At 51.4% G+C, this 57,671-nt stretch carries 46 protein-coding genes, 2 tRNA genes and 1 pseudogene (1 of these 49 running past the window's edge); 13 read left to right on the top strand and 36 right to left on the bottom strand.

From position 1 onward, the window contains the following. The 5 genes from ACTRXD_RS05345 to ACTRXD_RS05325 all read right to left on the bottom strand — a co-directional run. A protein-coding gene (locus ACTRXD_RS05345) for a riboflavin synthase (protein WP_442430809.1) crosses the window boundary here: on the bottom strand, nucleotides 1–531 show its 5' portion. It extends 126 nt beyond the left edge of the window; the window shows 531 of its 657 coding nt (coding positions 1–531); the start codon lies at nucleotides 529–531; its stop codon lies off the left edge, out of view. A gap of 15 nt (nucleotides 532–546) precedes the next feature. Continuing rightward, a complete protein-coding gene (locus tag ACTRXD_RS05340) occupies nucleotides 547–678 on the bottom strand; it encodes a hypothetical protein (RefSeq protein ID WP_442430808.1) in 132 nt (43 codons plus the stop codon). Nucleotides 679–718: 40 nt separating this feature from the next. Next, nucleotides 719–1,906 carry an MFS transporter gene (locus tag ACTRXD_RS05335; RefSeq protein ID WP_442430807.1) on the bottom strand — a complete coding sequence of 396 codons (1,188 nt, stop codon included), beginning with the start codon at nucleotides 1,904–1,906 and terminating at the stop codon, nucleotides 719–721. Nucleotides 1,907–2,060: 154 nt separating this feature from the next. Further along, the gene (locus ACTRXD_RS05330) at nucleotides 2,061–2,864 is read right to left on the bottom strand and encodes a hypothetical protein (RefSeq protein WP_442430806.1); all 804 of its coding nucleotides are present in this window, start codon (nucleotides 2,862–2,864) and stop codon (nucleotides 2,061–2,063) included. Between the two features lie 686 nt (nucleotides 2,865–3,550). Continuing rightward, nucleotides 3,551–3,964, bottom strand: coding sequence for an STAS domain-containing protein (locus ACTRXD_RS05325; RefSeq protein WP_442430805.1), 414 nt, complete (start codon nucleotides 3,962–3,964; stop codon nucleotides 3,551–3,553). A gap of 106 nt (nucleotides 3,965–4,070) precedes the next feature. On the opposite strand from ACTRXD_RS05325, the gene ACTRXD_RS05320 reads away from it, so the two are divergent. The 3 genes from ACTRXD_RS05320 to ACTRXD_RS05310 all read left to right on the top strand — a co-directional run bounded on the left by ACTRXD_RS05320 (nucleotide 4,071) and on the right by ACTRXD_RS05310 (nucleotide 7,802). After that, nucleotides 4,071–5,930, top strand: a complete 1,860-nt coding sequence (locus ACTRXD_RS05320; RefSeq protein ID WP_442430804.1) for a hypothetical protein — start codon at nucleotides 4,071–4,073, stop codon at nucleotides 5,928–5,930. Nucleotides 5,931–5,952: 22 nt separating this feature from the next. Beyond that, nucleotides 5,953–7,008: a DEAD/DEAH box helicase gene (locus tag ACTRXD_RS05315; protein ID WP_442430803.1), complete on the top strand. Its 1,056-nt coding sequence runs from the start codon at nucleotides 5,953–5,955 to the stop codon at nucleotides 7,006–7,008. A gap of 266 nt (nucleotides 7,009–7,274) precedes the next feature. Beyond that, nucleotides 7,275–7,802, top strand: coding sequence for a hypothetical protein (locus tag ACTRXD_RS05310; protein ID WP_442430802.1), 528 nt, complete (start codon nucleotides 7,275–7,277; stop codon nucleotides 7,800–7,802). Nucleotides 7,803–7,933: 131 nt separating this feature from the next. Here ACTRXD_RS05310 and ACTRXD_RS05305 read toward each other — a convergent pair whose 3' ends face one another. The 12 genes from ACTRXD_RS05305 to radC all read right to left on the bottom strand — a co-directional run bounded on the left by ACTRXD_RS05305 (nucleotide 7,934) and on the right by radC (nucleotide 17,191). Then, entirely contained in the window at nucleotides 7,934–8,284 is a 351-nt protein-coding gene (locus tag ACTRXD_RS05305) for a gamma-butyrobetaine hydroxylase-like domain-containing protein (RefSeq protein ID WP_442430801.1), read from the bottom strand. A gap of 26 nt (nucleotides 8,285–8,310) precedes the next feature. Beyond that, complete coding sequence (gene recO, locus ACTRXD_RS05300; RefSeq protein WP_442430800.1) at nucleotides 8,311–9,060, bottom strand: DNA repair protein RecO; 750 nt, start codon at nucleotides 9,058–9,060, stop codon at nucleotides 8,311–8,313. A gap of 63 nt (nucleotides 9,061–9,123) precedes the next feature. Further along, nucleotides 9,124–10,017 carry a GTPase Era gene (gene era / locus ACTRXD_RS05295; protein WP_442430799.1) on the bottom strand — a complete coding sequence of 298 codons (894 nt, stop codon included), beginning with the start codon at nucleotides 10,015–10,017 and terminating at the stop codon, nucleotides 9,124–9,126. Nucleotides 10,018–10,105: 88 nt separating this feature from the next. Next, a complete protein-coding gene (locus ACTRXD_RS05290) occupies nucleotides 10,106–10,459 on the bottom strand; it encodes an FtsB family cell division protein (RefSeq protein WP_312747793.1) in 354 nt (117 codons plus the stop codon). A 9-nt stretch (nucleotides 10,460–10,468) separates the two neighbouring features. Beyond that, a complete protein-coding gene (gene eno, locus ACTRXD_RS05285; protein ID WP_442430798.1) occupies nucleotides 10,469–11,755 on the bottom strand; it encodes a phosphopyruvate hydratase in 1,287 nt (428 codons plus the stop codon). 72 nt (nucleotides 11,756–11,827) lie between these two features. Next, nucleotides 11,828–13,258, bottom strand: a complete 1,431-nt coding sequence (gene gatB / locus ACTRXD_RS05280) for an Asp-tRNA(Asn)/Glu-tRNA(Gln) amidotransferase subunit GatB (protein WP_442430797.1) — start codon at nucleotides 13,256–13,258, stop codon at nucleotides 11,828–11,830. Between the two features lie 44 nt (nucleotides 13,259–13,302). Further along, nucleotides 13,303–13,617, bottom strand: coding sequence for a YtxH domain-containing protein (locus ACTRXD_RS05275; RefSeq protein WP_312641549.1), 315 nt, complete (start codon nucleotides 13,615–13,617; stop codon nucleotides 13,303–13,305). Further along, nucleotides 13,607–14,014: a DUF948 domain-containing protein gene (locus tag ACTRXD_RS05270; RefSeq protein WP_442430796.1), complete on the bottom strand. Its 408-nt coding sequence runs from the start codon at nucleotides 14,012–14,014 to the stop codon at nucleotides 13,607–13,609. Before ACTRXD_RS05270 ends, ACTRXD_RS05275 begins: the two co-directional genes overlap by 11 nt. A 14-nt stretch (nucleotides 14,015–14,028) precedes the next feature. Then, nucleotides 14,029–15,501, bottom strand: coding sequence for an Asp-tRNA(Asn)/Glu-tRNA(Gln) amidotransferase subunit GatA (gene gatA / locus ACTRXD_RS05265; protein WP_442430795.1), 1,473 nt, complete (start codon nucleotides 15,499–15,501; stop codon nucleotides 14,029–14,031). An 87-nt stretch (nucleotides 15,502–15,588) separates the two neighbouring features. Further along, nucleotides 15,589–15,936 carry an aspartate 1-decarboxylase gene (gene panD, locus ACTRXD_RS05260; RefSeq protein WP_442430794.1) on the bottom strand — a complete coding sequence of 116 codons (348 nt, stop codon included), beginning with the start codon at nucleotides 15,934–15,936 and terminating at the stop codon, nucleotides 15,589–15,591. 61 nt (nucleotides 15,937–15,997) lie between these two features. Then, nucleotides 15,998–16,291 (bottom strand): Asp-tRNA(Asn)/Glu-tRNA(Gln) amidotransferase subunit GatC, encoded by a 294-nt coding sequence (gatC, locus tag ACTRXD_RS05255; RefSeq protein WP_442430793.1) that lies wholly within the window; start codon nucleotides 16,289–16,291, stop codon nucleotides 15,998–16,000. Between the two features lie 177 nt (nucleotides 16,292–16,468). Further along, complete coding sequence (gene radC, locus ACTRXD_RS05250; protein WP_442430792.1) at nucleotides 16,469–17,191, bottom strand: RadC family protein; 723 nt, start codon at nucleotides 17,189–17,191, stop codon at nucleotides 16,469–16,471. Nucleotides 17,192–17,329: 138 nt separating this feature from the next. Here radC and rsmD point away from each other — a divergent pair, with 138 nt between their 5' ends. The 4 genes and pseudogenes from rsmD to ACTRXD_RS05230 form a co-directional block, all read left to right on the top strand. Next, complete coding sequence (gene rsmD / locus ACTRXD_RS05245; protein WP_442430791.1) at nucleotides 17,330–17,926, top strand: 16S rRNA (guanine(966)-N(2))-methyltransferase RsmD; 597 nt, start codon at nucleotides 17,330–17,332, stop codon at nucleotides 17,924–17,926. Beyond that, nucleotides 17,923–18,411, top strand: coding sequence for a pantetheine-phosphate adenylyltransferase (gene coaD, locus ACTRXD_RS05240; RefSeq protein WP_442430790.1), 489 nt, complete (start codon nucleotides 17,923–17,925; stop codon nucleotides 18,409–18,411). Before rsmD ends, coaD begins: the two co-directional genes overlap by 4 nt. Further along, on the top strand, nucleotides 18,408–19,601 hold the full coding sequence (locus ACTRXD_RS05235) for a pyridoxal phosphate-dependent aminotransferase (protein WP_442430789.1): 1,194 nt from the start codon (nucleotides 18,408–18,410) through the stop codon (nucleotides 19,599–19,601). The genes coaD and ACTRXD_RS05235 overlap by 4 nt, the downstream gene beginning before the upstream one ends. Nucleotides 19,602–19,740: 139 nt before the next feature. Continuing rightward, nucleotides 19,741–19,899, top strand: a pseudogene (locus tag ACTRXD_RS05230) (FmdB family zinc ribbon protein); the annotation flags it as partial. A 26-nt stretch (nucleotides 19,900–19,925) separates the two neighbouring features. Here the strand turns inward: ACTRXD_RS05230 and ACTRXD_RS05225 are convergent. Continuing rightward, entirely contained in the window at nucleotides 19,926–20,144 is a 219-nt protein-coding gene (locus ACTRXD_RS05225; protein ID WP_442431022.1) for a hypothetical protein, read from the bottom strand. A gap of 425 nt (nucleotides 20,145–20,569) precedes the next feature. On the opposite strand from ACTRXD_RS05225, the gene ACTRXD_RS05220 reads away from it, so the two are divergent. Beyond that, entirely contained in the window at nucleotides 20,570–21,151 is a 582-nt protein-coding gene (locus ACTRXD_RS05220) for an OmpH family outer membrane protein (protein WP_442430788.1), read from the top strand. A gap of 368 nt (nucleotides 21,152–21,519) precedes the next feature. On the opposite strand, the gene ACTRXD_RS05215 is transcribed toward ACTRXD_RS05220, so the two are convergent. The 3 genes from ACTRXD_RS05215 to ACTRXD_RS05205 form a co-directional block, all read right to left on the bottom strand. Then, on the bottom strand, nucleotides 21,520–21,861 hold the full coding sequence (locus ACTRXD_RS05215) for an STAS domain-containing protein (protein ID WP_442430787.1): 342 nt from the start codon (nucleotides 21,859–21,861) through the stop codon (nucleotides 21,520–21,522). A gap of 806 nt (nucleotides 21,862–22,667) precedes the next feature. Next, nucleotides 22,668–24,851, bottom strand: coding sequence for a TIM-barrel domain-containing protein (locus ACTRXD_RS05210; protein WP_442430786.1), 2,184 nt, complete (start codon nucleotides 24,849–24,851; stop codon nucleotides 22,668–22,670). A gap of 324 nt (nucleotides 24,852–25,175) precedes the next feature. After that, nucleotides 25,176–25,252: transfer RNA gene (locus ACTRXD_RS05205), tRNA-Arg, on the bottom strand. Nucleotides 25,253–25,598: 346 nt separating this feature from the next. Here ACTRXD_RS05205 and ACTRXD_RS05200 point away from each other — a divergent pair. Next, the gene (locus ACTRXD_RS05200; RefSeq protein ID WP_442430785.1) at nucleotides 25,599–26,075 is read left to right on the top strand and encodes a hypothetical protein; all 477 of its coding nucleotides are present in this window, start codon (nucleotides 25,599–25,601) and stop codon (nucleotides 26,073–26,075) included. A 288-nt stretch (nucleotides 26,076–26,363) separates the two neighbouring features. Here the strand turns inward: ACTRXD_RS05200 and ACTRXD_RS05195 are convergent, their stop codons facing one another. The 10 genes from ACTRXD_RS05195 to ACTRXD_RS05150 all read right to left on the bottom strand — a co-directional run bounded on the left by ACTRXD_RS05195 (nucleotide 26,364) and on the right by ACTRXD_RS05150 (nucleotide 35,487). Next, nucleotides 26,364–27,155 carry an ABC transporter permease gene (locus ACTRXD_RS05195; protein ID WP_442430784.1) on the bottom strand — a complete coding sequence of 264 codons (792 nt, stop codon included), beginning with the start codon at nucleotides 27,153–27,155 and terminating at the stop codon, nucleotides 26,364–26,366. Next, the gene (locus ACTRXD_RS05190; RefSeq protein ID WP_442430783.1) at nucleotides 27,152–27,907 is read right to left on the bottom strand and encodes an ABC transporter ATP-binding protein; all 756 of its coding nucleotides are present in this window, start codon (nucleotides 27,905–27,907) and stop codon (nucleotides 27,152–27,154) included. The genes ACTRXD_RS05195 and ACTRXD_RS05190 overlap by 4 nt, the downstream gene beginning before the upstream one ends. Continuing rightward, complete coding sequence (locus ACTRXD_RS05185; RefSeq protein WP_442430782.1) at nucleotides 27,907–28,605, bottom strand: cytochrome c3 family protein; 699 nt, start codon at nucleotides 28,603–28,605, stop codon at nucleotides 27,907–27,909. The genes ACTRXD_RS05190 and ACTRXD_RS05185 overlap by 1 nt, the downstream gene beginning before the upstream one ends. A gap of 5 nt (nucleotides 28,606–28,610) precedes the next feature. Continuing rightward, on the bottom strand, nucleotides 28,611–29,114 hold the full coding sequence (gene mobB, locus ACTRXD_RS05180; RefSeq protein ID WP_442430781.1) for a molybdopterin-guanine dinucleotide biosynthesis protein B: 504 nt from the start codon (nucleotides 29,112–29,114) through the stop codon (nucleotides 28,611–28,613). 81 nt (nucleotides 29,115–29,195) lie between these two features. Continuing rightward, the gene (locus ACTRXD_RS05175; protein WP_442430780.1) at nucleotides 29,196–30,425 is read right to left on the bottom strand and encodes a molybdopterin molybdotransferase MoeA; all 1,230 of its coding nucleotides are present in this window, start codon (nucleotides 30,423–30,425) and stop codon (nucleotides 29,196–29,198) included. 211 nt (nucleotides 30,426–30,636) lie between these two features. Continuing rightward, on the bottom strand, nucleotides 30,637–31,602 hold the full coding sequence (locus tag ACTRXD_RS05170) for an Mrp/NBP35 family ATP-binding protein (protein ID WP_442430779.1): 966 nt from the start codon (nucleotides 31,600–31,602) through the stop codon (nucleotides 30,637–30,639). 66 nt (nucleotides 31,603–31,668) lie between these two features. Further along, on the bottom strand, nucleotides 31,669–32,148 hold the full coding sequence (locus ACTRXD_RS05165) for a MogA/MoaB family molybdenum cofactor biosynthesis protein (protein WP_442430778.1): 480 nt from the start codon (nucleotides 32,146–32,148) through the stop codon (nucleotides 31,669–31,671). Between the two features lie 24 nt (nucleotides 32,149–32,172). Beyond that, on the bottom strand, nucleotides 32,173–33,129 hold the full coding sequence (tatC, locus tag ACTRXD_RS05160) for a twin-arginine translocase subunit TatC (protein WP_442430777.1): 957 nt from the start codon (nucleotides 33,127–33,129) through the stop codon (nucleotides 32,173–32,175). 62 nt (nucleotides 33,130–33,191) lie between these two features. After that, complete coding sequence (locus tag ACTRXD_RS05155; RefSeq protein WP_442430776.1) at nucleotides 33,192–34,715, bottom strand: Do family serine endopeptidase; 1,524 nt, start codon at nucleotides 34,713–34,715, stop codon at nucleotides 33,192–33,194. A 415-nt stretch (nucleotides 34,716–35,130) separates the two neighbouring features. Beyond that, a complete protein-coding gene (locus ACTRXD_RS05150) occupies nucleotides 35,131–35,487 on the bottom strand; it encodes a hypothetical protein (RefSeq protein WP_442430775.1) in 357 nt (118 codons plus the stop codon). 434 nt (nucleotides 35,488–35,921) lie between these two features. Here ACTRXD_RS05150 and ACTRXD_RS05145 point away from each other — a divergent pair, with 434 nt between their 5' ends. The 3 genes from ACTRXD_RS05145 to ACTRXD_RS05135 all read left to right on the top strand — a co-directional run bounded on the left by ACTRXD_RS05145 (nucleotide 35,922) and on the right by ACTRXD_RS05135 (nucleotide 38,593). Continuing rightward, the gene (locus tag ACTRXD_RS05145) at nucleotides 35,922–36,875 is read left to right on the top strand and encodes an MDR/zinc-dependent alcohol dehydrogenase-like family protein (protein ID WP_442430774.1); all 954 of its coding nucleotides are present in this window, start codon (nucleotides 35,922–35,924) and stop codon (nucleotides 36,873–36,875) included. 93 nt (nucleotides 36,876–36,968) lie between these two features. After that, nucleotides 36,969–37,044, top strand: a tRNA-Thr gene (locus ACTRXD_RS05140). Nucleotides 37,045–37,543: 499 nt separating this feature from the next. Then, entirely contained in the window at nucleotides 37,544–38,593 is a 1,050-nt protein-coding gene (locus tag ACTRXD_RS05135; protein WP_442430773.1) for a formylglycine-generating enzyme family protein, read from the top strand. A 96-nt stretch (nucleotides 38,594–38,689) separates the two neighbouring features. Here the strand turns inward: ACTRXD_RS05135 and ACTRXD_RS05130 are convergent, their stop codons facing one another. After that, nucleotides 38,690–39,964: a transporter gene (locus tag ACTRXD_RS05130; RefSeq protein ID WP_442430772.1), complete on the bottom strand. Its 1,275-nt coding sequence runs from the start codon at nucleotides 39,962–39,964 to the stop codon at nucleotides 38,690–38,692. Between the two features lie 769 nt (nucleotides 39,965–40,733). Here ACTRXD_RS05130 and ACTRXD_RS05125 point away from each other — a divergent pair. Then, entirely contained in the window at nucleotides 40,734–44,066 is a 3,333-nt protein-coding gene (locus ACTRXD_RS05125) for an SUMF1/EgtB/PvdO family nonheme iron enzyme (protein ID WP_442430771.1), read from the top strand. Nucleotides 44,067–44,167: 101 nt separating this feature from the next. On the opposite strand, the gene ACTRXD_RS05120 is transcribed toward ACTRXD_RS05125, so the two are convergent. From ACTRXD_RS05120 to ACTRXD_RS05105, 4 genes are all read right to left on the bottom strand, one after another. Then, nucleotides 44,168–46,981 (bottom strand): PASTA domain-containing protein, encoded by a 2,814-nt coding sequence (locus ACTRXD_RS05120; protein WP_442430770.1) that lies wholly within the window; start codon nucleotides 46,979–46,981, stop codon nucleotides 44,168–44,170. A gap of 144 nt (nucleotides 46,982–47,125) precedes the next feature. Then, on the bottom strand, nucleotides 47,126–50,350 hold the full coding sequence (locus ACTRXD_RS05115; protein WP_442430769.1) for a PASTA domain-containing protein: 3,225 nt from the start codon (nucleotides 50,348–50,350) through the stop codon (nucleotides 47,126–47,128). 300 nt (nucleotides 50,351–50,650) lie between these two features. After that, nucleotides 50,651–54,427, bottom strand: a complete 3,777-nt coding sequence (locus ACTRXD_RS05110) for a PASTA domain-containing protein (protein ID WP_442430768.1) — start codon at nucleotides 54,425–54,427, stop codon at nucleotides 50,651–50,653. A 143-nt stretch (nucleotides 54,428–54,570) separates the two neighbouring features. Then, nucleotides 54,571–57,671 (bottom strand): PASTA domain-containing protein (locus ACTRXD_RS05105; RefSeq protein WP_442430767.1); only part of this gene is annotated, 3,101 nt, incomplete at its 5' end.

Genomic DNA, 57,671 nt, shown 5'->3' with positions numbered 1-57,671 from the left:
CGTGTCCCCTATTTGCTTAAGCCCCATGGTCGTCACTTTGGCGGTATGCGGAATGATGGCCACGGCAATAGAACGATCCGACACGGCATTGATGGTCAAACTAATTCCATCCACGGTAATTGAGCCTTTCGGCACACAATACCGGATAATTTCCTCTGGAGCTTCAATGGTGAGTTGAATTGAATTTCCATCCTGCTGACGGGCACGCAAGAGACCAATGCCATCGATATGGCCTGTGACCAGATGTCCTCCCATTCGGGTGTTGAGTTTCATGGCACGCTCCAAATTGACCGGTGTTCCGACAGTAATGGTTCCTAACGTTGTGCAGTTCAATGTTTCGGTGGACACATCAACCGAAAAACCCGTGTCACTCACCTGACTTGCCGTTAAGCAGGCACCGGCCACACTAATACTATCTCCCAGTTTGAGATCTTCTAAAGTCAGCGAAGCCAAAATAAAAAATTTTGCACCAGCTAAACTTTTATTTACTCCCTGAATCGCACCGATTTCTTCAATAATTCCGCTAAACATGTCCCACCTATTTGGTTATTGGAGATCGCTGTCTTTCTTTAAAAGAACATTTTTCACGACCACGATAAAGACCACCACTAAGACCACGACCCCGATGGCCGCCACAATCCCGATGATGAGATCTCCGGTTCCCATTTCTTCATTCATGGCGTTCGACTCCTTTGCCTTCCCTTCAGAAAAAAGTCCATTATAGCACAACTGGTTTTTTGATCCCCATCATTGTGCCACCAAAAAATGCCGCCGTCAGTAATAAGAGAACCCCAATACAGAAAAACCCTCCTCCATAGCCTAACGTGTTGATGAGGAGACCGGCCAGGAGCGGTCCGCCTGCATGCCCGATATCCATAATAGTTCCCCGTAATCCCATGCCGGCCCCTAGATCTTTTCCTTCTGAATAATCAGCAACCAGGGCTGTGGTCGAAGACGTTACCACCGCTTCACCAAATCCAAACGCTCCGGCGACCACTAACAAGAGAACATACCCCTGGATCTGGGGAATTACCATAACCATGAGGCCACACAGGCAAAGTCCTCCAAAAATCAAGGGCTGCCTTGCCCCACGATCAGAAATTCTCCCCATCACCGGTTTGGCAATAAACGAAGTCAACGCCTGCACTCCAAACAAAACGCCGATTTCGGCGGCGTTCAATCCGATGGTCAAACCATACAGCGGCAAAAACGCCATCAGCGTGCCGTTGCCCATCATCTTGGCAGCTTCCACGCTACTCGTAATGAGAATGGGTGGAATCTGGCAGACTCGACGGAGGCCTTCGCGCATCTCCTTCCAAAGTGTCGGGACGGTATATTGGTGGACCCGCGAGGGTGTGGGCGTCTGGGGGATCAACCAGAAGAAGACTAAAGCTAACATCCCAAATAATCCGGCTAAAAAAAACGTGGGGGCAAATCCAAATTGATAGACGATAGCCCCCCCAATCATTGGACCAAGCAGGCCACCACCCTGGGTTGCCGAGGTGTACCAACCAAAAGCCTCTCCCCTCCGTTTCGCAAAGAGCTCTGCCACCATCGCTAAGGCCAGCGGCGTAAACATTGCGGTCGCTAATCCATGAAACAATCTGAGAATACCTAACGTCCAAAGATCCGAGGTGAACGGATAAAGAAAAGGCGGAATCGCAAAGGCCAACACTCCCCCCAACATCAACCGTCTTCGATTGATCTGGTCGGAGAGCAATCCTATCGGAAGCTTGAGTACAATGCCGGTTACTGTTGAGACAGCCACTAAGAGGCCGACAAGAAATGGGCCGGCACCAAGGCTTTCCACAAACAGAGCCAAGGCCGGTCGACGCACCATGTCATAACTGACAAAACTACAAAAACCAACGAGACAAAGACTGATAAATGTCTTTGAATCATTCATGCTAGAGACCAAATGAAAAGGAGAGCCGGTGAGAGAAACCGGTCATTGCGAGATTCTGAGAAGGAAAACAAAAATTGAATAATCACATCTTAAACGGCATGGTCCTTATGAATTTATCGACCGCCTGATCAGCCGCCGATTGACCCATTACGCCTTATGAGTTCGATGGGGATACGAACGTCAGCTCGAGGGTCTCTTGCCGGCCAGAAATGAGCGTTATCTTGGCTTCCTGATAACCCAGCACCGGGTGCCAGGCCCCGACCGTATGTGTGCCCGCAGGGATATCCGTCAATCGAAAAACCCCCTGGTCGTCGGAGACCGTCACATAGGGATTCGCCGTCAACAGAAGCCAGCCTTCCATAAAGCTGTGTTGATCACATGTCCATTTGATAATGCTGCTACGCCGTGCTTTGAGTGGAAGAGTGGCTTCCCCATCCTTTTCTAAATTGGAAATATGAAAAAGCGGCAGACGGCCGTTATCCAACATCTCCCACCCCCGGATTTGATGAAGAATGGGATCGTGCATGGCCATACGGAGATTTTGATCTGCCATAGTACCGATAACTCGTGGCACGAATTGACATCGGTCCACCGCCAGGATCGGCCCGTCTTTCGGGAAGGGTTTCCCACGGTCAACCTCTTGAAGAAAAACGACCACATCCGCCAAATGCAGGTTGGAAGACACACGGACTTTCGGGATATTTATGAAACCTTTTTTGTCCGCAATAGTCTGACAGAATTCGGGATGGCTTCCCATGGTGACTTTATAGGTTTTGGGCGTTGGGACAGTTCCAGCAAATTTCATAACACCAGTGATCGACGCTCCACCGGCAACCTCCTCTTCCTGATAGGCACTCACCATCCCTTCGCTCAGCGAAGTCCACAACACCAAACTCACGACGACCAAGGATAGGTCAATATATTTATTTTTCTGACTTTTGACGCGATACCCATCCATGCTACACATCTCCTCCCTAACAAATTGTCCTTAAGAGTCAATCCGGACTACCGACACCAGGGAAATGACTAAACTGGAAATACAATCCACTCACAATTCGGGGAACAGTGAAAATTCAGTTCCCGGTGGGCTTCATCTTCAATTCCTCAACACTTCGGCTTGGACCTACGGGGTTGAGTTGAAGGATACCTGTGAAATTTTCCTACTGATTATGACATCAATAAAAGCAATCTGACACGATATTTTTCAAAGTATTCTCTTTTAGTGATTTCAACATCCTTTCTGTTTCCATACCCTTCGCTATCGATTCACTCCACGCAGAGTGCCTTTGGGGATGTTAAAAAGAAGCATCCGTTGATTCATCTCTACCCCCTTGGGATTCCTCATAAAAAATCATCTTGCCGTTTTATAAGCCACGCTGGCAAGAGCAAGTCACTCTCATTCCTTCCAAAGGACAGCGGATAGTCGTTCGATATGTTTTGGGAGATTCTCATCATACTTACGCAGAGAACGACTTCGATTGATACAAGGCACGCCGTTGTGTGAGGGGGGAACTTTTGGAAAGCAAAGGGGAAGGAGAATGCCTTGACTGTCTGGAAACGGAGTGCCTCTTGCGAAATCTTCGGTGTTAGGATCTCATGGATTCCAGTGCCAACGGCATAATGAATACTCGGAAAAAGCAGAATTTAGGAGGGAGAGCCTGCAGATAAGGCGTCCTGTTCGGACTGGCACACTGAGATAAGTTCATGGATTTGGAGATTTTGAAGCAATTCTCCGACACATCCTTGTGGTTGAATCCAACTTATCCTGCGACGTAATTCCTTGAATTGATAGGAGCACAACACCAAAAAACCTAATCCAGCACTATCCACAAACGTTAAGCCTTGGAGGTTGAGAATCAGATGCTCTTGTTCGGTATGGCAACATTGATTAATAATAGCCTTAACATGCCAGCGGGAATGCATATCTAATCGACCATGAAAATCTACGACGGTGGCGCCTCGAATTCCACGTATAATGACTTCAATGGCCATAATCTTACGAAACCTTATCGGTCCAATATGCCAGACCTTAACGAGCGTTTCTTCCTCGCGGCGCATCTTCCCCAACCCCTAATAACGCCAATGGCCTGGTTCCTTTTCTTTTATTCGACCTGTATCATATTAGTGTTTTCCTCCACTGACTCCTGCTACAATTTCATCATCCATGCCACCGGCCATTCATCCTGTTGATCTCATAGAAATACTCCGCCGCCATCGCTTGACTCCGGCGATTGTCTTTTTGACCTCTCGCCGGGCTTGCGATGAGGCCATTGATACCTTCGCCCACAGTTCCGCCAGGATGTCGACTCAACGTTCGGAGGCTATTCGGGAATTTCTGGAGAAATTCACCAAAGATTTCCCGAGTGTTGAGCACCACCCCTTAATTCCTGTTGTGCAGGAATTTGGAGTCGCAGCTCATCACGCCGGGCATCTCCCTTCCTGGAAAATTGCGATTGAAGAACTCATGCGCCAGGGCTTGTTGGATGCAGTGTTTGCTACAACGACCTTGGCAGCGGGGGTTGATTTCCCGGCACGAACCGTCGTGATTACCCAATCCAGCGTGCGCAAATCGCAGGATTTCACGGATTTGACCAACAGCGAAATTCAACAGTTGGCCGGCCGCGGTGGACGTCGAGGCAAAGATTTGGTGGGTGTGGTAGTCATTACTCCCTCTCCTTACATTGACTTACACATTCTTGGCAAAGGACTCACGGGCTATCCGGAACCGATCGACAGCCAATTTGTGGTGTCCTATCCCATGGTGCTTAATCTGCTGAAGGCCCATTCCCTGGATCAGATTGAGGGACTACTCGCAAAAAGCTTTGCGCAATTTCAACTGAATCAACGATCCAGCATCCATCAAGATCATCTGGATCAGATCAAGGACCAATTAACACCCTACGGACCCAGGGAATGCGCCGATTGGATCACTCAGTGGAAAGGCTTTGATCTGGCCCGCCGCCGCAAAGCGCACCGACATCCTATCGTAACCAACGACACGCCCTTCTTGACGGCCTGCCTGCCATTTCTGACTCCAGGGCGCCTCATCGGACTGCCAAAAGGTCCGGCGATTATTCTCCGTCAATATCGAAGCCGTGGAACCTTTGCCCCAATGTTATCTGTGATTCGGGCGAAAGGCACCTTGGGTGAGTGTCCTGCTCATTCAGTCACCCAGGTATACGATCGTCTGTATGAGTTTCAGCCCTCTCGCACTATTCCCTGGTGTCAGCCTCAGGTGCTCGCTCAACTCAAGAAAGAGCTTTCCCAATTGCCTGCGCGTCTGCCCACCGTTCCGATTTTGCCGGAAACCCAGGAAACAGAGGATCCGCTCCTCGCAGAAATATTAACGGAGGAATTTCCCTGTCCCACCTGTCCCTCCCACCCGGCCTGTAAGAAAGACTTTCCCCTGGCGTCGAAACTTCGCCAGAAATCCCAGCAATTGACCAAAACGATACAAGCACTCCGTGATGGATTGTGGCACCGGTTTCAACAAAAAGCCGACGTACTCCATAAATTCGGATATATTACCGCCAACTCGCAACTCACGGCTGACGGTGAATGGGCTAGACTCATTCGTATTAACCATTCCCTACTCATCACAGAACTGATTCGTATGGAGGCCTTCTCAGGTATTGCTCCAGGATTGTTAGCGGGCGTGATGGCCAGTATTTCCCATGATGATGATCGCCCAGGATCCTACATGCGCCTCCCGTCTGGACTGGCCTCCATGTTGACACAGGTGCGGGCGGTCGCTGATTCGTTGAGCCCGTATGAACCCCCGCCCTTGTTGCGCTCAGATGTCGCGGCGCTCGTGGAAAGTTGGATCGGGAATCCCCAACTCACTTGGGCTTCACTGGTTCGTTCCACATCCATGGCCGAAGGGGATGTATATCGCCTTTTAGCCAGAACCTTGGAATTTCTCTCTCAAATATATGGACTCAAGGTTACGCATCCCGGCTTGGCCGATACCGCCCACTCCGCGATGGTGACCATGCGCCGGGAAGTCCTGCAAGAACTTCCATAGCCACAGATGGGAACATACCGCCATGCATCATGATGATCTCAAGCGCGAACTCCAAAATTTACCGGTAAAATATTTACATCACATGGCAAGAGGCCGCATCCATCGACATTTTCGTCTCGGGAAACATCGCCTTGTTGAGCTAATGCTGGCCTTTCCACCTGACCAGATTCTGGCCATCGAAACCGAACTGCAGCAGATACTGACCAACCGCCAGGAACGCCTGGCCGCGCAAGAAGCCCGCGCCGCAGCACGCCCTCAAATTTCCGCTTCGCCCTTTGTAGCAAAAAGTCGCCCCAATAAGAGGAGGCCCACCTTCGGCCCTGTTCCGCCATCGATTACGCTTAAGCAAATATTGGAAGGGATTGGTGTTCCTGAGCCTCAACCCTTCGTTCCGGATCCCTGGCAAACCGAGGCGGTGGAACATCTGGCGCATTCAGATGTCATCGTTAGCGCTCCGACGGGAAGCGGAAAAACCTATGTCGCCATCCAAGCGATCAAACAGGCCATGGCACTGAACCAGACGGTGATTTACACCTCTCCACTCAAAGCGCTTTCAAATACGAAATTCATGGAATTCACCCAGCTTTTTGGACCGGATCAAGTCGGAATTTTAACCGGAGACCGGCGTGACAATGCTCAGGCCCCGCTCCTGGTTATGACGACCGAAATTTTGAGAAATTTATTCTATGATGCCGCCAGCGGGGAGATTGATTTACGTCTGCATACCCTGGGGCTGGTTATTCTGGATGAATCGCAATATCTCGCCGATCCAGAACGGGGGGTGGTGTGGGAAGAAACCATTATTTTGTGTCCATCCCAAGCACGGCTTCTTCTTCTCTCAGCCTCTATCGGGAATCCTCAAGATCTGGCTGAATGGCTCCAATCCATCAGGCCTATTCCCTGCCATCTTATCCGTCATGCCAAACGATCCGTTCCTCTTCGAGGGCTGTATCTACATCCTACAGGGCACCTCGTTCCGCTATTCAAAAACCAAGATATCCTCCAAGGTAAAGGTTATACTTTTCATCCAGAAACAAAGCAGCTGTTCGCTGAATACGAAATTAAACCATTTCGTTAACAATTTAATTCAGCCAAAAGGCACATCCATCATTAACTAAAGCAAAACATTAACTTTAACGGCACTGACGCCTGTGACAAAAAAACAACATATTGTGGTAATTAATATACGTTAAGGCCTTCAATCTATTGTCAATATTGCCATTTTACGGGCAAAAAATCACATTCCTAACAATTGTTTTTTAGCATAAATTTTGCGTAATCCTTTATTGATTTTATGTAAATTCACTTTTTTTGAAATATGAATTCTTAGGAATTATTTAAAATATGAACCATAAATCTCTTTTTTCAGCACCTATCAGGTATATCCTGGTGAGTCTACTTTCGATCATGGTTATGGGCTGTCAGGGTCTTCAGCCAAAATCCACTGGAGAGCTGGCCATGGAGGATCATGATTTCCTTGGGATTTGGGACGCCTATAACCACTGTGTGGCTAGCTCTGATATCCAGCACATGCAAGCCAATCTTGACGTGTTAGCCTCTGCACCGAAACCGATCTCACTGGACGACTCTCCAATTCCTGTCCCCGCATTTCTGAAAAAATGGTCTACCGCAAGAGGTTCCCGCCTGGCTGTCGATCCACGAGCCATGGCTGCCTCCTGCTCAATTCATCTCGCAGAAGTCGCCCAATTATCAGCAGATTGGCCAACGGCACTGCGCACATTTCAGGAAATCCTGAAAAATTACCCGGAACCTCAATATGCCTTCTACGTCAGCAAAGCCAATCAGGCGATGGAACAACTGACCACCGTTCGCCCTGTGTCTCTTTCTTTCCATGAAGCCCTGGTTCAATAAGCTCATTTTCTCCCTAAATTTTTCAGATCTCCAGTTTGGGCTTTTTTGAAAAATCGTCTTTTGAGCCCTCATTTCAGCACATTGCTGGCGTTTCCTGCGTGGGATTCTGCGATAAAGAAAAACAGAAGAAACTAGAGGAGTTGCTTGCTTTTAGGTTTATGGGGCTGGCAAACCTCGCATTGGCACATGCGGCGCAGTGCCGTATAGGAATATAGTCCGGTATCATGCCCGTCACTCCATTTGAATCGGAAAGCATAGCGCCCAACCGGTTCTATATCCTGTAAGAGAATGAGAAGTGGGATAGAGTCCGGCTTAAGTCGCAACTCGCCGGTCCATTCGTCCGTACAGGCCGCACAGGGGCAATGTTGTCGCAAATACCGAATCGGGTAGACGCCCTTATGCCCATCACTCCACGTAATGCCCAAGACCCCGTTATCCAGCCATTCCATATCCGTCGGTTCCAGTGATGCTTGAGAAGTCATACCTGATTGTCCTTATGAGTGGGGCATTAAGAAACCCATTGTTCAAATGTTGGAAGAGCTTTTCCGACGACTGCCTGAAAATAGGCTTCAATCGCCTCTTCTACCTCAACCCTGACCGTACCGATCGCTTTCAATCGGGACAAACTAGCCATAGGTAGCCGTCGAGCTTGTTCAATAAACGCTAAACTGCCTTTAGAAATAGACAGTAACCGCCCTACACCCCGTTGACCACAACCGTGGCATACCATCCCCCCTAATCGAGGAGAAAACCACTGAGGCATGTGAGGGGAGGCAATATTTCCGCATTCAGTACATCGATCAATTTGTGGACGAAAACCCGTGTAGCCAAGCACATGAATTTGAAATAATAATGTGGTGAGTGCCAGGTCCCTGTCTGGAAGCAAGTGTTCCAGGGCATATATCAGCGCTGAATACATTTCCGGATTCGGATCACGATCGGCCGTAATCATCTCCACCATATGCACCATCTTGGCAGCGGCTGCCATCACACTTAAATCTTCTCGTAGAGCTTTAAAGTTTCTGACCAGATCTATCTGACTAATTTGCCCCAAAGCGTCAGGGGTTTTTTGGAATAGTGTGACATCAACAATCCCAAAAGGCTCAAGGACCCCCCCGAAGCGTGTCTTCATCCGGCGAGCGCCACGGGCGGCACCTCGAATTTTTCCCAAATCGGCCGAATACAGAGTGACAATTCTGTCAGCATCACCCCATCGTTGGCTTCGAATAATGACCGCGCGAGTTCTTAAGAGCGGCATGAGTAGTCTACAAGTATGGTCTACAGGTCAGACATGAATGCTGATAAAATTACCACTAATTTTTCATCCATATCCCAGTTCATTCAACACTTGAATATTATCGCGCCAGCCTTCCTGCACTTTCACCCACATCCGCAGATAAATCTTCATGCCGAACAGTCGCTCCATATCTAACCGGGCACTTTGGCCAATCTCTTTGAGGCGTATGCCTTTTTTCCCGATCACAATCCCTTTTTGACTTGTCTTTTCCACAAGGATAACGGCCCGTATGGTCGTCAGGCCTGGTTCTTCCTGAAATTCCTCGATCAACACACCCACAGCATACGGTAATTCATCGTACGTCTGGGCTAGAACTTTTTCACGAATGAGCTCCGCAGCCATATGGCGCATAGGCTGATTGGTCAAAAAATCTTCGTCATACATTAATTCCGAACACGGGGTCAGACACGCAAAGGTTAATTCCACTAATTGCGGGATATTTACTCCGATTTTGGCAGAAATGGGGATAATTTCTGTCCACGGAAACCATGTGCGGTATTGATCAATAAGGGGGAGCAGCCTGGATTTGGCGACAACATCGGCTTTATTTAATAATAAAAATACCCCTTTAAATGGTCGCTCTTGATGAGACGACATGATCTGCTCCAGGACTTGTCGGTCACCAGGACCCGGCAACACCTGACTGTCCACGATCATATAGACCACATCGGATTGAGTCAGGGTGCCTAACGCCGATTCCACCATCTGTGTGTTCAGGCGATGGTGAGGCGTATGGAGGCCAGGCGTATCGATGAGAATGAGCTGACCTTCGGGGTAATGCCCGACCCCTAAAATCAGGTTCCGAGTTGTTTGTGGTTTATCGGAGACGATGGCAATCTTTTCGCGTACCAATGCGTTGAGCAACGTCGACTTGCCGACATTGGGTCGGCCAAGAATGGCTAATTGGCCTGATTTCATAGCAAAGCTTTCAAGTATAGGAAAACCGAAGAAACAGCAATGAATGAGTATGAAGGGTTACAGGGGTATGGCGCAAGAAGTCTTGTCGCTAAGGTCTGGCCGTAAACGAGGAAGGGACCGGCTCCACAAATTGATACACCACTTCTCCCTGTCGAACCATACCCAAACGATTTCGGGCCAGTTCTTCCAGTCGTTGCGGGTCCCGTTGAATACGGAGGATATCTTCTTCAATCGAGGCGTTGATATCTTGTAACTGCTGGATTTGTTCCGTCAAATGCTGACGCGTTTCCCGCATATGAAAGTATAAAGGCAATCCATCAGAATTAAAAAACATGGTCCCCGCGAGCACACTCATCATCAAAAAAGCCCCAACCATTGGAAGGCGCTCCAACAGATCACCCCCAAGCCCGGTGGACGCCCGTTTTTTATTATTGGGACGCATACGAGAAAATTATGTTTGTACTGGAAGAACGGCTTTCCCGCGATATAAGGCCGCTGAGCCTAACGTCTCCTCAATCCTGAGTAACTGGTTATATTTGGCCAAACGATCCGTACGAGACAGGGAACCTGTTTTAATCTGCCCAGCGTTTAACGCCACAGCCAAATCCGCAATGGTCGTATCCTCCGTCTCACCGGACCGGTGAGACACCACCACTCCATAGCCGGCCCGTTGGGCCATACGCATCGCTTCAATCGTTTCCGTGAGTGTGCCGATTTGGTTCACTTTGATCAAGATAGCATTCGCAATGCCTTCACGGATCCCTCGTCCCAAAAATTCGACATTAGTCACAAATAAGTCATCACCGACAAGCTGGACACGATCCCCGAGTTGATCCGTAAGCTGCTTCCATCCAGTCCAATCACTTTCATCAAGCCCATCTTCGATCGAGACGATCGGATACTGCTTCACTAACTTGGCATAATACTCAACCAGCTCTCCTGAAGACATTTTGGGTTTAATCCCATTCCGCACATGATACATCTTTTTCTCGAAAAACTCGCTGGCCGCCGCATCAAGAGCCAACACCACATCTTTTCCTGATCGATAGCCCGCTTGGTGAATCGCTTGGACAATGAAATCCAGGGCTTCTTCATTCGACCGAACGGCAGGGGCAAATCCGCCCTCATCCCCGACCGCCGTGCTCATGTTTTTGGATTTCAAGATGGCCTTCAGATGGTGGAAAATCTCCGTTCCCATCCTGAGGGCTTCGCTAAAACTCGTCGCCCCAACGGGCATGATCATGAATTCCTGGAGATCAAGCCCATTATCTGCATGCGCACCACCATTAATAATATTCATCATCGGCACCGGCAATTCCCGAGCCGAAACCCCGCCAAGATAGCGAAAGAGGGGAATTCCCAGCTCCTGTGCCGCCGCCCGCGCCACGGCTAACGATACGCCAAGAGTGGCATTGGCCCCTAATCTGGTCTTGCCCTTAGTTCCATCCAGTTTAATCAATCGGGAATCAACGCTCACCTGGTCCTGGGCTTCCATGCCTCGAAGAGCCGGGAGCATATGCTTTTGAATCCCAGCTAAGGCCTTAGCGACACCCTTGCCCATCCATTGTTTTTTATCCCCATCCCGCAGTTCCAAGGCTTCACGGGTTCCCGTGGAGGCTCCGGAGGGAACAGCAGCACGACCAGCCATACCACTGGCAAGATGCACATCCACTTCAATCGTTGGATTCCCGCGAGAATCCAGAATCATCCGTGAGGTAATGTTCTGAATCAGACTCATAGAAACTGTCATTCCTTTAAATCGTAAATAATGGCACCTGTCTTAATCTTGTACCCTGAGATGACGCTTAGATCAAGATGCAAGATGCTGTTTCAATAGCGCATTGACCTTGCCAGGATTGGCTTTTCCCTGTGACACCTTCATGACCTGGCCCACCAAAAAACCTAATACGGTTTCCTTCCCGCCACGATATTGCTCCACTTGAGCAGAATGCTGGGCCAGCACCTCCTCTATCAGTTTTTCCAGGACACCCTCATCGGAAACCTGGACCAGCCCTTTCTCATTCACCAATTGCTCCGGAGTTTTCCCACTGGCATAAAATTCCGGGAAGAGATCTCTAGCAACTTTCAAGCTAATAGTCCCCTCTTCTACCAATTGTAAGAGTTCAACCAATTGTTCGGGACTTACCGGGGAAGATTCGGGACCGGTGTTAGCAGTATTGAGCTCACGAAGTAATTCGCCCATGACCCAGTTACTGACCGTTTTCGGATGGGGAAAGTGTTGCACGCAGGCCTCGAAATAGTCGGCCAGGTTTTTTGAATCGGTCAGAAGCTTTGCATCGTACTCAGGGAGATGATATTCCTTCACAAATCGCTTCATGCGGGCAGCCGGAAGTTCCGGAATAGTCTGACGCAACGATTCAACCCACTCCTCATCCACCCGGACGGAAAGTAAGTCCGGGTCGGGAAAATATCGGTAGTCATGGGCCTCTTCCTTGCTTCGCATGACAACCGTATGCCCTTTTTGAACGTCCCACAGGCGGGTCTCCTGACGGATCGTTTCGCCTTCCGTTAATGCCTCTGTCTGCCTGGAGATTTCAAAATCTAAGGCCTCTTTGGCAAAACGGAAGGAATTGATATTTTTCAATTCGACTTTGGTCCCAAGAACGTCTTGCCCCCGTGGACGAAGCGAGACATTCGGTTCGCAACGAAAACTCCCCTGTTCCATGTTCCCATCACAGACATCCAGATAGACCAAAAGATCATGAAGGGTTTTCAAATAGGCATCAACCTCGTCGGACGAATGTAAGTCGGGTTCGGTAACAATTTCTAATAATGGGGTCCCCGCCCGATTTAAATCGACACCACTGCCTTCCACTGGGACATCGTGAACATTTTTCCCTGCATCCTCTTCCAAATGAGCCCGGCGAATCCGCACGCGTTTTGACTCCCCGTTGACGGAAATGTCCAGCCATCCTGGTCCGCAGATCGGCAAATCAAATTGCGATATTTGATAGCCCTTCGGCAGATCAGGGTACAAGTAATTTTTTCGGGAGAATTGATTGGTCAGCATGATCTCGCAGTGAAGGGCGAGTCCTGTGCGTACGGCCATTTCCACCGCACGTCGATTGAGCACCGGCAAACTCCCAGGTAACCCCAGACAGGTTGGACACACCTGCGTATTCGGAGGAAGACCGAAAGAGGTCGGACAGCCACAAAACAATTTCGTCTTTGTTTGGAGTTGGGCATGCACCTCAACCCCTATAACTGGTTCATAGGCCATAACGCAGCAGAGCCACTCCTCTCGATTTCGTCTTTTTTTGAATCTTAATCCAGGGATTTCATTTCACGTTCACGGCGCATGGCATCCCGACCCGCATCTAAGGCCTCTCGCACGGCACAGGAAATTTCTTCCACCAGTTCACGGCCACGACCAACGACATCTTCTACCGCATCAGTGGCCCGCTCCTTAATGTCTCGCAAATCTTCACCCGTTCGCCGGGCATAGCCCGTGATTCGTTCTCGGGAATCTCTTCCCGGTTGAGGAGCCAACATGATCGCCGTCACGGCTCCCAATAGCGCTCCACTTAAAAATGCCAACGCAACCGATCCTGCTGATGCACCTGAATGATTAGTTGCCATAGGATGGCCCTCCTTTTTGTTCTTTATGTACACGTTTTCTCATAGTCGAGCTGGCTGCTTTGAGTCCGGCAAGTAAACTGGAAACGCCCACGGCAAGGGCACCCCCTTTCCCGCGAACGGTCTGATGGACATGATTGACGGTTTCCCCCACATCTCCAACCGCATTCAAGAAAATGGTGGCCCGATCCATGCCAAGCCTGGCTTGATCGGTTAAAGCTAAAATGTTTTCGTTGGTCCCCTTGACGTCTTTCAATAATCCCGGCAATTCATGGTTCAGACGAATCAACAGGCGTTCTGATTGCCCAACGGTGCGTTTCACTTGAAGAATCATCGGAACCAGATAGCCCACCAAGACCACAAAGGCCACGGCAATGATGATCGCTGCCAAATCCACCATACCTCGCTATCCTTTCATGACCGAATCACGGGTCGTTTCAATCGCCAGTCCGTGGCTTGTTCATAGGCATAGGCTGCACGCAAGACCATGGCTTCTTCAAACGGACGCCCCATCAGTTGTAATCCGATAGGAAGTCCCATTTTACTCAAACCACAAGGAACCGAAATCGCTGGAAGTCCGGACAAACTCGCAGGAATCGTATAAATGTCGGACAAATACATCTGCAAGGGATCGTCCAATCGCTCTCCTAATTGAAAAGCGGGCGTCGGCATGACCGGACTCACCAACAGATCGACATCCTGAAATACGGCATCAAATTCCTGTTGAATCAGGGTGCGAACGGCTTGGGCTTTCCCATAATACGCCTCGTAATACCCCGCACTCAGGGCATAGGTTCCCAACATGATACGCCGTTTCACTTCAGGGCCAAACCCTTGCGACCTGGTGCTCCGATACATCTCTGCCAATTCCCGGGACTCCTTGGCACGAAACCCAAACCTGACCCCATCATAGCGAGCCAAATTAGAGCTGGCCTCTGCCGTGGCAATGAGGTAATAGGTCGCAATGGCCTGTTCAGTGGAAGGCAACGTCACTTCTCGAATGGTCCCGCCTAGGTCCTGCAACACCTGTATGGCATCTTGAACCTTTTCGCAGACTTCCGTATCAAGCCCCTCAGAAAAATATTCCCGCGGCACCCCGATAGTGAGTTTTTTGAGGTCTTTCTTTTTCACGGCTTTGGTGAAATCCGGGCAGTCACGATTAGCGGAAGTCGAATCCATCGGGTCAAATCCGGCAATGACATTCAGCAGGATAGCGGCATCCGTCACGGTTTTGGTAATAGGACCGATTTGATCCAAGGATGAGGCAAAGGCAACTAATCCAAAGCGAGACACACGCCCATAGGTTGGCTTTAACCCAACCACCCCACAACAGGCCGCAGGTTGTCGAATTGACCCTCCGGTATCGGAGCCTAATGCCGCCACACATTCATTGGCTGCCACCGCAGCCGCCGATCCTCCACTGGATCCTCCCGGTATAAACTTTTGATTCCACGGATTTCTGGACGGCCCGAACATTGAGTGTTCCGTGGACGAACCCATGGCAAATTCATCCAGATTGGTTTTGCCCAGAATCAAGGGTTGGTGGGTTCGAAGCCGGCCCATCACTGTGGCGTCATAAGGAGGAACAAAGTTTTCCAACATTCGAGACCCACAAGTCGTCCGAACCCCTTCTGTACAAATATTATCTTTAATACCTAACGGCATGCCCATGAGCGGTTGTGTTTTTCGCCAGGCTTTCAGCCCGTCATCAATCGCTTTGGCTTGTTGGAGCAGCGTCTCTTTTGGTGTCAAGGTAATATAGGCTTTGATTTTCGGCTCCACCTGGCTGAGCCGCAGCGAATAAGCTCTGGCGATATCCACGGCACTAATCTCGCCAGCGGTAAATTTACCCTGAAGCTCTTTTAGCGTAAGTTTGAATAGAGACATACAAACCCGATTCTGGAATGAGTGGGTAAAATGGAAATGGAAAGAAACAGGCCTTCAACCGGAGCAACCCGTTTCATACGGGATTGGTTACTTTGCTTTATTCTGATGATCGACTTGGATAATTTGAGGGACGTGCCTCTTGGCTTCTTCGTCATTAAATAATTCATAACAAAAAATAATGACCTTATCGCCAACCACTCCCAACCTGGCCGTAGGACCATTTAAAATGATCTCACCTTGGCCACGGGCACCAGGGAGCGCGTACGTCGAAAACCGCTCTCCGTTATTCAAATTGGAAACCATCACCGCTTCATAGGCCATTATTCCCGCTCGATCCATCAGGTCTTCGTCAATCGTTAAACTACCCTCATAGTCGAGACTGGAATCGGTAACGGTCGCCCGGTGAATCTTACATCGTAACAATTGTCGATACATATTACATTCCTATTTTATTTGTCATGCTCAAACCGAGCGTTCTCAATATCTCGCTTGGGCTCTATTTTCCTAAAATATTCGGGACGACAAAAAATCCATTATGTGACTCTGGGGCATTGGCCAACGCCTTCTCCACAGACAAGCATTCGCGTGGGCTATCCTCACGGAACACCTGTTCCTCATGAGCGACGGAGGCCGTGGGAGGGACTCCCTCCGTCGACACCCCTTGCAATTGATCCACATACGATAAAATATGATTCAATTGGTCGGCAAACATGGGTTTTTCCGCTTCCGATAAGTCTAAGCGGGCTAATTGGGCGACATGTTCGACTTCTTTTTGAGTAATGGAGGCCATATCTGATCCTTATGATGAAAGCAGGAATTAAAAAAACATGGAGACACTGCAAGCGGAAACTACAACACCACGTATTTTTACCATGAAATTCTCATGAAAAGCTACTCAGAACAAAGGATTGAACCAGCGGTGGGAAAAGTGGAGATCAAGAAAATCTTGAGAAAGAAGCTGAGGCAATCAATGGTCAAACGTGGACGTTGAAGAAAGAAGAAAGCCTTCGTCCGCAAAACTTACATAGCGCCCATCCCCAATTACAATATGATCCAATACCCGGATACCCAAAATTTCCCCTGCTGCCATAAGTCGACGGGTTAAGGCATGATCCTCCTCGCTGGGATGAGGGTCACCACTTGGATGATTATGGACAAAAATGACTGCTGCCGCAGATTCTCGTACGGCCAGATTGAACACTTCCCGCGGATGAACAATACTCACCGTCAAACTTCCCTCGGAGACAGTGACATCTCGGATAAGCCCGTGTTTGGCATCTAACAACAGTGCTTTAAAGACCTCATGCCGAAGATCTCGCAACAGAGGATAGTAGTGTTGATATATATCATGGCTATGATGAATCCGTAATCCAGCAGTTAACGGAACCGCTAAAGCCCGTTTTCCCAACTCAACGGCTGCGAGAATCTGGGCGGCCTTTGCAGGACCAATTCCTGGAACAACACACAATTCCTGAAGGCTTCGATTTGCCAAACCCCGCAGTCCCTTAAGCCGGGTGAGGAGATCCAATGCCACATCCACTGCCGAGGAATCGGGTCGACCGATTCGTAGGAGGATGGCCACCAGTTGAGCATCTGATAAACCCTGAGCCCCATTGTTCAGAAGGAGTTCGCGGGGCCGTTCCTTCTCAGGCCAGGATGGAATGCCTTTTTTGAGTTGAGGATCATTCATATTCATAATACCAGGGGATGCCATACGAACGTGGGCTGAACTATACGCAGCTATTTTTCACCCCGTCAAAAACGATTCTTCCCATTCTGTCATTGAGATTGTTGAGGTTTCCAGAACTATGATATCGTCCACTCCCATATGAAACCATCTTCTATCCGGATCGTTGCAGGGCAATTTAAAGGTCGAACAATCCCTACGCTTCCTGGGCGAACCACCCGTCCGACCTCCCAGCGGGCCAGGGAAGCCCTGTTTTCTATACTGGGTGGCCAGATTCAGGATGCCACCGTGGCTGACCTATTCGCGGGGACAGGAGCAGTGGGGCTGGAAGCCCTAAGCCGGGGAGCGACTCAGGCGCTCTTTGTTGAGCAAAATCCATTGGCCGGAAAGAGTATTCAGCAGATGCTTTCCCAACTCAAAGTTAGCCCTTCAAGCCAGGTCCTCATTGAGGATGTGTCACTCGCCATACAAAATTCAATTTTGTTAGGATGGCGTCCGTTTGACATGATATTCATGGACCCGCCTTACCGGCTCCAGAATGTTCAACAGATCTTGCATCATTTAGAAGAAGCGGACGTCATGGCCCCGACCGGTCGACTCATTTATGAACATTTCCATAAAACTACTCCTCCAATTCCCCTTGGGAAATGGTCGCTCATCCGAACCGCCCGCTATGGGGATACGGCGTTGACATTTTACCGGCCCGTTCCTCCGACCGTAAAAGATTTCGACCAATGACCATTGGCATTTATCCAGGTACATTTGATCCTATTACCCGGGGCCATACGGATGTCATTGCTCGAAGCCTCAGGCTCGTCGAGCAGGTGATCGTCGCCGTGGCACCCAACCCTAGAAAAGCCCCTTTGTTCGACTTAGACGAACGAGTCCAATTGGCCAAAATCGCCACAAGTGACCTCAAGGGTGTCACGGTTGAACCCTTTGACGGTTTACTGGTGAACTACGTCAGGGAACGCGGGGCTTTGGCTATTATTCGTGGACTAAGAGCCGTGTCAGATTTTGAACATGAATTTCAAATGGCCCTACTGAACCGAAAACTTGACTCTAGTTTGGAAACCGTTTTTCTGATGTCGAGTGAGGAATTTTCGTATCTCACCTCCAGCATGGTCAAAGAGGTCGCCTCGGTTGGCGGTCCCCTCCACGATTTCCTTCATCCCGAGGTTGCCGAATGGCTCCAGGGTCGATTACGGAGAAATGCCAAATGAACCTTGCCTCGCGAACGACCCGCATTACCCCCTCCCCCACCTTGCAACTCTCCGCAACGGTGAAAGCCCTGGTCGCGCAAGGGCAGCAGGTCTTCGATTTTACTGCAGGAGAACCCTCCCTGGATTCTCCTGAAGAGGCCAAAGAGGCCGCCTATCAAGCCATTCGCTCCGGCTTTACCAAGTATACGGCTGTCACTGGTATTGATGATCTAAAAGAGGCCATCATTGAAAAATTTCAGCGTGATCAGGGGCTGACCTACTCAAGGTCGCAAATCCTGGTATCGTGTGGAGCCAAACACACCTTATTTAATCTTGCATTGGCCTTGTTTGAGGCCGGAGATGAAGTAATTATACCCGCACCCTATTGGGTCTCCTATCCCGAACAAATCCTCCTGGCAGACGCCAAGCCCGTCTTTCTTCGGACTTCCGAGTCGTCGGGCTATGCCATTGACGTGAAGGCACTGGAATCCGCAGTCACGGATCGCACAAAGGCGATCATTCTGAATTCTCCGTGTAATCCGACCGGGAGCATGTATGAGCGGCACACCTTGGAGGGTATTGCCCAGATAGCGCTCGAACATGATCTGCTCATCATTTCTGATGAAATTTACGAAAAGATGGTTTACGACCGGAACCAACACCATAGCATCGCATCACTCGGAGCAGACATTGCCAAGAACACCATCATTGTGAACGGGGTATCAAAAACCTATTCCATGACGGGATGGCGGATTGGCTATGCCGCCGGACCTGAGACGCTGATTAAAGCCATGGGTGACATCCAAAGCCAAAGCACCTCAAACCCCAGCTCCATCTCCCAAAAAGCAGCAATCGGGGCCATCCGGGGGGCAGATGCGTTTATTCAACACATGGTGAAGGAGTTGGATATTCGACGAAAGGCTATTGTCGAGGGGTTAAATAAGATCCCGGGTATTCACTGTCCTATGCCTGCAGGCGCATTCTATGCTTTTCCGAGCGTTGCCCAACTCCTGGGCCGTCGGTTCAAGGGAGAATCCTTGTCCACGCCGTTGGCATTTGCCAATTTTTTTCTCAAAGAAGCCCAAGTGGCGTGCGTCCCTGGTGAACCGTTTGGCAGTCCCACGCATCTGCGGTTTTCCTATACTGGAACCTTGGAGGTCATTGAGGAGGGCTTACAACACCTTACCGAGGCCGTGGCTAAACTTGAATAGCCTATTTCCTCCCGTCCAGAGTTTCATTTTTTTCAATTCGGCCACCACCAAACCTTGACCTGGACAGAATCAGCCTTATCCTTTATAAACGTATGGTTTCAAATCCCCTTAATTGACGTTTACTTTCTGGAGGTACCCCGTGCCCATTTATGAATATCAATGCACCGGTAGCGGTGAGCGATTTGAAATTCAACAAAAAATGTCAGATCCTCCTATTCAAACCTGCGATCAATTATCCTGTGGTTGTGGAAAAGCTGAACCCGTCACTAAAGTTATCTCAGCTCCCGCCATCATGTTCAAGGGATCGGGTTGGTATATCACGGACTACTCGGACAAACTCAAAGCGCCCGAGAGTAAATCAGAGAACAAAGGGAAACCCACTGACACCAGTACAAGCGAATCCAAAACAGACAACAAGACCGGTTCGACCGGCTCTGATAGTGGGTCCAGTTCAACGACCCCTACATCCGGATCTTCCGCTGGGTCTACGGGATCAAGTACGGCTTCGGGATCAGGGACATCGTCCAGTTCAAGTGCCTCCACTGGATCCGTGGCTACTTCTTCATCAAGCAGTAAGTCCTAACCCCTCACGCAGATGCACCGGCCGGGGACGCCTGTGCAACATTCTGACAATCACCGAGATCCTGTCCCCACGATAACCCGGCTCAAATTGCAGCCCTGATTCCTCAGACCCTCCAAGCATATGATCCCATCTGGCAAAATCATCAGTCCCTCGCAACAAACCCGTATTCGAACTTCTCCTCATGAGGAGCGAATATCTTTCACCTCTCTGCAGGAAGAGATATCAGAGCCATTTGCAACGGCAATACTTGTTTATCCACAAGGAGTTGTGACTCTTGACAGGTCCACCGACCGTCGGTACTCTCATCAGGTTTAGTCGGAATTTCAGCCTCTTCGGCATCTCAGCCCGAATGGAGGGTCATCCTTTAAACATTAGAGGGAAAAGCATGAAGAAGATGTGTGTAAATGGTTTGACAAAAATTGTTGGGGTCCTATTCATCTCCGGTATCTGTATCCTGAGTGTGGCGTCTGAACAGCACGCCCTTGCCGCTGGAAAAGATTCCTTTCGCGTCGGTGTCCTTGATCCTCAAACCGTGATTGAAAAGTCAAAGGCGGGAAGCCGCGCCTTGGCGGCTTTGAAGGAACATGCCCAAGCCAGAGAAACCGTGATGAAAAACGATCAAAAGGAATTGGAGAGTCTTCAGGAAGAACTCAAAGCCGCAGAGTCCAACTCCAAGCTGAGTGAGGAGGAGCAAAAACGCAAACAAGAACGGTTTGCACAAAAATATCAAGCCTGGCAAAAACAAGGTCAGGATTTCCAGAATGAACTCGGGCAAAAACAAAAAGACCTGGTTCAGGAATATATGAAGAAAATCGAAGAAGCCACAAGTGCCGTCGCCGCACGCCATGGCTTTGATGTGGTCATTGATAAAGGCAGTGAAAACACGCTAAAAATTGTGCTGTACAGTAGAGATGGGTTAGATCTCACAAATGAAGTCGTGAAGGAATTTGACCGTCGATTTAAATAACCGTTGATTCATAGCAAGCGCGTAAACATTTTCCCCTGTGGGTCAAACTCACAGGGGATTTTTGTATCCCCTCGCCTTCATATTGTGTGGATACAAATCTCCGCTGTTTAACGGTCAACAAAGAATTCTACAACCCTTAGATTGGAATTGAGTCAAACCATATCATCCAGGCAGGGTTTTCTGTGGACCACAGAACTTTTAGTGAGCGACAGGCTCGAAGGAACAAGTGGTGGACTTTCCATTCCGTCCGCCCTCAAGCCCCCGAAACAAGCGAGGGATGAACGAAAGAATCCACGAAAACTACTGCTTTCGGAATACAGGAGACTGGATGAGAAAATTTTAAAAATACCAGAAAGAAGAAACAGGAGTTAGCGCCCGCTGCCTCCGACAGCTTCTTCCTCGGACTGATAGATGGGAATCACCTGAGGCAGGTTGGCATATTCAAGCAATTCTCTTACATGGGATTGAGGACTCACAATACTCAATCGAATGCGATCGGACTTCATCCGCTGGTACCAAAGAAACATCTGCCCCAATCCCATCGAGTCAATCCAGGTAATGTTCGAGAAATTGAGAATAATATGATGGCATCCTATTTCCTGAGCACCCAGAATGGCCGCTTCGAGCCCAAGCTTAGAGTCATAATCAAAACGACCGGATAACTCCAGAACTTTTGTATCCTGGCGAACATGTTCTCTGACAGTCAGCATTCCAGACTTCCCTCTTATTGACCTTTTCGGCAAACACACAGTAAAAATTTACTGATCTCATAAAAAGACACAATAGTCAGATCCCCCAACTGACCTTGGGTAATACAAAGCTTGGCACTCAACCCATCCAGATAGTGCTTTCGTCAACAACATCCCTTTGATTGCAGTAGTCTAAAAAATAGACTGAGCCATTGAGGGGGAAGGCTTTTATACTACATTCTCTATTGTAGATTTTTTCTTCAGCAGTTATTCCTGGCATTCCTGCTAAATCATCAATCCAATGTTCATTTTGGTGAGTTGTGAAAAAGAAGGATCGAGTTTCATAGGCATGCCATAAGCATTCAGAGGCAAAATTCCATTAAAAAACAAGCTAAGCCCAAATGCGCCAAATATTGGGGAAGTCAAAAACATCTTCGCTTTCTCCTCTTCTGGATATGATCTGGTCATTTGAAGGTACCGACAGAGAACTCTTCAGGTTGTTGACGGTATTTAGGAATAACACCAGCAAGAGATGCAGCATAGTGGACCAACCCCTTTAGCTCCATGGGAAGATTTTGGATGATTTTTTGAACACTCTGCCGGAATCATTCTGTGGAAGAACCGGGGCGTGAATCACGTAGTCATTTTCATATACTCCTCTATTTAACCTTCCAAGCGAGCTAATCGCGGGGTAAGGACGGGAATCCTTGATCGTGACTGAGTGGGGTCAGGGAGGGTTTCCTGGAGAGTGTGAACTAATCAGGGACGCAGGCTCATCCGCCTAGATGCAGATCGTTAAATTCAAGAAAAGATTCTACTTTTTAACATCATAGCAACTCGAGAGTGATGATGGTGTCCTTGTTAACGGGATAATCCCGGAAATGTTTTGATCCATCACTCGCGAAAACATGAACTTTACCACCATAACTATTACCTGGTATCGATAGGGTGACTTTGTTTCCAGAAATTTTAGCGCGTATTGTCTTAAGTTTGTTGGTATCGCCGGCGTCCATCAAGGTAAAAGTGGTATTTGCGCTGGCATTTCGCTGGGGGTAATAGAAAATATCCAGATGGGGTGGAGTTTGGCTCCAGGTACTGTCATTTCCCTGATAGATATTTCCTTTGACTATCAAACTGTTGGCCTTCACAAAAATGGGCACATGCTCTCTCATCACTTCTACCTCGAGCCATTGTTTTCCGGAATGAATAGAGCCGTTGTAGTAATCAATCCAGTTTCCCTCCGGCAAATACACTTTTCGGATGGGTTCTTGATTATAAATGGGCGCCACCAATAAGGAGGGCCCAAACAGGTACTGGTCCCAGATGTCATAGGTTTGTTCGTCATCGGGGTAAACGCCCCCAAGCGGCTTCATCAAGGTTCCCTGCTCCGCAGCGGTATTAAGCAGGGAGTATACATAGGGAATCAACGCCATGCGCTCCTCGAATACCTGACGGTAAAGGTCTTGAAATGACTCCGAGTAACGCCAGGGCGCCCGATCGTTGCTGCGACCACTGGCCCCATCCAGCTTAATCTCAAAAAGACCAGTCCATAGGCCAAATTGAATCCATCGCAGATAAAGGTCTTCACTGATAAAGCCGGTATTGCCGGTAAACCCTCCGGCATCCGTACCCCAATTGGGGAAACCCAGATAACTGGCGCGGATGGCATTGGCCATATTGCTGCGCAAGCCCTCCCAATTTGTCCTGACATCCCCTGCCCAGATAGCACTTAAATACGGCTGCGTGCCTTGCACCGCCGCACGAGCAAAATTAAATTGGTCTTCACCCCAATAATCGGCCAGCGCTTCATGGGTATGTTTAGCATAGAGCCAAATAAATTTACTGCGGCGCTCCAGAATGGGCGTGCGATCGTACCACGCTTCGTCATAGGGAAAGTTCTCATCCCCCCTATCCATTTTGTGCCCCTGTACGCCAACTTTGTACTGCAAGTCGGTTAAACGCCGCGTAAATTCTCTGACAGACTGGGAGTTGCTGAGATCAAAGTACCCTTTATAACCGGCCATGCGCCCTGGAAAATTCTGGTCGCCAAACGTCATCGGCGCTATCCAGGTCATTAAATGAATGTGGTAGTCCTTATTTAATACCTTTATCCACTCCTGGGGGTTGGAAAAGCCTCTACCAAAATTCATTTCCGACCACCCATGGGCGCCATCGCTATAAGGGCGATCGACAAATAATCCCGTAAAGGGAATCTTCATCTCGGTGAAGCGTCTAGTGTCATCAAGAACATCCTGTTTGCCTCGCTTGTGGACGTCACGCCAGATCACGGGGCCGGTACTCCAGAGCGGAACCTGTTTGGGTGCGCCAATGAGTTGGTAATAATTGACCAACCCATGATCCAACGTTGGTGCATCAAGAACATGCCAATCAAACCGTGTGGCGGCGTGGTATAACTCGGTTCGGCCATTCATCGCAAATTGATAACGGCCCTCAGCGAAGGTGTTAAAAAAGCTCACATACCCTTTCGTACTAAAGAACATAGGTGAAACCGCAGTGGCATAGTCGGCACGAAACCGGTTGTATTCTGCGATCGCATTGACATCCTGCACCAACCCCCTCAAATCCGGAGTTTTTTGATTATATGGTTCGGTAGCTTGTTTCACGCCAAACATATGTCCGCCGAGGTCTTCCATGAATATATTGACATGGGAAAACCAATCCGCATCACTGGAAAAATGCAGGCCTGCCTGATCAGCCTTAATATCAATGATGACGTTTGAATCGTAAAAGGACTCTATCTCTTCGTCGTCATCCACATCGCGATACGTCAGTTGCAGGCGATAGAAACTGTTACTTTTCCTCTGGAGCTGGACATCATCCCAGGAGTGAAAATCCAACATGATATCCTGAATCACCATGATGGGTTGTTGATCCCGAAACACCACCAAGGCCTTGTCCTTTTGCTCAATCGTTAACGGTACAGGAGCGGCGGCACAGGCGAGATTGCCGATCAATAACACAAACAGAATACTCTGAATCAACTTAAACATTTCTCTTCGGCAAAGGTTTATTATTCGTTCCTCAATCATCCTCGGCTTCCCAATACGGCAACCTTAATGACCTGGTCCTAAAAACCCGACACCCGCTATTGAAAACTTCAGGATAAGGAGCATCCCAAACTAGGGAGAATTGGCCTGATAAAGGCCTGGAACCACGCCCATGGTGTGAAGGGATAACCATCTAAGCCAAGGCGGTCAGTATGGATGGCCCAGAGAGAGGATTGAACGAAATGGTGGGAAATTGGAACTACGCTTAAAGAAGCAATTGGATCAGTTAGATGAGACCTTGCAACGAATTGGTTGTTTTGGTGTAGGTGGTGCGCCCGGCAGGAATCGAACCTGCGACCCCCGGCTTAGAAGGCCGGTGCTCTATCCAACTGAGCTACGGGCGCATGATAGGAAAATCGCATAGTTAGGGAGTTTGAGTCAACGACCCGGCAGCCTGGGGTGCCAATTGTTGCATCCGTCATTTCGGCCCAGAAAATCAAACAAAAAACCACAGTTTTTGAATGAGGGGATCATGTGCTCCACAGAAACGAAGCAAGGCCAAAGCTTTTAACAACCCTGTTCAGGAAACGGGGTGAAGACCAAGTAAATCCGTTCATATCATCAAAAACATCGAAAAACGAAAATGTTTCACCTCTAAACTATCCGATTTTCACACAACATGCTTAACGAGTCGTTCATGCATATAGGATATTCGCATCCAACCGATAGGGTGAGCTATCGGAGGTGGAAATGCGAAATAATTTCATCCTTGGTGTTGTCGGTTTCTTTGTACTCCTTGGTGCCTGCGCCTCACAGCATGCGTCCAATCATAACGTTGATGAACAGGTGGATCTCTATCTCAGCACACTGGATGATAAGCATTTCGTCTGGTGCGAATTAGATCTGGAGCAATGTCGGCGTGACTTTGAGGCATGGAAACGTACCAAGCAAGGTCTCAGCATAATTAAGGAATTCGAACGAGAGAATACTGATCAACCGGACAATACCCAGCACCTGCCGAATGTCTTTCGAACGCGATTTGTGGAGGAAGGCCAGTTAGAAGAAGAAATGGTAGGCAAAGACGGCAAGGGGCAGAGCATCGATCGTGATCCGGATGGCTTGGGTAGGTTCTATTGGACTACTGATAATAATGGTAATAATGGACATACCATACAGGAAGGCATGAGTATGGCTCCGAGCATATATGGTCCCCAATCCCCGCGCTGATATCCTTGAGGAGCCGGCTAAACTCACCATTTGGCTCAGATCCCTTCGCTTGATTTACCCGACGCACTGACTCTCGAACCGACTTCCCCTTCTTTTAAAACCAAAGATTCCCTTTAATCTTGCTATTCACTCAAAAGAAATTTTTTACTTCAAATTGGATAAAACTACTCCTGTAAAGTTTTAATTATCTGCGCTAACGACGACCAGGGATTTAGGCCTATTTCAACTATGATTCCATTAGTTCTCATAGAGGAAAATGATAACAAACGACTAGCCTAATCGAAGAACCTATTCCCCCACCCGAACCAGCATGCCGCGATCTTTGCAGATATTGAAGGTGTGATAGAACCACGCCACGATGATCAAAAGGAATCCAAAATTAAGGCCCGTGGCCCAAAGCAAATGAGTCACCGGCGCACTTCCTGTGGTGAGGACACCACGCATCCCTTCAAAGATATGCGCAGGAGGAACCATCCAGGCAATGGATTGCAGGACAGGGGGAAGGACTTCAATCGGGTAAAACACACAGGAGATGGGTTGGAAAAGGAAGACCATTCCCCAGGCTAGGACTTCGGCCTGCTGCCCAAAGCGCATAATGATAGAGGTGGTGAGCACGCCAATAATCCAGCCGGATATTACTAAATTAAGGACGAAGGGGAGCAAGGAAAGGCCCATCTGGAGAATGTCGTATGAATAAAAGACCCAGGCGAAAACCATCATCAACCCGCCCACCGCCGTGACCTTCAGCACACTCATGGTCATGGTGGCAACGAGATATTCTCCGACCGTTAATGGACTGGCAAACAGGTTCATCAGATTTCGTGCCCACATTTCTTCTAAAAATGAGACGGCAATGCCCTGCTGCGCGCGAAACAACACATCCCAGAGGATCAGCGCCCCAAGAAAAAATGAGAGGGCGCCATGCAGCGACATCCCAACTTTTTCCAGATAAATCGTAATGAATCCCCACACCACGAGATCTAGAAACGGCCAATAAAAAATCTCCAGCAACCGGGCAAAGCTTCGCTTGTAGAGATACATATGACGCGATAATAATGCAAGGATACGACCGAGACTCATGGACCGTTTTGCTCTCTGGCCAGTTTCAAAAAGACCTCTTCCAGATCTCGTTGGCCGTAGCGTTGGATGATTTCGGAGGCGGTACCTTCCGCCACAATTTTGCCCCGTTGCAGGAAGATGATCCGATCGGACATCTCCTCCATCTCCCGCATGTTGTGTGAGGTATAGAGAATACTTAGGCCTTCCGAGCGTTGATATTCTTTCAAGAACGATTTAATTTTATTGACGATATCAGGATCCAAACTCGCGGTGGGTTCATCGAGAAACAGCACTTTAGGTTCGGTCATGATGGCTTTGGCCAGAGTGAGCCTCGACATTTGACCGGAAGATAGTTTTCTCGTCAGTCGATGCCGAATGTCCTCCATCTCCAACTTTTTGACAATATCATCAATGCGCTGCTGGATATGCTTGAGTTCATAGAGCCTCGCAATGACCTTAAGATTTTCCTCTACCGTTAAGGAAAACGGCATCGAAATGTATGTGGAGGAAAAATTCACCTGTTTCAGAATGGTTTCCCGATGTGTGGCCAGATCCAGTCCGAACATGTGAATGGTGCCGACCGTCGGCGTGATCAGCCCTAACAACATGTGAATGGTGGTAGTTTTGCCGGCGCCATTCGGCCCAAGGAGCCCGAGTATTTCACCTTTTTTGATGTCGAAAGAAATATTATCGACGGCGGTAAAGCCTTGAAACCGCTTGGTGAGGTTTCGAACCTCAACGACAGGGGAAGCCATAGAATCTGAGGCAGGCATTAAAACAAAAACCCACCAATTTTATCGGGCAGGTGACAGGTTTCACAGCGATTACTCAGCACTTCACCCTCGTAACGCTGTTCCCCATCATGACAACGAAGACAATCGGCCATGTTCGCCTTCCAGAGCACCGAGTCTTTTGGATGATCCGGCTCATGTGGTTGATCATCGAGTTTGACATGCCCGCGCGGAATCACAATGGGATACGTTTTGATTGGCGCTCCGTGCACGACCCGCCCGTGGCAGGTCGTACACCCCTCCCCTTTTCCGCGTTTCTCAAAGGCCTCCATGTGTTCCCGATGATTCATGATCAGCCCGACATCTTTGACCGGTGGGGGCAAATCCCGCGCAGAGACTTCCGTCACCCGCAAGATGGCCCGATGACAACTGATACACACAGAAGAAGACACATGGGATTCAAGATTATGCGGTTCGGTCGGGGTTCCGAAAACCGTGATCGTGACGTCTTCTATTCCGGCAAAGACTTTATCCTCAATAAACCCGGAAATGCCTGGACGCACGTGGCAATCGACACAGGTGACATCTTTATGACTGGATTGTATCCAGGAATCGTAGGATGGTCTGATGGTATGACAACTCGCACAGAAGGTGGGCTGATTGGTCAGCGGGATAGCCGCAGCCCCTCCTAAGGCCAGCACCAGGAGTGTGGCCGCAATGAGGGTCAGGCCTTTTCCCATGAACGTTACGAATCCCTTTGAAGGGGAAACTTTTTCATGATCAGTTGCGCCAGCCCTGGGACGTCATCCCGATCAAACCAGGGAGCCGAGCATTCAATGCGTTTCATAGAAGCCACCGCCAATAAACCATCTAACGACACATCCACTTCCTGTAGCTGCTCGCGCACCACGATGACTTTCGGAAACCCCTGGCTTTTCCAGCCTTCGGCAATTATTAAATCGATTTCCCCATTGATGAATCGGTCCCGGACTTGATCGACAGGAAGTTCTTCCGGAACATCAGCAAACATGGCCAGGCTACCCTTTGATAACACTATGACCGTACTGGCCCCTGCGCGTTTGTGGCGCCAACTGTCTTTGCCTTCAGTGTCCAGATCGAACCCGTGCCCAGCATGCTTGATGGTGGCCACTCGATAACCCGCGTGAGTCAGTTCCGGAATGAGCCGTTCAATCAAGGTCGTTTTGCCACTATTGGAGCGGCCAACAAAACCCAAAATGGGAGGTGTCATGATGAAGCCTGTACTCCCTTCTATGAGGTCGAATTATGCCAAATAGACAGCGTGACTGATGGGAAATATGTCGAATGTCTTTTAAAAATTTCGTGATAATAATTGGACGTTCACCACATCGCCTGGCTTCAGAGATTCGACCTCTTCCGGTACATCAATGAATCCATTCGCTTTCACCATTGAGGTGAGGATGCCGGACCCCTGTCCACCGGTCGTCCGAACCGTGAGGACGCCGTTTTCCTGTTGAAGAATGCCGCGAAGGAAATGCCGCCGGTCCGTATGTTTGGAGAACGTTTCTTGGAAAAGTGCCTTCACAACCGGCCGTTCCCACTTCCGATGCCCGCCCATTTTCAACATGGCCGGTCGCACGAGTTGATCAAAGGTCACCATCGAGGAAACGGGATTTCCCGGCAAGCCAAATGCCAACTTCCCTTGGATTTTTCCAAAGGCTACCGGCTGTCCGGGGCGAATCGCTAATTTCCAGAAATTCATGTCTGCTCCGAGTTCGGCAAACACCGGCTTGGTAAAATCATAATCTCCCATGGAGACTCCCCCCGATAACACCAAAATATCACAGGTGAGCCCCTGTCGGATTTTGTCTTTTAAGGAATCAGGATTGTCTTTGGCAATTCCCAAGAGAACAGGGATTCCGCCCGACTCCTGAACCGCAGCAGCAATACCATAGCTGTTGGAATTGACGATTTTATGCTCATCAAATGATTCATCCAGATCCGCCAACTCATCCCCTGTCGAAAGAATGGCCACTCGAGGACGTTGCGACACAAGGACAAAAGATTTGGCCAGAATGGCCAACATGCCGATTTCCCCGGAACGCAGTTGGGTCCCTTTCGGAATGATGCACTCTCCTTCCGTGACATCTTCTCCTTTTGGTCTGATGTTAGAACCCTGACCGGCTTCAGTCTTCATGATACGAACCTTTGCCCCTGAAGGCTCCGTGTATTCCACCCGCACGACGGTATCTGCTCCGGCCGGCATGGGGGCTCCGGTCATGATCCGAATCGCTTCCCCCGGACCGACGGTTTTCGTGGCCACTGCCCCTGCCGCGACATCTTCCACAATATTTAATTCGGGAATGCGAGTGATGGCATAGTCCTGCTTAATGTCAGCCCATCGGACCGCAAAGCCGTCCATCGCCGAATTGTCCCATGGAGGATTGGATCGTGGGGCAAGAATGTCTTCTCCCAATACCCTCCCCAGGGAATCAAGGAGCCCGATTTTTTCACAGCCCAAGTGATGCGCGGCATCCAGGACAGTTTGTTGGGCAGAAGTTAACGAAGTAAGCTCATCCATGTGTCTTGCCTAATCATGCGGAAGATTGAAGTGGTTCTCTGAAGACGGCGACACTCCACGCAGAGTCTCGCCACAAGCACACAACACATATGTTTTTTCTTTTCATTATGGCAGTCAGTACACCTTCAATTCATGCTTGGACACTCGACCATCCTCTGGCGTTCTCATCAAATAGTCAGATAACGCATTGCAACCGGCTTTGGGCGACCTGTTAGGCCTTTTTGAATGGAGCCGGCCTGGCCGACACTTTTACCAGGGAATCTTTCTTCTTACAGAACTCCTCGACTTTGTTCGCAATGCCGTGGATGGCGTCAGCCGTGGGAAGATCCGAATGAAACAGCGCATAGGGCTCGCCACGATCACATTGGAGAACCATTTCCGGATCCAGTGGCACGCGACCGAGGAAGGGGACGCCCATGTCTGCGGCCGAGGCTTCACCTCCCCCTTTTCGAAACAATTCAATGGATTTGTGGCAATGGGGACAATCTAACCCGCTCATGTTTTCCACAATACCAATAATAGGAAGCTCACTATCCCTTGCGAAGGTGACCGACTTCCGGGAGTCTAACAGGGCCACTTCCTGTGGAGTGGAGACAATGACGCAACCCGTGACATCACCAATAAGATCAATCGTCGTTACCGATTCATTCCCGGTCCCTGGCGGCAGGTCAATCAGCAGAAAATTAAGGTCTTGCCATTCCACTCCACCTAGCAGTTGATTGATGAATTCAAATTTATACGCATCCCGCCAAATAATGGGATCATCTGAATTTTGCAAAAGAAATGACATGGAGGCAATTTTCAGATTATAGGCTTGATGCGGAATAATTCCGCCGCCGGTACTGATTTTGAGTTTTTGACCTTCGGCTCCCACCATTTTTGGAATATTGGGGCCATGAATATCCATGTCGCATATTCCCACTTCATAACCTTTGAGGGCCAAACTAATGGCAAGATTGGTGGTCATCGTGCTTTTTCCCACCCCGCCCTTATTGCTCATGACCAATATTTTGTAATCAATGCGCTCCATGCGCTTTCCGACCAACCAGCGACTATGGCCTTCACGGTCCTTTTGGCAGGTTTCGGTTTCATCACAAATGGCACACGCCCACATATAGGTACAGACATCCCCACTCGAACTCGAGGATGGTTGAATCATATTCAATTCAGTTGCCATGAATCCCTCCACATACATCCACTACGATGATAATTTGGATAATATACATTCGGCCACACGCATAGATCATGACGTGGCCAGACTTCCCATTTTCTCCACCATATGCTCTAACAGCGGTAGAATGATATTTAAATTTTCCTGCACGCCGTTTACGCTTCCTGGCAAATTCATAATCAGTGTGGTCCCCTTAATTCCAGCCGTTCCGCGTGAGAGCATGGCCGTCCTGACTTTTTTAAGACTTTCAGCCCTCATGGCTTCTCCGATGCCGGGGATCTCTTTTTCAATCACGTCCCTGGTTGCCTCAGGCGCCCAATCGGTTGGTCGCACACCCGTTCCCCCAAGAGTCAAAATGATATGAGGCGCGGTCGTCCCACAAATTGTGTCCAATTGGTGGGAAATAGCCTGACGATCATCCGCCACGACATCATAGGATAAAAGGGACAATTGGTGGTTCGTCAAGATCCTTTCCAAAGGTTTCCGATTTTGATCGGGTTTTTGGCCTGACTGTATTTTGCTGCTGATCAACACCACAGCCACCCGTATCATCAAATGCCTCTACTGGATTTCATATTACCGCGGACCTGAGTCCGGAACGTCGACATATTCCTCATCCCCACCAGACCCGGCTCCCACTGGTTGTGGGGCTAATGGAGGACGCCGAACGGCCGGCGCGCCAGAAGCTGGAGCGGGTGCCCCCACATCCTCACTGTCTGGAGCTTTTTTCTTGCCAAAGACTTGGGCGCTGATAATACCCACTTCATAAAAGAAATACATCGGGATGGCCATAATACATTGGTTAAATGGATCAGGCGTGGGCGTAAGAATAGCCGCGAAGAGAAAGGATCCCAGAAATGCCCATTTCCGGTATTTTCGTAATACAGGAGCATCCACCCACCCTAATTTCGCCATCAAGGTCAACGCGAGCGGAACTTCAAATATCAGTCCAAAGACCAACATGAACCACAGAATAAAACCCACATAGTTGGCAATAGAAATTTGTGCAATAAATCCAGAAGCCAACCCATAGGAAATCAAAAAATGCAACGCGAAAGGCAACACGACAAAAAAACAGAAGGTCAATCCCAAATAAAAAGCCACGGTGCTAATGGCGGTGAAAGGTCCGACAAACCGTCGTTCCTGGGCATGTAAACCTGGAAGAACAAATTGCCAGACTTCCCACAACCAGTGAGGAGTCGACAAGACAACTGCACATAATCCGGCCACTTTCACATTTTGCCATAAGGCTTCAGCCGGGGAGAGGAAGACGAATGGAATTTTGGGCAAATCCGATGGCATCCATTCCCATGAATCTAAAATGAAATAATTTTGCAGAGGGATCCGTAGCCAGGACACCAGCGTATCCGCATAAAAAAATGTCCCGACAAACACACAGGCCATCACAATGACCGCACGCGTGAGCCGCCATTGGAACTCGTGCAAATGCTCCATGACGGGCATTTTTTTGTCTTCCAATGGCTTAAAGACTTTTTCTTCAAACCAGGAACCTATTTTGCTTTGTTTGGCCATGTAAGTCCTGCACCCCAAAAATCCGAGGGGGGCTCACAGTCGCCCCCCTCAGTATCTATCTCTTATTGAGGATTCACTGCGATAAACAGATTATTGCCGCGCCGGTTGACCAATAAAACGGCCAACTCATCTTTGGCAATTTTTGACGCAACCTGCTTGAAGTCGTCAATCGTTTTCACACTTTGGCGACTCACTTCTTGGATGACGTCACCAACCTGAATACCCGCAGCCTCAACGGCGCTACCTGATTCGACTTTCGAGACGACCACACCTTTGATTTGTTCAGGAATATTGAATTCACTCCTGCTTTCCCCACTAATAGGTGCGACGGTCATTCCCGACAATACGTTATCCAGTTTGGCCATAGCCGGAGCTTTCTCTTCTTCTACCGGCCCAGTCTTTGCCAGTGCCTGATCGGATGGCCGTTCTCCCAGTTCCAGAGTCAGCAAGGTCTCTTTGCCCTCGCGTAACACTTTAATTTCTTTTTTCTTTCCGACCTTTGTTCGGGCAACGATATTACGAAGATGATTGACATCCTTGACGGCTTCACCTCCGTATTCAAGGATTACATCGCCCCGTTGAAGTCCGGCCTTTGCGGAAGGGCCATCTTCATGGACTTCACTGATTAATACCCCACCCTGTTGACCTTCAGGTAGTTGGAATGATTGCGCTAATGCAGGCGTTAATTCCTGAATGGCCACTCCCATCCATCCTCTCACCACCTTCCCCGTTTCGATCAGGCTTGCAGCGATATCCTTCGCAATACTGACTGCGATCGCAAATCCCACGCCTTCGGAACCACCCGTTCTGGAAAAAATGGCCGTGTTGATCCCGATAAGCTCCCCTTTCATATTCACCAGGGCTCCACCGGAATTTCCGGGGTTAATCGCGGCATCCGTTTGAATGAAGTCTTCATATTCCGTAATACCGACACTACCTCGGCCGAGAGCACTGATAATTCCCAACGACACGGTATTGCGTAATCCAAAAGGACTCCCGAGGGCTAACACCACATCTCCAACTCGAAGGGATTCATATTCTCCCCAGGCCACTGAAGGAAGCGGGCCATTTTCAAGTTTGACTTTAATGACTGCTAGGTCGGTCTTCGGATCAGTCCCGACAACCGTTGCTGACATCTCTCGTCCATCATGAAAAGACACCTTGATATCACTCGCATCTTCCACAACGTGGTTATTCGTCAGAATATATCCGCGAGAATCAATAATCACCCCGGACCCGGCACTCATACCTGGAGGTCCGCCTGGACCACCACCGGGAGGTCCGCCTCCAGGGGGCCCTCCGCCGGGAGGCCCACCAAATGGTCCTGGAGGTAAGCCTCTAGATGGTCCACCCCCGCCAGTTACTGCCACGTTGACAACCGCCGGACCGACTTTTTCAACAATTTCTGAAAAACCTTCGATGAACGCTCCGGGTATAGCCGCTTGCGTTTGGGCGGGAACAAACCACCCATTTCCCAAAAATCCACCGGCCATTCCCAATCCTACAAATAGGACAAGAAAACCCCATGGAGGGGCAATTCGAAACGGCCTGGCAGCGCCAGTAAACAACCGTGACATGTGCATCATCCCGATCTCCTGTTCAAAAAATGTAATAGAAACGGAGTGAATAGGAAAATTTCTATCTCACAACGCTGGGTGTTCTCAAGAAATTCCCTAAGACAAATCGCCTCACTTCGTATAACCGTTTGATTCTACAATAATTGTTTTCCTACGTTCAAAGTCAAATCCTTAGTTTTTTACTGCACCAGTACAGGCGGGTGACCAACAGAGTATCTTCCATTTTGTCAAGACATTCGTTTTAAAAACGAAAAGACGCTCCTGGAGGACATAAACGTCTTCAGAACCGGCTGTTTGTATTGAGAAGGACTAAACACTGCGTCGTTCTCACGAGCGAAAAGCCCATGAAAATACTACAGGAAATATTAGACAGAGCAAAGGAGATGGGATCGAATGAAGAATGATTACATTCAGGAAGGAGGCATTACTCGGTAATATCCAAGAGGGAGCCCAAAACTTTCCCCTGAATGCTCATACTGGCCATATTGGCTTCTATGAGATTCACCGCTTGCAGATTGGAAATTATTTCTTCGCTGAGATCCACATTAGATCCTTCGCGAAGACTGAGCGAATTATTACCGGAGAAAAATTGGGGACCGGGACGTTCATCGGTTTGCAAAGTAACCCTCACGCCACCACCGACTGAGGATTCTTCTGGAAGAGCACGGATTCGTTTAAAACTTTCTGTTTGGGCATTGGCAATATTATGCGCGCCGACGCTGAGGATTCTTCCTCCAGCTTGAATTCCAGAAAGAGCAGAGGCCATACCGGCAATCATCATGACTTCTCCTTTGATTCGATGGGCATCTCACAACCCTCCATGCTCCTTCACGTTATCGACCAAAGTCTCAAAACCTTTCCCGACGAGAGTGGAAGAGTTTTCCCAAAACGCCGGAGACAGAGAGCCCCTTACTGTGGAAAATTGACTTACTGAATATTCATAGAAATTGCTGAAGATTGACAGCATTTTTGCTATGGTGCTATCAAGCCATTTCCTAAGGTATTTCTTAAAGGGGCGGTTGAAAAAGCCGCCAGCGGCGTTCTCGCCATTTTTCCGTGCTCACGTACTGGAAGTACGCTCTGCGCGCAAAAATGACTGCGGCCTTGCTGGACGGACTTTTTTGAACCGCCCCGAGACCTCTAATATGCAACGTGCCTGTGGGTCAATATGCCCTTGGAAATTGGTTTTATTCAACACTCCCTTAAAGGATCCATATGCGGGGACTTGTTCTTCATCAGAAGCTTCAACTTCATACCGACCTACCCCTTCCCCCCCGTCCACATGGTGAAGCCAGGATCAGGGTCATCCAAGCTGGAATCTGCTCGACCGATCTTCAGCTACTCAAAGGGTATATGGCCTTTCAAGGTGTCTTGGGGCATGAATTTGTTGGGATAGTCGATGAGGCCTCCAATACAGGATTGATTGGAAAACGGGTCGTGGGAGAGATCAATGCCGCCTGTCGCACTTGTGAAACCTGTACCAACGGCCATCCCACGCATTGCCCTCATCGCACCACATTAGGCATCCAGGGTCGGGATGGGGCCTTTGCGGATTATCTTACTCTGCCGGTTGAAAACCTTTATGTCGTGCCTGACTCCATTTCCGATGATCAGGCCGTCTTTATTGAACCCTTAGCCGCCGCCTGTGAGATACCCCAATTAGTCTCGATCAAACCAACCGACCGGGTGGTCGTCATCGGAGATGGAAAGTTGGGGATACTGTGCGCACAAATTCTTGTGCTTTCAGGATGTGCCGTGACCCTATTGGGCCGTCATTCGGACCACAACACCTGGCTCACCCACATGGGCATCAAGGTGACCTCGCACCCGGCTGATATTTCTCCAGGCGCAGATATCATTGTGGAAGCCACCGGAAGCCCCGAGGGGTTTTCCACGGCCATGCAATTAATTCGACCTCGAGGTACACTTGTGCTCAAATCCACCTATCATGGGAACCTGTCTTTAAATATGGCGGCTTTGGTCATTCAGGAAATATCCTTAATTGGATCGCGTTGCGGCCCGTTCCCTCCCGCCATCCGCCTATTAGAATCGAACCACGTCCGGGTTGCCCCCCTTATCCATGCTCGCTATGCACTCCTGGATGGCGTTCTGGCCCTGGAAAAAGCCGCACAGAGTGGGGTACGAAAAGTCCTGCTGCAAATGACCTAAATCGTGGGCAGTTGGCAAAAATATTTTTTATGTATCCCATGCTGGTTGAATGGTTCAGCCTTTGGTATGTATGATGAGGCTATAATTCGCCGAGCTGGCGTAGCTCAATCGGTAGAGCAGCGGTTTTGTAAACCGCAGGTCGGAGGTTCAATTCCTCTCGCCAGCTCCATACAACTCACGGGACTGCCCAGTTTCGGCAGGAACGCCAACATCTAACTATCAAGAAAGACATCACGGATTGTTTTTTTAAATTGAATTGTTCTCGCCAGCCCTTCCAACCGTGTTCACTCCGGATCTATTTGGTCGAAGCATTCTCATACCACAGGAGTCATCTCTTATCTTCTTGGCGTTGAAGGTCATGATGCAAGGCCTCATTATCTTCCACAATTTTTCGGGTTCATTCGATTGTCCAAATTCACCCCACCAACACTTGTGTAATTGTTATCGAATTTTTACATTAAGAAAAACTGCTTTTGTTCAGGGAGTAATCTGTTAAAATAACTTGACATGACGATAGTGATCTCGCAAGCAATTGTGGTGGCTCATTTCGTCAGGATGGGAAAAATGCCATATTGCCTAACAGGGCGAACAGTCACAGAATAATTTAGGAATATTCCCAACAGGTTACCCATTTCCTCTCGCATGTCCATGCTCAGATCGCGCACCCAATGAACGACGATAAGCAAACAACCCTGCCCGCGGAAAAATCTTCCCCCACACCCCTGGCTGATCACACAAAGTCTGAAAGCCTTCGACGACAATCGGTTGCTGATAAACCCTCGTCTAAGACTCGAACACCCAACCTGATTTCGGCGGAATCTTCACATGCAGAAACCGTCTCCATGCTGAAAAAACAGTATCAGCTTGCGGAGCGACAGAAACGATGGATAAAACGAGCAGGGCTCATGGGGGTCTTCATTATTATTTTGGGAGGATTAGGCACTTGGTTGGCAGAGGAGAATAAGGCATTTAAAATGGCCATCCTGAGAGTCGTCGCTCCGGTAGTGAGCATCCATCTGGATCCCGAAATGGTTTCAATTCCTGCCGGGACCTTTCAACAGGGAGATACCTGGGAAGAGAGTACGTCAAACGAACTCCCGCTACGAGAAGTCCATATCAAAAAATTTGCTTTAGGGCGATTTGAGGTCACCTTCGAGGAATATGACCGGTTCGCCATATCAACAGGTCGGCCGCTTCCGGGAGATGAGGGATGGGGACGTGAAAGGCATCCGGTCATCAATGTCTCCTGGAAAGATGCCGCGGACTATGCAACGTGGTTATCACAAAAAACGGGTTATCGCTATCGACTTCCCACAGAGTCTGAGTGGGAATATGCTGCCAGAAATATGGGAAAAGGCGAAATTTGGGCGGGAAACTCAGAACAGGAACAGCTTTCGACATATGCCTGGTTCAACACAAACAGCAATGGAAGAACTCAACCAGTTGGTACCCAACAGCCCAACGGCCTCGGCCTGCATGACCTGAGCGGAAATGTATGGGAATGGGTCCAGGATTGCTGGCATGACGATTATCAGCATGCCCCGACAAATGGATCGGCCTGGCTAGAGGCGAATGACGGGATGTGCGGAACACGGGTGAGGCGAGGAGGTGGCTGGACTAACGCTCCAATATCTTTGCGTTCTTCATTTCGTAATGGGTACAGCGCCGACTCGCGGAGCATCCAAATTGGGTTTCGTCTCGCGCAGGAAATCAAATAGTATAGCTATCTTCAGCTTGTCTTTTCCCTCTGTCACCTTTATTTTTCCCTAAACATGCTTCAAAAGGACAACGGTAACGTGTGACGATTCAAGTCTTTAGAACGTCGCTCCCACGCCTAACGTCCAGACCGCATCTGGACGGAGCCCTTCATTTTTATTGAGTGGAAGCTGGACGGCTGCCTGAACCAGAGTGTTGGGAAGTGGAGCCCATTTTAGGCCGGGAGCCAAATCGACGATGTCCTTTCCACTGTTATCCTTATCGTCCAATTCGTGACGGCCCAGGAGGTCAAGAGAGAAAGCAAAGACTGGAATAGGCGCATAATCAAACCCTGCGACATAGGTAAAAAGATTCAGTTCTGATTTGTTGTTGACCAGCACGAAGCCCGTATTTACATGGGGACCAATCATGCCGATCGGGGATGAATAATATTTAGAAGCGACAGCCAATCCCTCAAATCTGAATTCTCCGACTCCCATGAAGTTATCCTCGTTTCCCGTGGGAAAAGAAACGCCACCGCGTACTCCCAAATCAGGTAAAATTTCATGGTTTTTCAGGAAGTTATATTTGGTTCGAAGAAGAACGTCTCCGATCCCGGTTTTATCCGCAGAAGAGCTGTCTCTTGAAGGGTCCCCCGTACCGGGTGCCGTCCCATTGATCACGTAGATACCACTGCAATTACCACCTTGAGTACAAGGGACGCCGTTGGCATCAAGCATGGTCGCCTTCGCTTTTGCCTTGATCTTGTTATTGATGAGAGGAACAAGAAGATTGATGTCCCAATTATCCGTGATGCCATACGTGCCAAAAAATCCCACAAAATTGGTAATCACTTTGACATCCAGGTTAATTTGTAAGAGCTCATCTAACCCTGGGGAACCGGCGGGAGTTCCAGGCCCGGCGGTGGGAGAGACATCTTCACTGAGAGAAGACAGCTTTTGGCCATTAAATTTTTTGTAATTGGCGTTTGACCAGACGACCTGGAAATCAAATCGCCCTTTTCCAAGCGTGTCGGCTCGTTCCGCAAAGAGTGGACCGAGGCTTTTGGTGACTTCAACAGGAACTCCCCGCTCAACATCAAACCGATACGCCGCCACCGTAGAGTTCACCGCGAATTGCCCCGTTTGAGCCCCAATGCCATTGGTCAGTTCATTAAATGAATCAAACACCGCATTGCCAAAATCATTGGATCGATTGCCTGCAAAATTAGGATCGGTTTGAAACCCATTTCCCCCATAAAGATCAGGAATCACATTCTTTAATTCTTTGGCTTGAGTGACAGATTGACTGATGAGGAGCATTGCCAACACAAGGAAACAGGCCAACCGCTGAATTCGCCTACATACCAAGTTCTGCATGAGCCAATAAGTCATTATTTTTCCTCATATAATTGGAATAAACAAAAAAGGTTTCCCAAAAATTTCCACACAACGAAATTGGCGCGATGGTCCGAGCGCAATTATCGACTTTAACTATGGGTTTGGGGGATGGTACGCTCAACACCACAGGTCCAAAAGAATGGTGTTAATCACGCCCTTCTTCAGCTTTAGTGGCTATCAGATGGAATCATATCTAAAAACGCGATGCTGATGACGTAGAAAACCAGGCGATCCTATAAACTCTTTCTCATGAAGTCAATCCATATTTCCCAGAGGTTTCGCTTGCACCGACCCCCCACTCAGCCATACCCCCCAAATTTGGGAAATGACCGACAGGCTTCAAGAAGGAAGGTCTCTTAGTTTTCAAGTCGTGTACCAGGCCAACAATGGCATCTCCGAGGCAGGACCCAGTAAACTGGTCTCAAAAACCCACGTCGTCCGGAATCAGCACCATGCTTATGACACGTTCTTTTCATCGTTGCTGGACATATAAGCTCTCACGAAACGAAGGAAAAGGCCAAAGACGAAATTCTGATGCATCCGGAAAATGGCCCTGGCTTATTTTCTTCCGAGAATTTTCATGAGTAAAATTGACATAGGCCACAGGAGCACGTGAACGGTGTCCGATCGCACTCTACATCACCCCATCCAGAAAAGAGGATCTTTCCACTCTCCCAGCATCCTGCAGCTCTCTTTCCTGTTATGCAGTTTGACCGCATTGCTCCTTCCAATCCAGGCCCACGCAGATACCTCCAGTAGTACTGTGAACGGAAAAGTTCCTGCCCAATATATCGCCGAGACCCAGGGACAATCCTGGGCCGTCATCATAGGCATTGATAAATATCTGAATCTCGCCGGCCTGGCCTATGCGGTCGATGATGCGAAATCGATGGCACGCATGCTGGGGCGTCAAGGATTTACGGTTACATCACTCTACAACACTCAAGCCACCAAAAAAGCGATCCTTCAGGAGTTGCGCCACAACCTTGTGACGCAAGTACAAAAAAATGATCGAGTGCTCATCTTTTTTGCGGGGCACATCGGAGAGACCCCCGGCAAGGGAAAACAGCAACCTGTAGGCTACATGATGCCCGTCGATACCGAGCCGGGCCTACTTGCGGACACCGCAATCAGTGTGGATCTTCTTCGCGAACTTTCCGAATCACTTCCGGCAAAACAGGTCTTATTTCTCATAGACATTTGTTATGGAGGCATTGCCGGGCGCAGTCAGCGTTCGTTCCCCCCCATGACCAGTAATTATCTCAAGATGATTGCCAGTGAACCTGCGCGCCAATTGATTACCGCAGGAGGAACGGGGCAGCAAGCCTTAGCCGGACCGAAGTGGAAACATAGCGTGTTTACGTATTATCTTCTGGAAGGCATTGGAAAGGGAAAGGGTGACCTGAACGGCGATGGGATCATTCCCACTTCCGAACTCTTCACCTATCTCGATGAGCACGTGCAATCGGCTGCTCTCACCCATAAACATGTGCAACGACCTGAGATGTGGGGGTTGAGTGCGGATAAAGGAGAATTTGTCTTTATTCCCGAAAAATTTTCCTCCAACCCACAAGTCGCCAACACCCAAGGAAAGACGAGCAATCCTGCAGCTGGAACGGTCGAGACCATTGTCGGACTCTTAAAGAGTTTTGGAAATCCCCTGGATGTCTTCAACAATGTTCCATCTGGAAAGAGCGAGCAGGCTGATAAACAAAAAACGGTAGAAGAAGAAGCTGCCGCGCTAGAGGCAGAGCGGGAAAAATTTGAATTGCAAGCTCTCCAATCTTTAAAGGAGCAACGGCAGCGGGAGAAGGATCTTCAAGCGCAACTGGCGGAAGCCCAACGTCTGGCTGCGGAGGAAGAACGTCGGCGGGTTGCCGCAGAACAGGCCCGTCAGGAACAAGAAGCGCTCTTGGCGGAACAGCAGGCGGCGTTAAAAGCCGAACAAGCCCGCGTGGCCGCCGAAGAGGAGCACCGCAAACAAGTCCTGGCGGAACAAGAACAAACTCGTCTGGCCCAACTGGCCGAAGCTCAACGCCTGGCCGCGGAGGAGGAGCGCCGGCGGGTCGCCGCGGAACAGGCCCGCCGGGAACAAGAAGCGCTCTTGGCGGAACAACTAGCCGCGTTAAAAGCCGAACAAGCCCGCGTGGCCGCCGAAGAAAAACAACAACGCCAGCTGGCCTTAGCGCAACTGGCCGAAGCTCAACGCCTGGCTGCGGAGGAGGAACGCCGGCGGGTCGCCGCGGAACAGGCCCGCCGGGAACAGGAAGCGCTCTTGGTACAACAACAGGCCGCCTTAAAAGCCCAACAAGCCAAGCTCGCCGCCGAGGAAGAGCGACGAAAACAACTCTTGGCACAACGGGAACGGGAATTTCAAACGCAACTGGCCATAGCCCAGCGAATGGTAGCCGAAGAAGAACGTCGACGCGTGGAAGCCGAAAAGGCCCGACTCGCGGCAGAGGAGCAAAAACGAAAACAACTCTTGGCGGAACGGGAACTTACGCGTCAAACTCAACTCGCTGAAGCTCGCCGAATGGCCGAGGAACAGGCCAGAATTGAAGCCGAGGAACAGCGCCGCAAGGAAGCCTTAGCCAGACAGGAACTCACCCGCCAAGCCCAACTCGCTGAAGCCCGACGGGTGGCCGAGGAACAGGCCAGAATTGATGCCGAGGAACAGCGCCGCAAGGAAGCCTTAGCCAAAGAGGAACTCACCCGTCAAACCCAATTGGCTGAAGCCCGACGGGTGGCCGAGGAACAGGCTCGCATTAAGCAAGAAGCCGCCATGAAAGCCGAAAAGGCCCGACTCGCGGCCCTGGAAGAAGAGCGGGAACAAGTTGCCCGCCTGAAGCAAGAGGCCGCCATGAAAGCCGAAAAGGCCCGACTTGCCGCAGAAGAGCACCAACGCCAGCAGGCCGAGGAAGCGCGTCGCCTGGCCGATTTGGAAGAAGAGCGTCGACGAACCGCCGCAGAACGTGAGCGTAAGGAACTAGAGGCAAGAGTTACGCAACCACCAATTATTGTCCCGAATGGTGGAAATGATCCGGCAGGGCCTTCTTCTGGAAGTTCGCCAACGCCTGGGACCATTTCCGCATCCACCCCTTCTCCCCCATCCCCCTCGGCGATTGAACCATCCTCGAACGAGAATTCAGGGTTTTTCGGATTTTTCAAGAATATGTTCCAAAATGACTCTAGCTCACCCCCAGCGGCCAGTGATCAACCGAATGTATCCCAACCGGAACCCATCCTTGAGGCACGGCTACATCAACAGGATTTACCTGGCGCCGTGGAGTCCGCCCTCTCAGGAAATGATGACGTCCCCATGATCTTGATTCCCGCCGGAGAATTTAGGATGGGAAGCACTGAGAATCAAATTTCCAGTCTCCTGAAAGACTTTGAAGGAATCCAGTTCAATGCCTTTCAAGCAGAGATTCCTCAACGCCAGATTAGCCTTAAAGCCTATTATCTTGATCAGTATGAAGTCAGCTATCGCCACTATCGTGCATTTCTTGAATCGACAGGTCGGGCAGCCCCTGCGTTCTGGGAGAATGAACGATTTCACAAACCGGATCATCCCGTCCTCGGAGTGACCTGGTACGATGCAACGGCTTACTGCACCTGGGCTGGCAAACGCCTTCCTACCGAGGCGGAATGGGAATACGCCGCCAGGGGACCTCAAGGTTATGCCTATCCTTGGGGGAACTCATGGGATCCTCAACGAACCAATACGGCGAGTTATTGGGCAGGCAAAAACTTTTCATCAATGGCGAAATGGGGTGAGTGGATGCAAACCGCTTTGGATCGCGGAAAAGCCGGCCCGTTAGAAGTTGGCACCTTCTCGAATGGAGTGAGTCCATTTGATATTCACGACATGGCTGGAAATATATCCGAGTGGGTCTTTGATTGGTATACACCGTACGAGAACCAACCGACGCTCATCCATAATCCCAACGGGGCGGACTCCGGGACCATGAAAGTGCATCGTGGAGGATCCTGGAGTGTGAGTTCGATTTTTGCCCGTTCAACCTATCGGGCTCGAGAAAATCCTGAAAAGAGAAGTCCCTACATTGGAATACGATGCGCCAAATCTTCTGAATAATTTCCTCAATCCATGCCCTGATCTTACTTAACAGGCCCTACCCGAATGGCCTCTTGGCCTGATGGCGCCCTACAGCGCTCCCCCCCCCCGGCAAACAGGAACTACTGAATCTCCCAATCTGTGGAGGTTGAGCCTGGGAACCCCACGGCGGAAATCGTTAATCCATTCATCAGCCACACCGCTACCGTCCCATTCCGGCTATTACGCCAAATGACATCCGCTCTGCCATCGCCATTCACATCCCGCGCCTCTGACATTTGCCAGACGGCCGGAACCCCACCCGGAAATCCTGATGCGGCAATGGAAGTCCCGTTCATTAACCAGATTGCGGTACTGCTGTCAGTCGTATTGCGCCAAATCAGGTCCGCCTTCCCATCCCCGTTCACATCGCCCACACCCATGACCTTAAAGGCGGTGGAAGCGCTTCCAGGAAAACCCACGGCCGTCACCGACAACCCGTTCATCAGCCATACAGCCACTGCCCCACTGTTGCCGTTGCGCCAAATTACATCGGCCTTGTTATCCCCATTCACATCGCCCACCCCCGTGATGTGCCAGGCCTCCGGCACTCCTCCCGGAAACCCTGAGGCGGCAATGGTGGTGCCGTTCATCAACCAGATCGCGGTACTACCATCAGTGGTATTGCGCCAAATCAGATCCGCTTTCCCATCGCCGTTCACATCGCCCACGCCCATGATCTCAAAAGCGAGCGAGGCACTACCCGGAAACCCCGTGGAAACAATCGTTAATCCATCCATCAGCCACACAGCCACTGCCCCATTGGTGGCGTTCCGCCAAATAACATCGGCCTTATTATCTCCATTCACATCGCCCACCCCGGCGATGTGCCAGGCCATTGTCACTCCCCCGGGAAAGCCTGAGGCCGCAATCGTCGTTCCATCCATCAACCAGATTGCGGTGTTGCCATTAGAATTGTTCCGCCAAACCAGATCAGCTTTGCCATTGGCATCGAGATCTCCCAAAGCCGGTGCGGTCCTGAGCGGAACCAAGGCCAAGGCTGTCGTCACAAAAAAGTCAGGGCCTGTGAGCGCAATCGCAGTTCTGGTATTATTGTTCACATGGATTGTTTCAAACAGAATATTCTTGGAAAATCCTGAGGTCACCTTATGCTGACCGGAAAAATGATACAGGAGGTCAGGCGACGATCCTACCCCAATCGTCTCACTTTCCCGAAAATTTGGTTGTCCGGCCACGGCGCCGGCCGAGACATCCAGGAATTCCGTCGTAGCTCCCGTCGTGGTATTGACCGTATAAATCCGTGCCGGAAACACGGTCGCCCCCCCAGGCACCGGTCGATTGTCCGTAATCGCATAGAGAATCCCGGCTGCATTAAACGCCAGGTCCATGAAGTTTCCTAGAAGTTTGGCCTTTTGGGTAGCCACGCCCGTCCTGGGATTAATCGTCACTAACCGGCGGGCACTGTTCACTTCTGACGTCACGACAAGCAAGCCCCATAGCAGACCGGTCCCAGGCTCTGTGGCCAACCCCCGTCCCCCCTCTATTGATTCGCCCGTCGATAAGGACAGAGGGATCGTGGCCAGGGTGGCCCCGGTCTCGGGATTAAGCCGATACAGATTTGGCCGGGCCCCCGACTGTTGCGCAAGCGTCAGCTCTTCCACGGAATACAGCGTGGACCCGACAAACGCCAAACCATGGGTACGGTGGTTCAGATCCCCAATTTTGGTCACGACTCCATCAGTGCGAAGACGGTAGAGGCTATTCACGAGCGGTCCGATTTTGGGATCATTTTGTACACCCATCAGAAAAACCGGCGGTCCGGAGGAAATGACCAGGGCCACCGAACTTCCCGGAGTCACCTTTATTCCTGGCACTGGTATTTGATTGATGACGGTGCCGCTGGGCACCGTTTCACTATTGGCGGTCGTCATGGTCCCCACCGTTAAGCCCGCCGCGCTCAGAGCCGATTGGGCGCTACTCTGCGTCAACCCCACGACATTGGGCACGGTCGTTCCCAGCGATACCACCAAAGCAACCGCACTTCCAGGGTTCACAGTTGTGCCGGCCCCCGGGTTTTGACTGATAACTCTACCGGCCGCTACGGTGGCGCTATTGGCCATAGTCACGGTTCTCACGGTTAAGCCGGAAGAGGTCAGGGCTTTTTGGGCGTCCGCTTGTGTGCGACCAACAACATTCGGGACTAGTGTCCCTCGGGACACAACCAGGGCCACAGCACTTCCCGCCTCCACCTTTTTTCCTGCTACCGGATTTTGACTAATAACCTTTCCCGCTGCCACGGTGGCACTAATTGCTGTCGTCACTGCACCGACGGTCAAACCAGCCGTGGTAATCGCCGATTGAGCGGCCGCCTGCGTCATGCCCACCACATTCGGGACTGTGCTACCTAGGGATACCACCAGGTCCACCGGACTCCCAAATGTCACATTGGTTCCCGCCGTAGGGTTTTGACTGATAACCCTGCCTGCCGCCACCGTCGCACTATTGGCCGTCGTCACTCTCCCGACGATTAATCCTGCTTTGGTCAGATCATTTTGGGCGTCAGCTTGCTTTCGACCGACGACGTCGGGGACTGCCACTCCAGACACCACCAGATCAACCTTTGTCCCTCGGACGACATTAATTCCTGCTGCGGGATTTTGAATGATGATGGTACCCGGCAGGACGGTGACAATATTAGCCGAGGTTACTTTTCCCACCCTCAAATTAGCCTTGATAATATCCGCCTCCGCCTTAGCCTGTGAGCTGCCCACGAGATTGGGGACTTCGACGGCTCTTGCGGTCTCAGGTAAGACACAGGTCAGAAAGAGCAGGCTTCCTAGGACGACGAGCTGTAAAACCAGGAACTTGAGGGCCTGACGCGTTCCCTTGTGGGTGCGGTTCAAGATCTGCTGATGCAGAACTTTCATTCCGTCCATGTAGTGTATGCTCCGTTCACCAACAATTGACTAACCATATGACAAAACAAGGGTTTGAATCCATACTCTGACTCCAGCGCCCCCTCTTTCGAATGGCTCTCCTCCTTTTTATTGTGGCAGGAGTGGATATGCCGTAACCCATGCCTACTGAATCTCCCAGTCGGAGGGAGCAGAGCCAGGGAAACCCACACTTGAAATCGATGCCCCATTCATCAGCCAGACAGCCACAGTCCCGCTCCGCCCGTTACGCCAGATGACATCCGATTTGCCATCGCCATTGATATCGCCGACTTGAGAAATCTGCCATGCTACGGGTACCCCGCCAGGAAAACCGGGGCTAGCAATGGTGGTCCCATTCATCATCCAGATTGCGGTACTGCCGTCCGTCGTATTGCGCCAGACCAGATCGGCTTTGCCATCCCCATTTACATCGCCCACGCCTGCAATCTCAAATGCCGTCGACGCACTGCCGGGAAAGCCGACCCCCGTGATACCTAATCCGTTCATCAGCCACACGGCCACGGTGCCGCTCGCACCATTGCGCCAGATGACATCCGCCTTACTATCCCCATTCACATCGCCCACACCTGAGATTTGCCAGCCTACCGGCACCCCGCCCGGAAAACCAGGAGCAGCGATTTTCGTTCCGTTCATCAGCCAGATAGCGGTACTGCCATCAGTCCTGTTGCGCCAGACCAGGTCGGCTTTCTCATCACCGTTAACATCTCCCACGCCGGAAATCTCAAACGCCAGCGACGCGCTTCCGGGAAAACCCACAGACGTCACCGACACTCCATTCATCAACCACACGGCTACGGTTCCACTTGTACTATTGCGCCAGATGACATCCCCCTTACCGTCTCCATTCACATCGCCCACACCCGCAATCCGCCAGGCCGCGGGCACCCCGCCAGGGAATCCTGTCGCTGCGATTGTCGTACCATTCATCAACCAGATGGCGGTGCTGCCATCTTGGGTGTTTTGCCAGATCAGATCGGTCGTGCCGGACGCATCCAGATCGGCCAAAGCCGGAATACCTGCACCGGTATTCGTATTCGTGGGTGGCACCAACGTCAAGGCCGTCGTGACAAAAAAGTCCGGGCCAGAGAGCGCAATGGCTTTTCTGGCCTTCGTGGTTCGATGGATCTGCTCAAACAAAATATTCTTGGTAAATCCAGAGGTCACCTTATGTTGGCCGGAGAGATGATACAGGAGGTCCGACGACGACCCTACCCCTAAGGTTTCACTCTCGCGGAAATTCGGTTGCCCCGCTACGGCGCCGGCCGAGACGTCCAGGAATTCCGTCGTGGCCCCCGTCGTTGTATTCACCGTATAAATCCTGGCCGGAGCCACAGCCCCACCGGATACGGGTCGGTTATCTGTGATTGCATACAGCGTCCCGGCCCCATCAAAGGCCAGATCCATGAAGTTTCCGAACAGTTTCGCCTTTTGCGTGGCGACGCCGGTCGTCGGATTAATCGTGACCAGCCGGCGGAGAGTATTCACCTCGGAGGTCACCACGAGTAACCCCCAGAGTTGGTTGGTTCCGGGCTCCGTGGCCAGACCCCGCCCTCCTTCCAAGGATTCCCCTGTCGATAAGGACAGGCGGATCGTGGCCAGCGTCGCCCCGGTGCTGGGATTGAGCCGATACAAATTCGGCGGAGTCCTCGCTTGTTTGGCAAGCGTCAGCTCTTCTACGGAATACAAGTTGGACCCGACGTAAGCCAAGCCATGTGTGCGGTGCGTGAGATTTCCAATTTTGGACACCACCCCATCGGTACGAAGTCGATAGAGGCTATTCACCAGGGGCCCGGTCTTGGGATCATTTTGCACCCCCATGAGCAGAACCGGTGGACCGGAAGAGATGACCAAACCGACGCCACTACCTGGTGAAACATTCGTCCCCGCTGTGGGGTTTTGACTGATCACATTTCCCGAAGCCACCGTGTCGCTGAAAACTGACGTCACGTTCCCCACCGTCAAGCCTACACCGGCAATGGCAGCTTGCGCCGCAGCCTGCGATTTGTTGACCACATTGGGCACGGCCGTTCCCACCGATACGACTAGAGCGACCGCACTGCCTGGGGCCACATTAGACCCCGCTGTCGGATTTTGACTGATGACGTTTCCGATGGCCACCGTCTGACTGTTGGCCGATGTCACCGTCCCAACTTTCAGCCCTGCCGTGCTCAGAGCTGTTTGAGCACTACCTTTCGAACTCCCGACGACATCGGGCACCTTTGCCCCAAGGGACACAACCAGGGCCACTGCACTGCCTGCCTCCACCTTTGCCCCTGCAGCCGGATTCTGACTGATGACCTTGCCCACGGCCACACTGGAACTATTGGCCGTGGTCACCCTGCCCACAGTCAGGCTGGCTGAGGTAATCTCCGTTTGCGCCGCCGTTTGCGTCAAGCCCACTACATTCGGCACCACCACCCCCGAGGACACCACCAACGTCACAGCACTAGCTGGAGCCACATTGGTCCCGGCCTCCGGAGATTGACTGATGACCGTGCCCGCCGGCACCGTCGTACTGGTCTCCGTGGTCACTGTCCCCACGGTCAAACCCGAACTTTTAATGGCTGCTTCCGCCGCGGCCTGCGTCAATCCGACCACATTGGGCACCTTCGCTCCCAGGGACACCACAAGAGCCACCGCACTGCCCGGAGGTACATTACTCCCCGCGGCCGGCGTTTGACTGATGACCCGTCCCGCCGGCACCGTGCCACTATTGGTTGTCGTCCCTGTCCCCACCGTGAGATTTGCGGCCGTAATGGCGGTTTCCGCTGCGGCTTGGGTCAACCCTATCAGGTCCGGCACCGCGGTACCCAGGGAAATCACTAGAGTTACGGCATTACCCGGCAACACATTGGTACCCGCTGCGGGGGTTTGACTGATAACATTGCCGATGGGCACCGTGTCACTATTGGCTGTCGTCCCTGTCCCCACCGTGAGATTTGCGGCCGTAATGGCGGTTTCCGCAGCCGCCTGCGCCGACCCCACCACACTTGGCACCGTCACGCCGGATATCACGAGATCCACCTGACTGCCCGATACCACATTGATTCCGGCCGCCGGATTTTGACTAATCACCGCGCCGATGGGCACGGTGGCACTATTGACCGGCGTCACGACCCCCACAGAAAGATCCGAGCTAATAATCGCGGCCTCTGCTGTTGCTTGTGGGCTTCCGACAACATTGGGGACCTCTACGGCACCGGCCGTTGCAGGTACGCCACAGATGAGACATAGCATGCACACAAGAAAGCCGAACGGCAAAAGGATCGAGGCATGATCTCTTTGCAATTTCTGACGGGTGAAATTCAACATCGTTTTGTTCTGGTGCAGAACTTTCATAAGATTCATATCGTTGACTCCATTCAGCAAGAATCAGCTGCCCAGTCCACGGCGCCCCAGGCTGGCCTGGTTACACCCGCTACCTACGCGCCTGACCCATGGATTGCCGTTGCGTTTTGCGGTGAAATGAAAGAAAAGGGCTTCGTTGTCTTTGCTATGGGGGAGGGTTGGTCGTGTTGTCAATCAGATGGGTGAAAGATTTCTGATCAGGAACACGGAAAAAATAAACGTAATCATAACATGAGAGGGTTGACGCGTTCCATCCTTAGCAGGTTGGCCTGCTGGTCCCCATCCGACCGGAATTATTATCTATTGAATCTCCCAGACCGAGGAAGCCGAACCGGGGAAACCCACGGCCGAAATTGACAACCCGTTCATCAGCCAGACGGCCACCGTGCCACTAGGGCCATTGCGCCAAATGACATCCGCCTTGCCATCTCCATTCACATCACCAACTTGAGAAATTTTCCACGCTAAGGGTACCCCGCCAGGAAAACCTGGGGAAGCAATCGTGGTCCCATTCATCAGCCAGATCGCAGTGCTGCCATCATTCTGGTTGCGCCAGACCAGGTCGGCTTTGCCATCCCCATTCACGTCGCCCACGCCCGCAATCTCAAATGCGGTCGATGCACTACCGGGAAAGCCGACCCCCGTGAAAGTTAACCCGTTCATCAGCCACACGGCTACGGTACCGGTGGTATTGCGCCAGATGATATCGGCTTTGCCATCGCCGTTCACATCGCCCACGCCCGCAATTTTCCAGGCTAAAGGCAATCCGCCAGGAAAACCGGAAGAAGCAATGCTGGTCCCATTCATCAGCCAGATCGCGGTGCTGCCATCAGTCTGGTTGCGCCAGACCAGGTCGGCTTTGCCATCGCCATTCACATCGCCAACCCCAGCAATCTCAAACGCCGTTGATGTACTTCCGGGAAAGCCCACGGATGTCACCGACACCCCGTTCATTAACCACACGGCTACCGTGCCGGTGGCATTCCGCCAAATGACATCCGCCTTGCCATCGCTGTTCAGATCGCCCACGCCCGCGATCTGCCAAGTCAGCGGCACCCCGCCTGGAAAACCGGAGGCCGCGATTCTCGATCCGTTCATCAACCAGATCGCGGTGCTGCCATCAGTCGTATTCCGCCAAACCAGGTCGGTCGTACCGGACGCATCCAGATCCGCCAAGGCCGGAAGATTTGGACTCATGGGTGGCACCAACGTCAAGGCCGTCGTCACAAAAAAATCCGGGCCCGTGATCGAAATGGCGGTTCTGGCTTTATTGTTCAGATTGATCGTTTCAAACAGAATATTTTTAGTAAATCCTGACGTCACTTTATGCTGCCCGGAAAGATGATACAGCAAATCGGATGAAGTCCCCACCCCAATCGTTTCGCTTTCTCGAAAATTCGGTTGTCCCGCCACGGCCCCGGCCGAGACATCCAGGAATTCCGTCGTGGCCCCCGTCGTTGTATTCACCGTATAAATTCGGGCCGGAGCCACAGTTCCACCGGATACGGGTCGATTATCCGTGATCGCATACAGCGTCCCGGCTGCATCAAAGGCCAGATCCATAAAGTTTCCAAACAGTTTGGCCTTTTGCGTGGCCAGGCCCGTGGTCGGATTAATCGTCACTAGCCGGCGGGCATTATTCACTTCGGATGTCACCACGAGCAGCCCCCACAACTGATTGGTTCCAGGCTCCGTAGCCAGGCCTCTACCCCCCTCTAACGATTCACTCGTGGATAATGAAAGGGAGATTGTTTCCAGCGTGGCCCCGGTATCGGGATTGAGCCGATACATCTTCGGTGGGGTCCCAGCCTGTGGCGCAAGCGTCAGCTCTTCCACGGAATACAGATTGGACCCGACAAAGGCCAAGCCATGCGTGCGATGCGTCAGATCTGCGACTTTGATCACCACTCCATCGGTGCGAAGTCGGTAGAGACTATTCACCAGCGGCCCGGTCCTGGGATCATTTTGCACTCCCATCAGAAAAGCCGGCGGTCCGGAGGAAATCTCCAGAGCCACCCCACTGCCCGGATCCACATTCGTCCCCGCCGTCGGATTTTGACTAATTACTGTTCCGAGGGGAACGGTGTCGCTAAAAACCGCCGTTACCGTCCCTACAGTAAGGCCCGCCGTGATCAAAGCCGTTTGAGCAACACTCTGCGTCAAGCCCACGACATCGGGTACCTGAGCCCCTAGCGATACCACTAGGGCCACCGCACTCCCAGGCGCCACATTGTTTCCGGCTGTCGGATTTTGACTGATGACCGCGCCAATCGCCACGGTTGGACTCGTGGCGGTCGTCACCGTCCCCACCGTCAAGCCCGCCGTGGTAATCGCGGATTGCGCCGCCGCCTGCGTCAAGCCCACGACATTCGGAACTGCGGCGCCCAGGGACACAACAATGTTCACTGCACTGCCCGCCGATACGCTCGTGCCTGACGCGGGAGTTTGACTGATAACTCTCCCAATGGGCACGGACGCACTCGTGGCAGTCGTCACCGTCCCCACTGTCAACCCGGCCGTGGTAATCGCGGATTGCGCGGCAGCCTGCGTTAAACCGACCACATTCGGCACCACCGGCCCCAGCGACACCACCAACGCCACCGCACTACCTGGCCCCACATTGCTCCCGGCACCTGGGTTCTGACTGATGACATTTCCTGCGGAGACTGTCGCACTGGCCTCAGTCGTCACAGCCCCCACTGTTAACCCGACACTGGTAATTGCCGTCTGGGCGGCAGCTTGCGCCAAGCCCACGACATTCGGCACCTCAGTGCCCAGGGAAACGACAATGTTCACCGCACTGCCCGCTGTGACACTCGTGCCTGGTGCAGGAGTTTGACTAATGACCCTCCCAATGGGCACCGACTGACTATTTGCGGAGGTAACCGTGCCCACTGTCAGGCCGGCCGTAGTAATCGCGGATTGCGCGGCCGACTGGGTCAAACCCACCACATTCGGCACCGCAGGCCCCAGCGACACCACAAACGCCACGGCACTGCCTGGCGCCACATTGCTCCCGGCCCCAGGGTTCTGACTGATAACATTCCCGGTCGGCACCGATGGATGACTGGCTGTTGTAATGGCCCCAACCGTTAAACCGGCATTGGTAATCGCCGTTTGCGCAGCCGACTGGGTCAAGCCCACCACATTCGGCACCGCGGTTCCCAGGGACACCACAAACGCCACGGCACTACCTGGCTCTACATTGCCTCCTGCCACGGGGTCCTGACTGATGACGATCCCAATAGGCACCGTCGCACTATTTGCTGACGTGACCGTCCCCACTGTGAGACCCGCATTGGTGATGGCTGTTTGGGCATTGCCCTGTGTGACCCCCACGACATTGGGCACCGACGCGCCCAGGGACACCACCAAGGCTACGGCACTGCCAGCCGCCACATTGGTTCCCGCCGCCGGATTCTGACTGATGACATTTCCAATTGCCACAGTCGTACTATTCGCCATCGTCACCGTGCCTACCGCAAGGTTGGCACTGGTAATCGCCGATTGCGCCGTGCCTTGGGGCAACCCCACGACATTTGGCACCGCGATACCCAAAGACACCACAAAGGCCACCGCATTACCCTGAAAAACAGGGGTCCCCGCCGCCGGATTCTGACTGATAACGTTTCCAATAGGCACGGTCGCACTATTCGCGGACGTCACCGCCCCCACTGTGAGACCTGCATTGGTAATAGCGGTTTGAGCATTGCCCTGTGTGACCCCCACGACATCCGGTACCGCCACACCAGAAATCACGAGGTCCACCGGACTGCCCGGCACCACATTGATCCCAGCTGCCGGATCTTGATTGATGACGTTGCCAATGGGCACCCCACCATCAATGGCTGCCGTCACAACTCCCACAGTGAGACCAATGTTTATAATCTCTGACTCTGCTGTGGCCTGTGGGCTCCCGATAAAATTAGGAACTTCCACGGCTCTTGCTGTTGCTGGAAAGATAAAGTTGAGGAAAACGAGGCTTACCAGAACCAGCAGCCAAAGAAAGATCAACTTTTGACCTCTTGGCAACTTCTGGTGGGTTAGATTCAACCCGTTCAGGTGCTGAACCTTCATCACATCCCCGGAGGACTCGGTCGTGGAATAAACTACGTGGCCGAAAGATACCTGATTATGAGCATAAGAGAAATGCAATGTAAGCTAAAATGTCAAGGTATGAGAAACTATGCCTATAAGCCAATCAGCTCGAAATATCCCTCCTACTGAATTTCCCAATCGGAGGGCGCGGAACCCGGGAAACCTACGGTCGAGATTGATAATCCGTTCATCAACCAGACCGCCACTATGGCACTTTTATCATTGCGCCAGATGACATCGGCATTACCATCTCCGTTCACGTCGCCGACTTGAGAAATTTTCCACGCGACGGGCACACCCCCCGGAAAGCCGGCCGTAGTAATGGCGGTCCCATTCATTAACCAAATTGCCGTACTGCCATTACTCTGATTGCGCCAGATCAAGTCCGCCTTTCCATCGCCGTTCACATCGCCAGCGCCCGCCATATCAAAAGCGGTTGGGGCAACGCCGACAAAGCCTATGTTGGTCACCGATAACCCGTTCATCAGCCATATAGCCACTCCTCCACTAGTGCCATTGCGCCAAATGACATCTGCTCTACCATCCCCATTGACATCGCCCACACCCTCGATTTGCCAGGCAAGAGGCACTCCGCCCGGAAAGCCGGAGGCGGCAATGGTGGTGCCGTTCATCAGCCAGATCGCGGTGCTGCCATCAGTGATGTTACGCCAGACCAGGTCGGCTTTGCCATCGCCGTTCACATCGCCCACGCCTGCAATTTCAAACGCCGTCGACGTGCTTCCCGGAAACCCTACGGCCTTCACCGCCGCCCCATTCATCAGCCACACGGCTACCGTGCCGGTGGTATTGCGCCAGATGACATCTGCCTTGCCATCGCCGTCCACATCACCTACGCCCGCGATCTGCCAAACCCTCGGCACCCCGCCCGGAAAGCCGGAGGCGGCGATTGTCGTTCCATTCATCAACCAGATCGCGGTACTACCATCACTCTGGTTGCGCCAGATGAGATCAGCCGTACCCGACGCATCCAGATCTCCTAATGCCGGAGGACTCGTAGGTGGCACCATGGTCAGGGCCGTCGTCACAAAAAAATCCGGGCCTGTGAGGGCCATCGCCGTTCTGGCTTTTGTAGTCCGATGAATCGTTTCAAACAGGATATTTTTGGTAAATCCTGGGGTTACCTTATGCTGACCGGAGAGATGATACAATAAGTCGGAAGAAGATCCCATCCCAATTGTTTCACTTTCACGAAAATTCGGTTGTCCCGCCACGGCACCCGCAGAGACATCCAGAAATTCCGTCGTGGCTCCTGTCGACTTATTCACCATATAAATCCTGGCCGGAAACACCTTCGCCCCCCCAGGTACGGTTCGGTTGTCCGTGATCGCATACAGCGTCCCGGATGCATCAAAGGCCAGGTCCATAAAATTTCCAAACAGTTTGGCCTTTTGAGTAGCCACTCCCGTCGTCGGATTAATCGTGACTAACCGCCGGGCACTGTTTACTTCGGACGTCACGACAAGCAACCCCCAGAGCAGATTTGTCCCGGGTTCCGTGGCCAACCCTCGCCCGCCTTCTAACGATTCGCCCGTCGATAACGACAAGGGGATCCTGGCCAGCGAGGCCCCGCTTTCCGGATTCAGCCGATGCAAATTCGGCGAAGCTCCAGATTGCGGAGAAAGAGACAGTTCCTCGACGGAATACAACGTGGTCCCGACATAGGCCAAGCCATGCGTGCGATGCGTCAGATCTCCAATTTTAGTTACAACCCCATCGGTGCGAAGGCGATAGAGACTATTCACCAGGGGCCCGGTCCTGGGATCATTTTGCACCCCCATCAAAAAAACCGGTGGTCCTGACGAAATAACTAAGGCTACCGCACTGCCCGGAGCCACAGTGGTCCCTGCGCCAGGCTTCTGACTAATGACGTTGCCAACTGGCACCGTGGCACTAATGGTCGTTGTCACCATCCCCACTGTCAGGCCGGCCGCGGCCAAGGCATTTTGAGCATTGATCTGCGACAAACCGACCACATTCGGCACTGCGGTTCCAAGAGATACGATCAGGTCCACTGCACTGCCCGGAGCCACATTGTCCCCAGCTGACGGGGTTTGACTGATAACCGCACCAATGTCCACGGTCGTACTGTTCACGGTCGACACCGTCCCCACCGTCAAACCCGCACTGGTAATGGCGGTTTGCGCCGCCGCCTGCGGGCTCCCCACCACATTCGGCACTGCGGTTCCGAGGGATACGACAAGGTTCACTGCACTGCCTGCCGCCACCTTGCTTCCTGGCTGGGGAGTTTGACTAATAACTCTGCCAATGGAGACTGTCTGGCTGTTGGTTGAGGTCACCCTGCCCAACCTCAATCCTGCCCTGGTAATCGCAGTTTGCGCCGCGGCCTGGGTTAGGCCTATGACATTCGGCACCGCCGGCCCCGTCGACACCACCAGATTCACCGCACTGCCTGCCGCCACACTCGCCCCCGCCCCCGGCGTTTGACTGATGACTCGCCCCGAGGCCACCGTCGCATGACTGCTCTCCGTGACAGTCCCTACCTTCAAACCCACATTGGTGAGCGTGGTCTGCGCCGCCGCCTGCGCGCTCCCCACCACATTCGGCACCGTCACCGGCGCCGGCCCCGTCGACACCACCAGGTTCACGGCACTGCCCGCCGCCACACTCGCCCCCGCCCCCGGCGTTTGACTGATGACATTCCCCGACGGCACCGAGGCATGACTGCTGTTCGTGATGGTCCCCACCGTCAGGCCCGCCCCCGTAATGGCCCCCTCAGCAGACGCCTGCGGACTCCCCACCACATTCGGTACCGTCACCGGCGCCGGCCCCGTCGACACCACCAGATTCACCGCACTGCCTGCCGCCACACTCGCCCCCGCCCCCGGCGTTTGACTGATGACTCGCCCCGAGGCCACCGACGCATGACTGCTCTCCGTGACAGTCCCTACCTTCAAACCCGCATTGGTGAGCGTGGTCTGCGCCGCCCCTTGCGGGCTCCCCACCACATTCGGCACCGTCACCGGCGCCGGCCCCGTCGACACCACCAGATTCACCGCACTGCCCGCCGCCACACTCGCCCCCGCCCCCGGCGTTTGACTGATGACATTCCCCGACGGCACCGAGGCATGACTGCTGTTCGTGATGGTCCCCACCGTCAGGCCCGCCCCGGTAATGGCCCCCTCAGCAGACGCCTGCGCGCTCCCCACCACATTCGGTACCGTCACCGGCGCCGGCCCCGTCG

It is taken from the genome of Nitrospira sp. T9 (assembly GCF_052156535.1).
GTDB lineage: Bacteria > Nitrospirota > Nitrospiria > Nitrospirales > UBA8639 > Nitrospira_E.
The sequence above is the reverse complement of the archived record's forward strand: the minus strand, read 5'-3'. Positions and strand labels throughout refer to the sequence as shown.

Bases quoted from the DNA above. Each gene is read 5' to 3' on its own strand.
- ACTRXD_RS05170 (WP_442430779.1), bottom strand. From the start codon at position 31,602: ATGGCAACTGAATTGAATATGATTCAACCATCCTCGAGTTCGAGTGGG.
- ACTRXD_RS05275 (WP_312641549.1), bottom strand. From the start codon at position 13,617: ATGGCAACTAATCATTCAGGTGCATCAGCAGGATCGGTTGCGTTGGCA.
- ACTRXD_RS05220 (WP_442430788.1), top strand. From the start codon at position 20,570: ATGAAGAAGATGTGTGTAAATGGTTTGACAAAAATTGTTGGGGTCCTA.
- ACTRXD_RS05165 (WP_442430778.1), bottom strand. From the start codon at position 32,148: ATGATACGGGTGGCTGTGGTGTTGATCAGCAGCAAAATACAGTCAGGC.
- ACTRXD_RS05210 (WP_442430786.1), bottom strand. From the start codon at position 24,851: ATGTTTAAGTTGATTCAGAGTATTCTGTTTGTGTTATTGATCGGCAAT.
- ACTRXD_RS05305 (WP_442430801.1), bottom strand. From the start codon at position 8,284: ATGACTTCTCAAGCATCACTGGAACCGACGGATATGGAATGGCTGGAT.
- coaD (WP_442430790.1), top strand. From the start codon at position 17,923: ATGACCATTGGCATTTATCCAGGTACATTTGATCCTATTACCCGGGGC.
- ACTRXD_RS05315 (WP_442430803.1), top strand. From the start codon at position 5,953: ATGCATCATGATGATCTCAAGCGCGAACTCCAAAATTTACCGGTAAAA.
- tatC (WP_442430777.1), bottom strand. From the start codon at position 33,129: ATGGCCAAACAAAGCAAAATAGGTTCCTGGTTTGAAGAAAAAGTCTTT.
- ACTRXD_RS05120 (WP_442430770.1), bottom strand. From the start codon at position 46,981: ATGGACGGAATGAAAGTTCTGCATCAGCAGATCTTGAACCGCACCCAC.
- recO (WP_442430800.1), bottom strand. From the start codon at position 9,060: ATGCCGCTCTTAAGAACTCGCGCGGTCATTATTCGAAGCCAACGATGG.
- eno (WP_442430798.1), bottom strand. From the start codon at position 11,755: ATGAGTCTGATTCAGAACATTACCTCACGGATGATTCTGGATTCTCGC.
- ACTRXD_RS05325 (WP_442430805.1), bottom strand. From the start codon at position 3,964: ATGCGCCGCGAGGAAGAAACGCTCGTTAAGGTCTGGCATATTGGACCG.
- ACTRXD_RS05270 (WP_442430796.1), bottom strand. From the start codon at position 14,014: ATGGTGGATTTGGCAGCGATCATCATTGCCGTGGCCTTTGTGGTCTTG.
- ACTRXD_RS05310 (WP_442430802.1), top strand. From the start codon at position 7,275: ATGAACCATAAATCTCTTTTTTCAGCACCTATCAGGTATATCCTGGTG.
- era (WP_442430799.1), bottom strand. From the start codon at position 10,017: ATGAAATCAGGCCAATTAGCCATTCTTGGCCGACCCAATGTCGGCAAG.
- ACTRXD_RS05150 (WP_442430775.1), bottom strand. From the start codon at position 35,487: ATGATGATTGCCGGTATGGCCTCTGCTCTTTCTGGAATTCAAGCTGGA.
- radC (WP_442430792.1), bottom strand. From the start codon at position 17,191: ATGAATGATCCTCAACTCAAAAAAGGCATTCCATCCTGGCCTGAGAAG.
- rsmD (WP_442430791.1), top strand. From the start codon at position 17,330: ATGAAACCATCTTCTATCCGGATCGTTGCAGGGCAATTTAAAGGTCGA.
- ACTRXD_RS05155 (WP_442430776.1), bottom strand. From the start codon at position 34,715: ATGATGCACATGTCACGGTTGTTTACTGGCGCTGCCAGGCCGTTTCGA.
- ACTRXD_RS05115 (WP_442430769.1), bottom strand. From the start codon at position 50,350: ATGAATCTTATGAAAGTTCTGCACCAGAACAAAACGATGTTGAATTTC.
- gatC (WP_442430793.1), bottom strand. From the start codon at position 16,291: ATGGCCTCCATTACTCAAAAAGAAGTCGAACATGTCGCCCAATTAGCC.
- ACTRXD_RS05175 (WP_442430780.1), bottom strand. From the start codon at position 30,425: ATGGATGAGCTTACTTCGTTAACTTCTGCCCAACAAACTGTCCTGGAT.
- gatA (WP_442430795.1), bottom strand. From the start codon at position 15,501: ATGTCTCTATTCAAACTTACGCTAAAAGAGCTTCAGGGTAAATTTACC.
- ACTRXD_RS05145 (WP_442430774.1), top strand. From the start codon at position 35,922: ATGCGGGGACTTGTTCTTCATCAGAAGCTTCAACTTCATACCGACCTA.
- panD (WP_442430794.1), bottom strand. From the start codon at position 15,936: ATGTATCGACAATTGTTACGATGTAAGATTCACCGGGCGACCGTTACC.
- mobB (WP_442430781.1), bottom strand. From the start codon at position 29,114: ATGACACCTCCCATTTTGGGTTTTGTTGGCCGCTCCAATAGTGGCAAA.
- ACTRXD_RS05320 (WP_442430804.1), top strand. From the start codon at position 4,071: ATGCCACCGGCCATTCATCCTGTTGATCTCATAGAAATACTCCGCCGC.
- ACTRXD_RS05200 (WP_442430785.1), top strand. From the start codon at position 25,599: ATGCGAAATAATTTCATCCTTGGTGTTGTCGGTTTCTTTGTACTCCTT.
- ACTRXD_RS05110 (WP_442430768.1), bottom strand. From the start codon at position 54,427: ATGAAGGTTCAGCACCTGAACGGGTTGAATCTAACCCACCAGAAGTTG.
- ACTRXD_RS05335 (WP_442430807.1), bottom strand. From the start codon at position 1,906: ATGAATGATTCAAAGACATTTATCAGTCTTTGTCTCGTTGGTTTTTGT.
- ACTRXD_RS05215 (WP_442430787.1), bottom strand. From the start codon at position 21,861: ATGCTGACTGTCAGAGAACATGTTCGCCAGGATACAAAAGTTCTGGAG.
- ACTRXD_RS05330 (WP_442430806.1), bottom strand. From the start codon at position 2,864: ATGGATGGGTATCGCGTCAAAAGTCAGAAAAATAAATATATTGACCTA.
- ACTRXD_RS05130 (WP_442430772.1), bottom strand. From the start codon at position 39,964: ATGACTTATTGGCTCATGCAGAACTTGGTATGTAGGCGAATTCAGCGG.
- ACTRXD_RS05195 (WP_442430784.1), bottom strand. From the start codon at position 27,155: ATGAGTCTCGGTCGTATCCTTGCATTATTATCGCGTCATATGTATCTC.
- ACTRXD_RS05185 (WP_442430782.1), bottom strand. From the start codon at position 28,605: ATGGGAAAAGGCCTGACCCTCATTGCGGCCACACTCCTGGTGCTGGCC.
- gatB (WP_442430797.1), bottom strand. From the start codon at position 13,258: ATGGCCTATGAACCAGTTATAGGGGTTGAGGTGCATGCCCAACTCCAA.
- ACTRXD_RS05290 (WP_312747793.1), bottom strand. From the start codon at position 10,459: ATGCGTCCCAATAATAAAAAACGGGCGTCCACCGGGCTTGGGGGTGAT.
- ACTRXD_RS05340 (WP_442430808.1), bottom strand. From the start codon at position 678: ATGAATGAAGAAATGGGAACCGGAGATCTCATCATCGGGATTGTGGCG.
- ACTRXD_RS05235 (WP_442430789.1), top strand. From the start codon at position 18,408: ATGAACCTTGCCTCGCGAACGACCCGCATTACCCCCTCCCCCACCTTG.
- ACTRXD_RS05135 (WP_442430773.1), top strand. From the start codon at position 37,544: ATGAACGACGATAAGCAAACAACCCTGCCCGCGGAAAAATCTTCCCCC.
- ACTRXD_RS05190 (WP_442430783.1), bottom strand. From the start codon at position 27,907: ATGCCTGCCTCAGATTCTATGGCTTCCCCTGTCGTTGAGGTTCGAAAC.